At 60.8% G+C, this 56,301-nt stretch carries 56 protein-coding genes and 1 pseudogene (2 of these 57 only partly in view); 28 read left to right on the top strand and 29 right to left on the bottom strand.

All coding sequences use genetic code 11. The features are described 5' to 3' along the window. On the bottom strand, positions 1-1,381 hold the beginning of the coding sequence (locus tag J3P89_RS08470; RefSeq protein WP_434697252.1) for a non-ribosomal peptide synthetase. It extends 11,606 nt beyond the left edge of the window; the window shows 1,381 of its 12,987 coding nt (coding positions 1-1,381); it begins with the start codon at positions 1,379-1,381; the stop codon falls past the left edge of the window. A gap of 281 nt (positions 1,382-1,662) precedes the next feature. Here J3P89_RS08470 and J3P89_RS08465 point away from each other — a divergent pair, with 281 nt between their 5' ends. Beyond that, the gene (locus tag J3P89_RS08465) at positions 1,663-2,211 is read left to right on the top strand and encodes an RNA polymerase factor sigma-70 (protein ID WP_025212663.1); all 549 of its coding nucleotides are present in this window, start codon (positions 1,663-1,665) and stop codon (positions 2,209-2,211) included. Between the two features lie 103 nt (positions 2,212-2,314). On the opposite strand, the gene J3P89_RS08460 is transcribed toward J3P89_RS08465, so the two are convergent. Both J3P89_RS08460 and J3P89_RS08455 read right to left on the bottom strand, forming a co-directional pair. Then, complete coding sequence (locus J3P89_RS08460) at positions 2,315-3,328, bottom strand: GNAT family N-acetyltransferase (protein WP_434697251.1); 1,014 nt, start codon at positions 3,326-3,328, stop codon at positions 2,315-2,317. 68 nt (positions 3,329-3,396) lie between these two features. Next, positions 3,397-4,173 (bottom strand): substrate-binding periplasmic protein, encoded by a 777-nt coding sequence (locus tag J3P89_RS08455; RefSeq protein ID WP_434697250.1) that lies wholly within the window; start codon positions 4,171-4,173, stop codon positions 3,397-3,399. A gap of 322 nt (positions 4,174-4,495) precedes the next feature. Here J3P89_RS08455 and J3P89_RS08450 point away from each other — a divergent pair, with 322 nt between their 5' ends. Both J3P89_RS08450 and J3P89_RS08445 read left to right on the top strand, forming a co-directional pair. Continuing rightward, the gene (locus J3P89_RS08450; RefSeq protein WP_305499825.1) at positions 4,496-5,038 is read left to right on the top strand and encodes an exonuclease domain-containing protein; all 543 of its coding nucleotides are present in this window, start codon (positions 4,496-4,498) and stop codon (positions 5,036-5,038) included. Positions 5,039-5,125: 87 nt separating this feature from the next. Beyond that, a complete protein-coding gene (locus J3P89_RS08445; protein ID WP_003183665.1) occupies positions 5,126-5,410 on the top strand; it encodes a pyrimidine/purine nucleoside phosphorylase in 285 nt (94 codons plus the stop codon). Positions 5,411-5,570: 160 nt separating this feature from the next. Here J3P89_RS08445 and J3P89_RS08440 read toward each other — a convergent pair whose 3' ends face one another. Both J3P89_RS08440 and J3P89_RS08435 read right to left on the bottom strand, forming a co-directional pair. Further along, positions 5,571-6,380 (bottom strand): MOSC domain-containing protein, encoded by an 810-nt coding sequence (locus tag J3P89_RS08440; protein WP_434697249.1) that lies wholly within the window; start codon positions 6,378-6,380, stop codon positions 5,571-5,573. Between the two features lie 72 nt (positions 6,381-6,452). Next, entirely contained in the window at positions 6,453-7,376 is a 924-nt protein-coding gene (locus tag J3P89_RS08435) for a chemotaxis protein CheV (RefSeq protein WP_214999118.1), read from the bottom strand. A gap of 461 nt (positions 7,377-7,837) precedes the next feature. On the opposite strand from J3P89_RS08435, the gene J3P89_RS08430 reads away from it, so the two are divergent. From J3P89_RS08430 to J3P89_RS08420, 3 genes are all read left to right on the top strand, one after another. After that, entirely contained in the window at positions 7,838-8,308 is a 471-nt protein-coding gene (locus J3P89_RS08430; RefSeq protein ID WP_434697248.1) for a hypothetical protein, read from the top strand. Positions 8,309-8,541: 233 nt separating this feature from the next. Then, on the top strand, positions 8,542-9,435 hold the full coding sequence (locus J3P89_RS08425) for a sensor histidine kinase (RefSeq protein WP_434574144.1): 894 nt from the start codon (positions 8,542-8,544) through the stop codon (positions 9,433-9,435). Next, the gene (locus J3P89_RS08420; RefSeq protein ID WP_305499816.1) at positions 9,432-10,091 is read left to right on the top strand and encodes a response regulator; all 660 of its coding nucleotides are present in this window, start codon (positions 9,432-9,434) and stop codon (positions 10,089-10,091) included. Before J3P89_RS08425 ends, J3P89_RS08420 begins: the two co-directional genes overlap by 4 nt. On the opposite strand, the gene yegS is transcribed toward J3P89_RS08420, so the two are convergent. Further along, positions 10,075-10,992 (bottom strand): lipid kinase YegS, encoded by a 918-nt coding sequence (gene yegS, locus J3P89_RS08415; protein WP_434697247.1) that lies wholly within the window; start codon positions 10,990-10,992, stop codon positions 10,075-10,077. The genes J3P89_RS08420 and yegS overlap by 17 nt on opposite strands. A 338-nt stretch (positions 10,993-11,330) precedes the next feature. Between yegS and J3P89_RS08410 the strand changes: the two genes are divergently transcribed. Continuing rightward, positions 11,331-11,639, top strand: coding sequence for a hypothetical protein (locus J3P89_RS08410; RefSeq protein WP_305499812.1), 309 nt, complete (start codon positions 11,331-11,333; stop codon positions 11,637-11,639). Positions 11,640-11,690: 51 nt separating this feature from the next. Here J3P89_RS08410 and J3P89_RS08405 read toward each other — a convergent pair whose 3' ends face one another. Further along, positions 11,691-12,878: a molybdopterin molybdotransferase MoeA gene (locus tag J3P89_RS08405; protein ID WP_434697967.1), complete on the bottom strand. Its 1,188-nt coding sequence runs from the start codon at positions 12,876-12,878 to the stop codon at positions 11,691-11,693. A gap of 22 nt (positions 12,879-12,900) precedes the next feature. Further along, complete coding sequence (gene moaB / locus J3P89_RS08400; protein WP_434572850.1) at positions 12,901-13,440, bottom strand: molybdenum cofactor biosynthesis protein B; 540 nt, start codon at positions 13,438-13,440, stop codon at positions 12,901-12,903. Between the two features lie 78 nt (positions 13,441-13,518). Between moaB and mobA the strand changes: the two genes are divergently transcribed. Both mobA and J3P89_RS08390 read left to right on the top strand, forming a co-directional pair. Next, the gene (gene mobA, locus J3P89_RS08395) at positions 13,519-14,121 is read left to right on the top strand and encodes a molybdenum cofactor guanylyltransferase MobA (RefSeq protein WP_434629495.1); all 603 of its coding nucleotides are present in this window, start codon (positions 13,519-13,521) and stop codon (positions 14,119-14,121) included. Between the two features lie 75 nt (positions 14,122-14,196). Beyond that, complete coding sequence (locus J3P89_RS08390) at positions 14,197-14,418, top strand: YgdI/YgdR family lipoprotein (RefSeq protein WP_025212647.1); 222 nt, start codon at positions 14,197-14,199, stop codon at positions 14,416-14,418. A 78-nt stretch (positions 14,419-14,496) separates the two neighbouring features. Here J3P89_RS08390 and J3P89_RS08385 read toward each other — a convergent pair whose 3' ends face one another. The 3 genes from J3P89_RS08385 to J3P89_RS08375 all read right to left on the bottom strand — a co-directional run bounded on the left by J3P89_RS08385 (position 14,497) and on the right by J3P89_RS08375 (position 16,109). After that, positions 14,497-15,387 (bottom strand): pseudouridine synthase, encoded by an 891-nt coding sequence (locus tag J3P89_RS08385; RefSeq protein WP_434697966.1) that lies wholly within the window; start codon positions 15,385-15,387, stop codon positions 14,497-14,499. Positions 15,388-15,418: 31 nt separating this feature from the next. Further along, positions 15,419-15,778, bottom strand: coding sequence for a transcriptional regulator (locus J3P89_RS08380; RefSeq protein WP_434697965.1), 360 nt, complete (start codon positions 15,776-15,778; stop codon positions 15,419-15,421). Between the two features lie 91 nt (positions 15,779-15,869). Beyond that, positions 15,870-16,109, bottom strand: a complete 240-nt coding sequence (locus J3P89_RS08375; RefSeq protein WP_434574141.1) for a glutaredoxin family protein — start codon at positions 16,107-16,109, stop codon at positions 15,870-15,872. 189 nt (positions 16,110-16,298) lie between these two features. Here J3P89_RS08375 and J3P89_RS08370 point away from each other — a divergent pair, with 189 nt between their 5' ends. Beyond that, entirely contained in the window at positions 16,299-18,011 is a 1,713-nt protein-coding gene (locus tag J3P89_RS08370; protein ID WP_434697246.1) for a cation:proton antiporter, read from the top strand. Between the two features lie 8 nt (positions 18,012-18,019). Here J3P89_RS08370 and J3P89_RS08365 read toward each other — a convergent pair whose 3' ends face one another. Continuing rightward, positions 18,020-19,228: an ammonium transporter gene (locus J3P89_RS08365; RefSeq protein WP_434697245.1), complete on the bottom strand. Its 1,209-nt coding sequence runs from the start codon at positions 19,226-19,228 to the stop codon at positions 18,020-18,022. Positions 19,229-19,554: 326 nt separating this feature from the next. Here J3P89_RS08365 and J3P89_RS08360 point away from each other — a divergent pair, with 326 nt between their 5' ends. The 7 genes from J3P89_RS08360 to J3P89_RS08330 all read left to right on the top strand — a co-directional run bounded on the left by J3P89_RS08360 (position 19,555) and on the right by J3P89_RS08330 (position 29,695). After that, positions 19,555-19,869, top strand: coding sequence for a DUF883 family protein (locus J3P89_RS08360; RefSeq protein ID WP_434572838.1), 315 nt, complete (start codon positions 19,555-19,557; stop codon positions 19,867-19,869). A 2-nt stretch (positions 19,870-19,871) separates the two neighbouring features. Next, a complete protein-coding gene (locus tag J3P89_RS08355; RefSeq protein WP_305499799.1) occupies positions 19,872-20,261 on the top strand; it encodes a phage holin family protein in 390 nt (129 codons plus the stop codon). After that, positions 20,258-20,593, top strand: a complete 336-nt coding sequence (locus J3P89_RS08350) for a hypothetical protein (RefSeq protein WP_434697244.1) — start codon at positions 20,258-20,260, stop codon at positions 20,591-20,593. Before J3P89_RS08355 ends, J3P89_RS08350 begins: the two co-directional genes overlap by 4 nt. A gap of 165 nt (positions 20,594-20,758) precedes the next feature. Further along, positions 20,759-22,087, top strand: coding sequence for a deoxyguanosinetriphosphate triphosphohydrolase (locus tag J3P89_RS08345; protein ID WP_305499797.1), 1,329 nt, complete (start codon positions 20,759-20,761; stop codon positions 22,085-22,087). A gap of 323 nt (positions 22,088-22,410) precedes the next feature. Then, on the top strand, positions 22,411-23,037 hold the full coding sequence (locus tag J3P89_RS08340; protein ID WP_305499795.1) for a response regulator transcription factor: 627 nt from the start codon (positions 22,411-22,413) through the stop codon (positions 23,035-23,037). 74 nt (positions 23,038-23,111) lie between these two features. Continuing rightward, the gene (locus J3P89_RS08335) at positions 23,112-26,669 is read left to right on the top strand and encodes a transporter substrate-binding domain-containing protein (RefSeq protein ID WP_434697964.1); all 3,558 of its coding nucleotides are present in this window, start codon (positions 23,112-23,114) and stop codon (positions 26,667-26,669) included. Between the two features lie 77 nt (positions 26,670-26,746). Further along, entirely contained in the window at positions 26,747-29,695 is a 2,949-nt protein-coding gene (locus J3P89_RS08330; protein ID WP_434697243.1) for an HD domain-containing phosphohydrolase, read from the top strand. Here the strand turns inward: J3P89_RS08330 and J3P89_RS08325 are convergent, their stop codons facing one another. Continuing rightward, complete coding sequence (locus tag J3P89_RS08325) at positions 29,696-30,178, bottom strand: GAF domain-containing protein (RefSeq protein ID WP_434697242.1); 483 nt, start codon at positions 30,176-30,178, stop codon at positions 29,696-29,698. Further along, positions 30,175-31,065 (bottom strand): ATP-binding protein, encoded by an 891-nt coding sequence (locus J3P89_RS08320; protein ID WP_434697241.1) that lies wholly within the window; start codon positions 31,063-31,065, stop codon positions 30,175-30,177. Before J3P89_RS08320 ends, J3P89_RS08325 begins: the two co-directional genes overlap by 4 nt. Positions 31,066-31,228: 163 nt before the next feature. Between J3P89_RS08320 and J3P89_RS08315 the strand changes: the two genes are divergently transcribed. After that, positions 31,229-33,550: a response regulator gene (locus J3P89_RS08315; RefSeq protein WP_434697240.1), complete on the top strand. Its 2,322-nt coding sequence runs from the start codon at positions 31,229-31,231 to the stop codon at positions 33,548-33,550. Here J3P89_RS08315 and J3P89_RS08310 read toward each other — a convergent pair. From J3P89_RS08310 to msrB, 3 genes are all read right to left on the bottom strand, one after another. Continuing rightward, entirely contained in the window at positions 33,534-33,995 is a 462-nt protein-coding gene (locus J3P89_RS08310; RefSeq protein ID WP_434572825.1) for a MarR family winged helix-turn-helix transcriptional regulator, read from the bottom strand. The genes J3P89_RS08315 and J3P89_RS08310 overlap by 17 nt on opposite strands. Continuing rightward, positions 33,992-34,477 carry a glutathione peroxidase gene (locus J3P89_RS08305; RefSeq protein WP_434697239.1) on the bottom strand — a complete coding sequence of 162 codons (486 nt, stop codon included), beginning with the start codon at positions 34,475-34,477 and terminating at the stop codon, positions 33,992-33,994. Before J3P89_RS08305 ends, J3P89_RS08310 begins: the two co-directional genes overlap by 4 nt. Positions 34,478-34,718: 241 nt before the next feature. Continuing rightward, on the bottom strand, positions 34,719-35,114 hold the full coding sequence (msrB, locus tag J3P89_RS08300; RefSeq protein ID WP_434629465.1) for a peptide-methionine (R)-S-oxide reductase MsrB: 396 nt from the start codon (positions 35,112-35,114) through the stop codon (positions 34,719-34,721). A 220-nt stretch (positions 35,115-35,334) separates the two neighbouring features. Here msrB and J3P89_RS08295 point away from each other — a divergent pair, with 220 nt between their 5' ends. Beyond that, complete coding sequence (locus tag J3P89_RS08295) at positions 35,335-36,546, top strand: pyridoxal phosphate-dependent aminotransferase (protein WP_018603142.1); 1,212 nt, start codon at positions 35,335-35,337, stop codon at positions 36,544-36,546. Positions 36,547-36,844: 298 nt separating this feature from the next. Beyond that, on the top strand, positions 36,845-37,732 hold the full coding sequence (gene htpX, locus J3P89_RS08290; RefSeq protein ID WP_003183732.1) for a protease HtpX: 888 nt from the start codon (positions 36,845-36,847) through the stop codon (positions 37,730-37,732). Between the two features lie 51 nt (positions 37,733-37,783). On the opposite strand, the gene J3P89_RS08285 is transcribed toward htpX, so the two are convergent. Further along, positions 37,784-38,488 carry a thiopurine S-methyltransferase gene (locus J3P89_RS08285; RefSeq protein WP_434697238.1) on the bottom strand — a complete coding sequence of 235 codons (705 nt, stop codon included), beginning with the start codon at positions 38,486-38,488 and terminating at the stop codon, positions 37,784-37,786. Between the two features lie 105 nt (positions 38,489-38,593). Between J3P89_RS08285 and J3P89_RS08280 the strand changes: the two genes are divergently transcribed. Further along, a complete protein-coding gene (locus J3P89_RS08280) occupies positions 38,594-39,361 on the top strand; it encodes a DODA-type extradiol aromatic ring-opening family dioxygenase (RefSeq protein WP_434697237.1) in 768 nt (255 codons plus the stop codon). 188 nt (positions 39,362-39,549) lie between these two features. Here J3P89_RS08280 and J3P89_RS08275 read toward each other — a convergent pair whose 3' ends face one another. Beyond that, positions 39,550-41,223: a DEAD/DEAH box helicase gene (locus J3P89_RS08275; protein ID WP_434697236.1), complete on the bottom strand. Its 1,674-nt coding sequence runs from the start codon at positions 41,221-41,223 to the stop codon at positions 39,550-39,552. Positions 41,224-41,722: 499 nt separating this feature from the next. Next, the gene (locus J3P89_RS08270; protein WP_305499774.1) at positions 41,723-42,478 is read right to left on the bottom strand and encodes a spermidine synthase; all 756 of its coding nucleotides are present in this window, start codon (positions 42,476-42,478) and stop codon (positions 41,723-41,725) included. Between the two features lie 141 nt (positions 42,479-42,619). On the opposite strand from J3P89_RS08270, the gene J3P89_RS08265 reads away from it, so the two are divergent. After that, positions 42,620-43,966: a class II 3-deoxy-7-phosphoheptulonate synthase gene (locus J3P89_RS08265; RefSeq protein ID WP_305499772.1), complete on the top strand. Its 1,347-nt coding sequence runs from the start codon at positions 42,620-42,622 to the stop codon at positions 43,964-43,966. A gap of 133 nt (positions 43,967-44,099) precedes the next feature. Here the strand turns inward: J3P89_RS08265 and J3P89_RS08260 are convergent, their stop codons facing one another. Together J3P89_RS08260 and J3P89_RS08255 are read right to left on the bottom strand one after the other, a co-directional pair. Further along, positions 44,100-45,329, bottom strand: a complete 1,230-nt coding sequence (locus tag J3P89_RS08260; protein WP_434697235.1) for a winged helix-turn-helix domain-containing protein — start codon at positions 45,327-45,329, stop codon at positions 44,100-44,102. 64 nt (positions 45,330-45,393) lie between these two features. Then, a complete protein-coding gene (locus J3P89_RS08255) occupies positions 45,394-45,615 on the bottom strand; it encodes a DUF1127 domain-containing protein (protein WP_305499769.1) in 222 nt (73 codons plus the stop codon). Positions 45,616-45,712: 97 nt separating this feature from the next. Between J3P89_RS08255 and J3P89_RS08250 the strand changes: the two genes are divergently transcribed. Beyond that, complete coding sequence (locus tag J3P89_RS08250; RefSeq protein WP_420764840.1) at positions 45,713-46,567, top strand: LysR substrate-binding domain-containing protein; 855 nt, start codon at positions 45,713-45,715, stop codon at positions 46,565-46,567. On the opposite strand, the gene J3P89_RS08245 is transcribed toward J3P89_RS08250, so the two are convergent. Further along, positions 46,557-47,294: a sulfite exporter TauE/SafE family protein gene (locus J3P89_RS08245; RefSeq protein ID WP_434631224.1), complete on the bottom strand. Its 738-nt coding sequence runs from the start codon at positions 47,292-47,294 to the stop codon at positions 46,557-46,559. The two genes, J3P89_RS08250 and J3P89_RS08245, sit on opposite strands and share 11 nt — an antisense overlap. 159 nt (positions 47,295-47,453) lie before the next feature. Here J3P89_RS08245 and J3P89_RS08240 point away from each other — a divergent pair, with 159 nt between their 5' ends. The 3 genes and pseudogenes from J3P89_RS08240 to J3P89_RS08230 all read left to right on the top strand — a co-directional run bounded on the left by J3P89_RS08240 (position 47,454) and on the right by J3P89_RS08230 (position 50,807). After that, positions 47,454-47,915, top strand: coding sequence for a MarR family winged helix-turn-helix transcriptional regulator (locus J3P89_RS08240; protein WP_434572811.1), 462 nt, complete (start codon positions 47,454-47,456; stop codon positions 47,913-47,915). Between the two features lie 1,422 nt (positions 47,916-49,337). Continuing rightward, positions 49,338-49,757: an organic hydroperoxide resistance protein gene (locus J3P89_RS08235; protein WP_434629447.1), complete on the top strand. Its 420-nt coding sequence runs from the start codon at positions 49,338-49,340 to the stop codon at positions 49,755-49,757. A gap of 36 nt (positions 49,758-49,793) precedes the next feature. Continuing rightward, positions 49,794-50,807, top strand: a pseudogene (locus tag J3P89_RS08230) (alpha/beta hydrolase). Positions 50,808-50,879: 72 nt separating this feature from the next. On the opposite strand, the gene J3P89_RS08225 reads toward J3P89_RS08230, so the two are convergent. Continuing rightward, a complete protein-coding gene (locus J3P89_RS08225) occupies positions 50,880-51,449 on the bottom strand; it encodes an elongation factor P (protein ID WP_003226785.1) in 570 nt (189 codons plus the stop codon). Between the two features lie 48 nt (positions 51,450-51,497). Further along, the gene (gene earP / locus J3P89_RS08220) at positions 51,498-52,631 is read right to left on the bottom strand and encodes an elongation factor P maturation arginine rhamnosyltransferase EarP (protein WP_434697234.1); all 1,134 of its coding nucleotides are present in this window, start codon (positions 52,629-52,631) and stop codon (positions 51,498-51,500) included. A gap of 123 nt (positions 52,632-52,754) precedes the next feature. Between earP and J3P89_RS08215 the strand changes: the two genes are divergently transcribed. Together J3P89_RS08215 and J3P89_RS08210 are read left to right on the top strand one after the other, a co-directional pair. Next, on the top strand, positions 52,755-53,147 hold the full coding sequence (locus tag J3P89_RS08215; protein ID WP_434697233.1) for a hypothetical protein: 393 nt from the start codon (positions 52,755-52,757) through the stop codon (positions 53,145-53,147). Between the two features lie 2 nt (positions 53,148-53,149). Then, on the top strand, positions 53,150-53,632 hold the full coding sequence (locus J3P89_RS08210) for a GreA/GreB family elongation factor (RefSeq protein ID WP_434697232.1): 483 nt from the start codon (positions 53,150-53,152) through the stop codon (positions 53,630-53,632). Between the two features lie 8 nt (positions 53,633-53,640). Here the strand turns inward: J3P89_RS08210 and cysB are convergent, their stop codons facing one another. From cysB to J3P89_RS08190, 4 genes are all read right to left on the bottom strand, one after another. Beyond that, a complete protein-coding gene (cysB, locus tag J3P89_RS08205; RefSeq protein ID WP_003183769.1) occupies positions 53,641-54,615 on the bottom strand; it encodes an HTH-type transcriptional regulator CysB in 975 nt (324 codons plus the stop codon). Positions 54,616-54,727: 112 nt separating this feature from the next. After that, on the bottom strand, positions 54,728-55,228 hold the full coding sequence (locus J3P89_RS08200) for a universal stress protein (protein WP_305499752.1): 501 nt from the start codon (positions 55,226-55,228) through the stop codon (positions 54,728-54,730). 67 nt (positions 55,229-55,295) lie between these two features. Then, the gene (locus J3P89_RS08195; RefSeq protein ID WP_434697231.1) at positions 55,296-56,201 is read right to left on the bottom strand and encodes a 5'-nucleotidase; all 906 of its coding nucleotides are present in this window, start codon (positions 56,199-56,201) and stop codon (positions 55,296-55,298) included. Positions 56,202-56,221: 20 nt separating this feature from the next. Continuing rightward, positions 56,222-56,301, bottom strand: partial view of a putative 2-dehydropantoate 2-reductase gene (locus J3P89_RS08190; protein WP_434697230.1) — the end only. Its footprint extends 874 nt past the window's final position; 80 of the gene's 954 nt are visible here — the last part of the coding sequence; its start codon lies beyond the right edge, outside the window; its stop codon occupies positions 56,222-56,224.

Genomic DNA, 56,301 nt, shown 5'->3' with positions numbered 1-56,301 from the left:
TGTCCTGTGGATAAAGGTTATGCCCGCGCACGATGAGCAAATCCTTCAGGCGCCCCGTGATGAACAGCTCGCCTTCGCGCACAAAGCCAAGGTCGCCGGTGCGCAGCCAGGTGCGGCCGGCATGCTGGACGAATGTCCTGGCGCTGGCCTCGGGGTTGCGCCAGTAACCGTGGGCGATGCTCGGCCCGGCGGCCCAGACTTCGCCGACCTGATTGTCGGCCAGCGGCTGCAACGTGGCGGGCTCGACGATCAGTACCGCGTGGTCCGGCTGGCTCACGCCGCAACTCATCACTGCGTTGCCCTGCCCCGGCTCGGCGCGGTTTTGCGCCAATGCCGCGTCATCCATTCGCATCGCGGGGATCCCTCGGCCACGCGGCGTGCCGGCGACGAACAGGGTGGCTTCGGCCAAGCCATAGGAAGCCATGAAACTGTCCGGCGTGAAGCCGCACGAGGCAAACTTTTCGGCGAAGCGCTCCAGGCTGTCGAGGCGAATCGGTTCGGAGCCGGAATAGGCCACGCGCCAATGGCTCAAGTCGAGGCGCTCCAGGGCCGACTCGCTGACCCGCTCGCTGCACAGCCGGTAGGCGAAATCCGGGCCGCCGCTGATGGTGCCGCCGTACTCGCTGATCGCTTCCAGCCAACGCAACGGTCGGGCGAGGAAATACGCCGGCGACATCAGTACGCACGGCACCCCGCTGAAGATCGGTTGCAGTAAACCGCCGATCAGGCCCATGTCGTGATACAGCGGCAGCCAGCTGACAATGACGTCGTCGGGATTCACGTCAATGCCGAAGCCATGCCGGATCAGCGCTTCGTTGGCCACCAGGTTGCCGTGGCTCACCTGTACTCCCTTGGGCAACGCAGTGGAGCCGGAGGTGTATTGCAGGAAGGCGATGTCATCGTCTTGCAGGTTCGGCGCCCGCCATTGGCCGGCGTGGGCCGGATCGAGGATATCGACACAGAGTACCGGCGGTGCCGATTCGATGGCCTGCAGCGTGTCGCGCACCTCACTGCTGGTGAGCAACAGCCGCGGCTGGGCGTCGGCGATGATCGACAGCAGACGCTCCTGATGGTGGCGGCGGGTGGACTCGGGTGGGTAGGCCGGAACGGCGATCACGCCGGCGTACAGGCAACCGAAAAACGCCGCGACGTAATCCGGGCCGCTCGGGAATAGCAGTACGGCGCGATCACCCAGTTCCGCCTCGGCCTGCAAAGCGGCGGCGATGGTCCGGGCGCGCAAGTCCAGGTCGCGATAACTCAACACGACGCCCTGCTGCGGGGTGTCGGCAAGAAAGCGCAAGGCCACCCGGTCCGGCGTCAACGCGGCGCGGCGCTGGAGGGCATGGGCCAGGGTGCTGGGGAGTTCGAACGCGTCGGTCATGTGGGGTTCCTGCCTGGATTCGGCTTGCAAGTGGTCACCCTTGGGAACGGATTACACCGGCAAATAATTAGTCGCAGGCCTTGCCTCCGCGCATCCGGATGATCATCGGTCGGCGCCACGCCGCGGCAACCGGTCGCAGTTTCCAGGCTGGACTTCCGCCCATCAATAATTCTTCTTCTCAATTGACAACGATTATCATTAAGCCTAATTTGGCGCTCGACATGTAGGACGGATCCGATGCACGGGTCGTCCCGCTAACTATTTGCAGTAAGGTGAATTCCATGACGGAACAAGTATCCACAAGCAGGTGCGACTCACCGCTACTCCAGGCCTTCGTCGACAACCGGATGATCCTGGTCAAGATCGCAGCGCGCATCACCGGTTGCCGCTCCCGCGCGGAAGACGTGGTCCAGGATGCGTTTTTCCGGTTGCAATCGGCGCCCCAGATCACCTCGTCCTTCAAGGCTCAACTCAGCTACCTGTTCCAGATCGTGCGCAATCTGGCGATCGACCACTACCGCAAACAGGCGTTGGAACAGAAATATTCGGGGCCGGAAGAAGAAGGGTTGAACGTGGTGATCCAGGGTGCTTCGCCAGAAACGTCGCATATCAACTTTTCCACCCTCGAGCACATTGCCGACGCGCTGACCGAGCTGCCTAGCCGAACCCGTTATGCCTTCGAGATGTACCGGCTGCACGGCGTACCGCAGAAGGACATCGCCAAGGAACTGGGCGTCTCGCCGACACTGGTGAACTTCATGATCCGCGACGCCCTGGTGCATTGCCGCAAGGTGTCAGGGGTGCGTGGGGATACGTTCGCCCGGCGGTGAAATCTGCAGTGAGTCTGCTGTCCTCATCGCGAGCAAGCTCGCTCCCACAGGGTTCACGACCAAACTGTGGGAGCGAGCTTGCTCGCGATGGGGCCTTGAAGCCCTACATCAACGAACACCGGTCAAAAAACCGCTCGCGCCCGAGAATCATCAGCGCCGCGCGCTTGTGCGGGAAATCGAATTCCTTCTCACAGTGAAAACACTGGTTATGCAGATGCCCGATCATCCGCGCATTGTCGGCCCGAGGCTCGGCCACCACGCGCTGGGTACGCGGATCGTCGAGAAACAGGTAATGCACCAGCGCCGATAGCCAGCTTGCGACCTTGTGCGGACCTCGATGCTGCTCTTCGCCCACCAGCATGTGGATGCCGCGGTCATAGGCGTGAGCGTCATAAAACGGTGCGATTCGATCCTCCTTGGCCCAATAGGCTTCGAAGTAGGCGAATGGGTGCTCATCGAAACAACCGATCAAGGTCAAGACCCGAGGGTCATGCTCAAGCCCGGTCAAGTACTCGCGGTGCTGTTCCAGGCTGCCCTCCTCCTGCCAGAAGCTCGCCACCCTGGGGCTGTTCTGCCAGCGGTTGAATCGCGTCAGGTCTTGCTCGATTTCAAGCGTGCGCAAAGACACCCAGGCCCCTAGCCGCGCGTCGAAACGGCGATACACCTCGCCGCGCGGCTTGATCGGGCGACGTGGATGGCGCTTGCCGTCGGTGACGATCATCTGTTGCGGATAACTGCCGCTGAACGACTCTCCCAGCCAGGGCTGCGGCAGTTGCCAGAACAGCGTGCGTTCGCAGATGTATTCGTCGCTGAGTTCCCCGCCCGTCAGCAAACCGCTGAGCAGGGCCTCACCGGGACGCTCATTGAGGTGCCAGACCAGGCGCTGACATTCGGGATCCCTGGCAAACAGCCAATAGCAGGCCGCCCAGAGTGCCGGGCCGACCGGCCGGTCGTTGTTTTCCTGCAAATGCACGTGCAACTGGGGACCGCGCTCCAGGCGCAGGCGGATCAGCGGCGCGCCTTCGAGCATCAGGCTCAGGTGGCGTTCGGTTTCATCGGCACCCAGGCTGCGCCCGCCGGGCAAGGGCAATAGGGTCGGCTGATTGAGGTTGGACATGGGAGCTCACGTTTTCGTCGGTGGTCAACGTGTGACGTGAGCCAGGCAGATAAATTTAAGGTCCGCTTTTAATGGGCGTGGGTCGGCACCAGCTCGATCCGGTAGGGCTGGAAGATTTCCAGCAACTGGCCGTCGTCCCGCAACTTCTGCAATATCTGGCCGAACGCTTGAGGAGAAATGGGCGCCTGGGGCCGAATCAGTGCGTAATGGTGGTAAATCTGGTCGATGCGTTCGGATACCAGCAACTGCGAGGCCACTTGCGGATTGCGCAACACGTAATCGCTGAGGTAGGAACGGGTCACCAGGGCAATGTCCGCGCGTGTGCGCAACACCATCTGCAGGTTGCTGTCGTGGGAATAGGTCAACGTGGCGTTGTATTGGCCGATGAGGAACTTCGGGTCGGCGTTGAATTCGGCGAACGCATAGTGATAACCGCTGAACAGGGCCAGGCGCTTGCCCCTGAGATCGGCGAAATAGCTCTGCTGGCGATCCGGCTGGCGTTGGGCGACGAATATCTCCGCATCCTCCAGGCCCATGTCTACCGGAGTATGGGGCACATCCTGCCAACCCCAGTCGGGGTTCTCGAAAATCGCCATGTCGACCCGGCCCTGCTTGAAATCGTTGAACCGGCGCGGAATCGAAGTGGGTACCAGCACGAATTCATAATCGGCCTGTGACCGGTTCAAGGCTTCCACCAATTGCGGTAACAGACCGGTGTCGGCGCCGTTTTCGGGACGAACCGTATAGGGCGGGAAATGCGCCGCGCCGATCCGGACCACTTGTGCAGCTTCAGCTGACACGGTCAAGAACATGGCCAGGACGGCAAGCAAGGTACGTGAGGTCATCCCCATCGGCGAACACGTCAAGATAACCACTCCCCCAAAGTCCCCATCACTCTTCACGCTAGGCGGTTTCAGCCGCTTAGCCAGCCGCACGGTCAATTTAAAACAGCGGCTCGATCATTGTTCTTCTTTCATCCGGTCGCGCGGGGCAATTTAAGCTGGCCAAGGCAACCAAGCAAGCGCTCGGACAGCGAACAGCCATCTTCCATGCAGGACAACCTCCATCAGGCCGGTCTGGTCGCTCGCGCGTCATCAGGGACTAGGCGGATGCTTCGGGTTTGACTACGCTCAAACCCATCTGCACGCCGATACCGGGAACCTTGCAATGCCTTACTGGCTGGTGATTGATCTGGAAGCCACCACCGACGAAGGTGGCTGGCCGGTTACCGAAATGGAAATCATCGAAATCGGCGCCACCCTGGTGAATCGGGATGGGCGCGAGGTGGATCATTTCCAACGGTTTGTACGGCCGCTGAGGCGCCCGTTGCTGACCTCTTTCTGTCGCACGCTGACGCATATCAGCCAGGCCAATATTGACGGCGCCGCACCGCTGACCGAGGTCTGGCCGGCATTCGAACACTGGCTGGCGCCTTATCGAGCGAACCTCGAAGGCTGGGTCAGTTGGGGGGACTACGACCGCAAGCAATTGCTTCAGGAATGGCAAGGCCAGCACTTGCACAGCGCGCTCGGCCAGGTACCGCACATGAATCTCAAGCAGCGCTTTGCCAAGGCCCGTCGGCTGGAGCGACCGCTGGGGCTCAATGCGGCGTTGCAACTGGCCGGCCTGCAGTTCTGCGGCCAACAGCACCGTGCATTGGAGGACGCCCGTAATACGGCGCGATTGTTGCCGCTGGTGCTGACCGGCTGAGCGCCCTGCCAGGCGCGACAGATGACGACTGTTGTGGCCTTGTGCATACTGGCCGGCCTTTTTCAGCCCTTTCTCGAGGAATCGCCCATGTTCAAAGTCAACGAGTACTTCGACGGCACCGTCAAGTCGATCGCCTTCGGCACCGCCGAAGGTCCAGCGACCATCGGCGTCATGGCACCGGGCGAATATGAGTTCGGCACTGCGCAGCGGGAAATCATGCATGTTGTTTCCGGCGCCCTGACGGTGAAACTGCCCGACAGCACCGATTGGGAAACCTTCGCCGCCGGTAGCCAGTTCAACGTCCCGGCCAACAGCAAGTTCCAGCTCAAGGTAGCCGTCGACACTGCTTACCTCTGCGAATATCGCGGCTGAGCCGTGGCGAGGGAGCTTGCTCCCGCTGGACGCGCCAGCGTCCCTTGCATGCGAGGGCTGCTGCGCAGCCAGCGGGAGCAAGCTCCCTCGCCACAAAAAGCGCCTGCATAAATAAAAATGCCCGTGTCCAGCGACACGGGCATTTTTATTCAGGGATCTTCTATTCCAGCACTTCGACCGGCATGCCGACCTCAAGTCGGCCATTGCCATCGTTGACCAGATTCTGGCCGAACATCGCACCATCCGGGGTAGAACGGTACTGCTGCAACGTGGCGAAAGGCTCGCGCTGCGGATCGCGTTCGCCGGTTTGCGGATCGACCGTGGTCATGATGCAGCGTGAACACGGCTTGACCACCCGGAACTCCACCTCGCCGATACGAATACGCTTCCAGCCGTCTTCGGCGAACGCCTCGCTGCCCTCGACCACCAGGTTGGGACGAAAGCGCAGCATTTCCAGCGAGCGGCCGACCCTGCCCGATAAATCCTCCAACGAGGCCTGGCCGATCAACAACAAGGGAAAACCGTCGGCGAAGGCCACCTTGTCATCATCCTTGCCGTAGCCGGCTGCCGTGGTGCGAGCCAATTCCACCGGCACATGGACCAGCCGGGTGCGATTGCCGATGAATTCACTGACCCAGGCTGCCGTCGCGTCACCGGCATCCGGCACACGCAGAGTATCGCGCCAGATGATCACGCCACGCCGTTGTTCTTCGAGAGAAGGCGGCAGCGGCACCTCGATGGCGCCGTAGCCCGGCGCGCTGAGTGTCAGTCCGCCCGCCGCGTTCCACAACGCCGAAAGCTGGCTCATCTTTGCCACGGCCCGCTGGGTCAGGAAGCGCCCGGTGGCCTCATCCACCAGCATCCAGCGTCGATCACCGTCGAGCCCGAGCTTGTCCAGGCCGATGCCCTGCAGCGGCTGCCCCTTGCCGGACTTCAACGGATACCGATACAGCGCGCTCAGCCGCAACATGATCAACTTTCCCTGGTGACGAAAAAGCGCAACCTTATACGAGCGAGCCGGTGAAGCAAACCTCGATCAGCCTCAGCCGAGCATCAACCGCTGGCGCACCACGTCGACCAGCTTGTCCGGCTGGAATTTGGAAAGGAAGTTGTCACAGCCAACCTTCTTGACCATCGAATCGTTGAAGCTGCCGGACAGCGAGGTGTGCAGCACCACGTAGAGCCCACGCAGGCGTGGATCGTTGCGGATTTCCGTGGTCAGGCGGTAGCCGTCCATCTCGGGCATTTCCGCGTCGGTGAAAATCATCAGCAACTTGTCGGTCATCACTTCGCCGGTGTCGGCCCAGGCCTTGAGCATGTTCAGTGCCTTCAAGCCGTCGCTGGCGATGTGCATCTTCACGCCCAACTGGCCCAGGGTGTCACGCAACTGCGAGAGCGCGACATTGGAATCGTCCACCAGCAGGACTTCTCGACCGCGGGCTCGTTCCAGCACCGGATCCTCGAGCTTGTCCCGTGAGACCTTGGCGTTGTAGGGGACGATTTCGGCGAGGACTTTCTCCACGTCGATGATTTCCACCAACTGGTCGTCGACCTTGCTGATAGCCGTCAGGTAATGCTCGCGACCGGCACTGGTCGGAGGCGGCAGGATGGCTTCCCAGTTCATGTTGACGATGCGGTCCACGCCCCCTACCAGGAACGCCTGTACCGAACGGTTGTACTCGGTGACGATGATGGTGCTGTTAGGTCCCGGCACGAGCGGACGCATGCCGATGGCCTGGGAAAGATCGATCACCGGAAGGGTCTGGCCACGCAGATTGACCACACCACAGACGAACGGGTGGCGCTGGGGCATCAAGGTCAGCTTCGGCAGTTGCAGCACTTCCTGGACCTTGAATACGTTGATGGCGAACAATTGGCGCCCCGCCAGGCGAAACATGAGAATTTCCAGGCGATTCTCACCCACCAATTGGGTTCGTTGATCTACTGTGTCGAGAATGCCGGCCATCGATGACTCCTGGGCTTGTTCGGATGAATCTGTAAAGACGCTATCGGCGGTATGCGCCGGATCTTGACCCCGACATTAAATACCGCCGCGGGCATTGATGTCACATAGACATCATGCTTTACTGGCCTTCCGTTTTACATCCGTTTTTTCCGCTGCGCGACTTCCGTTGATGCAGTAAGTTCCCCTGCCTAAGGGATTCCCCTAGGCACAATCAGGTCTAACCTGATATTCCCGATATCCAATAGCCATTAATGTGACGCCATTCTCATTGCTGAACGGAGTCAGGCTTTTGTGCGCGACTGCAGAACAACGGATTTCCAGCCTCCCAACCGATTTCAGTGCAATCGTTTGCGAGGCCGAGTTTGCGATCCGCAAGGCACCTTCGTTCGTACCGGCCATGAGACCCAGCCGTTCGCCACACGCGATCTACTTTCGCCTGACATGATGTTGTGGAGATAAGCATGCCGAACGATCGCAACAATTGGAGCCAGCGCCTTCCCGAGTTCCTGATTGAAGCCGAGACACTCTTGGCCAAGTCGGAGGAATGCCTGAGCCATCTGGAGCTGATCAACAACGACAAGGATGCCATCGACTGCATGCTCAGCACGTTGCTGAAGCTGGCAAACAAGGCCGACGCTCTCGCATTGGAGGCCGTTTCGGAGTTTTCGCTGCATATCCATGGCTTGCTCAGTCATGCGCAACACCACATGGAGCTGCATGACCAGGCACTGGTCGCGCTGAAAGATTGTTTTACCCTGATGGCCTGGCAGTTGGAGCTCGTCGACCGCACCACCGGCAAACTGAGTCTGGACAACACTGAACAGACTTCCCTGATCGAAGCATTTGCCTTCCAGGTAGGCCAGAGTCCCTGCGAGGCGTTGCCGACGCCGCGTCCGATGGCGTTGGTTCCTTACGCACAAAAACAAGCGTGAGCTGGTAGCAGCCGACCAACATCATGTGCCTGGCCCGTCGTGCTTTGCCGCCGCCAAGCCGGGCGCGACCAACGAAATCCGAAGTGGTACTATGTCTCGCGTCAGTCGCCTCGGACAGCGGCGCAAGAAGCCGCCAACCGAAGCCGTCCCCGACCTGAAACATTTACCCGACCCGGCCCGTCAGATGCGCTGACTGGCCTGCCCGCAGCGAACATTCATTGGCTCCATCCGTTATGCACGCCAGCTTCAAGTCAATCATCACCTGGCCACCGTCCCGAGAAAACGCCCGCCGGTTCACATTGCTGCTGTGTATCTGCTCGACCCTCGGGTGCCTGCTGGCCTACTTGTTGGCCCATCCGCTGCCGTTGGGCTTGCTGGTGCTCAATGGCGCGGCGCTGGCCTGTGTCTGGATCCACTATCGACTGTCGCGCAAGTCCATCAAGTTCCAGCCGCAGGAACTGGCCGACCGACTGCTGGAGGTCCAGGAAAACGAGCGTCACCGGCTCAGCCGCGAACTGCACGATGACATTGGCCAACTGCTGACCGCGGCAAAACTGCAAAGTGAATGGCTCAAGCGCCGCCTGCCGGAAGACTTGCAGGGCCAATGCAGCGTACTGAGCGACACGCTGGACGAAACCCTGAACAAAGTGCGTGATGTCTCGGCGATCCTCAATCCCAGGCAACTGACCAGCCTTGGGCTCGAAGCCAGTCTCCGCGCTCATCTACTCAAGACATTGGCCAATACGCCGGTGAAATGGAGCCTCGATTGCCAGCAGCGCATGACCGGCATCCCGGACGAAATGACCGTCGCCGCCTTTCGGATCACCCAGGAGGCCGTCACCAACATGTTGCGCCACGCCCAGGCGAGCAATCTGCTGGTGCGCCTGCAACGCCTTCCTGAAGGGCTGACGTTGCTGATCAGCGATGACGGCCAGGGATTCGTCCCGGCCAGCCACCCCGGCCGCGAAGGACAGCGCGGCATGGCCGGCATGTCGGAGCGAGTCGAACAGTTGGGCGGCACCCTCAAGGTCACCAGCGAGGCCGGCAAAGGCACGCATATCGAAGCTCGTATTCCCTGGGCACCGCGTGCCCTTGAGCGGGCCAGCAAGAATAAGGTTCTCCATTGACTTGTAATTTGCTTCTGGTAGATGACCACTCGCTGATCCGGGCCGGTGTACGCGCCCTGGTCCTGGATCTCCCTGGCTACGCCGTCGTCGGCGAAGCCAGTGACGGCGCGCAATTGCCGGAACTGGTAGAACGCCTCAACCCCGATATCGTCCTGCTGGATATTTCCATGAAGGATACCGGCGGCCTGGAAGCCTTGCAGCAACTCAGGAAGGTACGCCCCCAGAGCAAGGTGCTGATCCTGTCCATGCACACTGACCCCGCGCTGATCATGCAGGCGCTGGAATCAGGAGCCCATGGCTACCTGCTCAAGGACACCACGGCCACCGAGCTGGCGCACGCCCTGGACGCGTTGCGCAACAACGAACGCTACCTGAGCCCGGCCATCGCCCACACCGTGATCAACCAGGCGCTGACCCGCGTTCAGAAACATCAGCCCGATCCAGCCCAGAACCACAACCTGACGGCGCGCCAGCTGGAGATCCTGCGACTGATCGTTCGTGGCAAGTCCACCCGGGAAATCGCCAACGGCCTGAGCCTGAGCATCAAGACCGTGGAAACGCACCGGGCCCAGATCATGAAGCGCCTGCAGATTCATGACGTGGCCGGACTGGTACTGTTTGCGGTCCGCGAACAGATCATCAGCCTGGATGATTGAGCAGCGCCGCACCCTCCAGCAATGGCGAATCCGACGGCAGGTGCACCCGTAGCGCTTTCGGGCGCACGGTGAAACGCAGATCGTCGACCTGCAACGGCTCGCCATCCAGATTGATGTCCAGGCCCTGCGCCACCTTGATTTCCACCCAGGGCAAACGCGCTCGTACGAACATGTTGTCTATGCCCAGGCCACCGGCCAGCAGGTCCTTGAGCGTACTGACAACCTCTTGAGGCGCCGGGAGGATGCTGATATCGAGCAAACCGTCGTCGGCAAACGCTTGCGGACAGAGCAAATGCCCCCCACCCGCCTGCCGACCATTGCCGATGCCCAGCGCCAGCAAGTCGCCGCGCCAGTGAAAATCGGGGCCCTGCAGTTCGCCATAGGCTGCGCTCAACTCACTGAAACGCGACAGGCCGGTAAACAGATAAGCGGCGCCCCCAAGGACTTTCTTCAAGTCCTCGGAGGTATTGGCGGTCACCTGGCTACCGAAGCCGCCCGTCGCCATGTTCAGGAAAATACAGCCGCCGACCTCGCCCACATCAATCGCCCTGGGCGTGACATCCAGCAGATCCAGGGCCTGGTCCGGCTCCAACGGGACGCCGGCCGCCCGGGCAAAATCGTTAGCAGTGCCCAGGGGGAGCAACACCAGGCTGGCATCGCCAGGCCGCTGGACCATCGCCTCGGCGATATCGCGCAGGGTTCCGTCACCGCCGCCGGCGATCAATCGGGTGTAACCGGCATCCAGTGCTTCGTCGACGCATCGCCGGGCATCCCCTGCTTCCCAGGTCAACCGTACCGCCAGGTCCCAGCCCTGTTTGCGCTTGAGCATCACTGCCGCGCGAACCTCTTCGTTGAGCGCTTGCTTGCCGTGCAGGATCAGTAGCGCCTTGCCTTTGCTCATCGTTGTCTCCGTCATTGGAAGGTTCAGGAAATGGGACCGCTCATTCAGCCGAAAAAGCCCGGCGCTGCTCAATTTATACAAAATAAGACCCAGCACCTCGAAGGAGGCGGCGGACTGCCTCGTCTCGGCAACCCTTCATTCAAGGACTTTTCCTACAAGATCTGGCGAATCAGCTCAATTGACCCTCCAGCCGTATTGGAACACCTTGGCATTCTGTTGCGCTGAATCGAAAAAACACCCAATAGGCAAGGATGAATAACCCATGGATGGATACATCAAGGCCCGCAGGGGCAGGACCAATCATTTGAAGGCTCATGGAAACAGCGGAGGAGCGCCTTATGCCCGGCCATGAATTCAAATTGTCCCCCCGGCAATTTGGCCCGCTCAGGAGCGAGCGGGCCGATAAGCAAAACGAAGGCAAAAGTTGCATTAATCCCGTAGGAGGAATTGATTTGGAACCGCGCGTCGTTGAACTGGAAACTCACCTCAAATACATCCGCAGGGACATGGATGAAATCCGTACCGATGTGAAAGCGGTCCGACACCGGCTCGCCTATCTGGCCGGCGCAGCCGCAGTGGTGGTCGGCCTGCTGGGCTGGGTGGCGAACAGCCGCTTCGATCAGGTGGTGACGTTGCTGTCGCGATAAAGGCCGGCATAAGGCACGGTTACTCACTCGGGGCGGACAACGTTGCCAGGATTAATCCAGCACTTCGCTCAAGGGAATGAAGCTCACTTCATCACCCTGGACCAGTGTTCGCCCTTCGAGGACTTCAACCAGCCCCTCGGCCCAGGCGGCGCTGCGCAGGACACCTGAGCTCTGGTTGCGGTAGATGATCGCCTGACCGTTTTCAATGCGACCTCGCAAATACTCTCGGCGAGAGCCCGCCTTCGGCCAGGTGAAGCCTGCAGGTATCTTGAACTTGAGGGGCGCCACTGACTGAACGCCCTGGCGCCGCAGCAGGTAAGGCCGAGCCAACAGTGCAAAAGTCACCAGCGTAGAAGCGGGATTTCCCGGCAGGCCTATTACCGGCAGGCCACGGAAGTGCCCGAACGTCAGCGGCTTTCCAGGCTTGATAGCGAGCTTCCAGAGCGTCAACTCGCCTTCTTCGCGCAATGCAATGCCGAGAAAATCCGCCTCCCCCACCGATACGCCGCCGGTGGAAAGGATCAGGTCGACATCCGACAGCCCGGCCAGACAGCGACGCGTAGCGGGCAAATCATCGGGCAGGATACCTGCGTCGACAACATCGCAACCCAGGCGCTGCAACCAGCTACAGAGCAGGACACGATTGCTGTTATAGATCTGGCCTGGACCCAGGTTCTGACCAGGCTCCACCAGTTCGTCACCGGTCGACAGCACCGCAACGCGTACTTTGCGCACCACTGGCAGCGATGCGCACCCCAGGGATGCCGCTAGACCCAACTCGATCGGACCCAGGCGGGTGCCGGCATCGAGGACTCGCTCCCCGATGGTTGTTTCCTGTCCTTGAGGTCGAATGTTCTGTCCGCTGACCATGGGCTGGGTGAATCTTACCCGCTGATCATCGTCGACAATGGCGTTTTCCTGCATTTCGACGCAATCGGCACCCGGCGGGACCGGCGCACCCGTGAAGATACGCGCGCAGGTACCGGCGGCGAGAGCGTCTGGAGCCTGCCCGGCGAAAACCCGCTGACTGACGACCAACGCCTCGCCGCTCCAGTCATTCAGGCGCAAGGCGTAGCCGTCCATCGCACTGTTGGGCCAGGGCGGCAGGTCAAGTGTCGAGACCAGGTCCTCGGCCAATACTCGCCCCTGCGCCTCAGCCAGCGGCACGCGCTCATGCTGAGTGATGGGCGTGGCTGCCGCCATCTCGAGCAACCGCTCCAGCGCGACCTCGACGGCCATCAGGGCGCCGGCCTTGCCCGGTTTACCCACGGGATTCACAAGGGGCAGCCTGTTTCAGATGGGCGACGAAATTACACGGCCGATGGCGCGCGTCCAGTTGTTCGGCCAGGATCCCGTCCCATCCGGTACGCACCGCATTGGTCGAACCCGGCAAGCAACAGACCAACGTACCGTTGGCCAGGCCGGCCAGCGCCCGGGACTGAACGGTAGAAGTGCCAATGTCCGCCACGGATATCTGCCGGAACAATTCACCAAAACCATCGACCTGCTTGTCCAACAGGCACGTAACGGCCTCGGGCGTGCTGTCGCGTCCGGTGAAACCGGTGCCACCGGTGATCAACACCACTTGCACCACGTCGTCGGCGATCCAGGTGGCGACTTGTGCGCGGATCTTGTACAGATCATCTTTAAGCAGTACCCGGGCCGCAAGGTTATGCCCAGCCTCCGTGAGGCGGTCGACAAAAACCTGTCCCGACGTGTCGGTTTCCAGAGTACGGGTATCACTGACAGTCAGCACCGCGATATTGAGCGGTACGAAAGGTACATCAGCCTTGGCTTTCATAGGCTCGTCCAGTTGTAGGGGAAACAGCCCGGTGTTATATCACAGCGCCCCATTTTTTCGCCTGTGCGGAGACACATCATGACCTCGAACGATCCCTTGCCAGCCTGCTCGATCCTGCTCCTGGCGGGTGGCCGCGGACAACGCATGGGAGGCCAGGACAAAGGCCTGCTGGAATGGCAAGGCGAACCGTTGATTGCCCACCTTCATCGGCGGACCCGGGCCCTGAGCGACGATCTGATCATCTCTTGCAACCGCAACCCGGAGCGTTACGCATTGTATGCCGACCAGCTGGTGCATGACGCCGAAGGGGATTTTCCCGGGCCGCTGGCAGGCATCCGGGCGGGCCTCAAGGTGGCGCGGCATGCGTATGTGCTGGTGCTGCCTTGCGATGTCCCGCAAATCGACTCAAGCCTGCTCGACAGCATGCGCGAAACGGCAAGCCGCCATCCCGGCAAGCCGTTGATGGTGCGTCAGGGGGAGCATTGGGAGCCGTTGTTATGCATCATCCCACGGGTCCTGGCAGCAGACTTTGAAAGGGCCTGGGACGAAGGCGAACGCAGTCCCGGCCGCATCATGCGCACACTGCATGCCGTCGCCTTGCAATGCCCGGCCAACGATGCCCGGCTGGCCAATCTCAATACGCCGGAACTGCTGGCCCGGCATACAGGCGTGTCAGATTGACACTAGCCAGGAACTAACATGCGATGTATACGTCTTACGGTCAGTAACTTGAAGAATCCATTTCGGAGAAACACCATGACTCAACGGACCCTCGCCACTTTCATGCTCGCGCTGGGCCTCGCCACTCTCGCCGGGTGTGCATCGCCAACAGTGATTACCCTGAATGACGGTCGCGAAATCCAGGCCGTCGACACGCCAAAATACGACGAAGACAGCGGCTTCTACGAATTCGAGCAACTGGACGGCAAGCAGACTCGCGTGAACAAGGACCAGGTTCGTACCGTTAAAGACCTGTGATCTTCAGCGTTACAGCCAGATAGAAAAAAAGCCCGCAAGCATTGCGGGCTTTTTAATGCCTGGCGGAAAGTGCGATGGCTACCAACGCAGGGCAATATCACTCTTGAAGACCCGCTCCTGACCCGTGATCGGATCGATGAAACCTAATCTCTTGGCCAACAGCTTGAGCGGGTTGGCATAGTCATCCTGGGCATCTCTAATCACATCGGGATAAAACGGATCGTTGCAGATGCCAGCCCCCAAGGCACTCATATGCACCCGCAGCTGGTGCTTTTTCCCGGTAACCGGATACAGGCCGTACCGCCACAGGTCCCCGTTCCTCTCAAGCACTTCCATGGCCGTCTCGGTATTGGGCTCGCCTGGCCCCTCCTGCATCCGGAAAAAAGGCTCGCCGTTGATCATCCGGCTTCTGTGCACACACGGAAAAGCCACTCCGGGCAGTGCGGGGGCAATGGCTTCATAACTTTTTTCGATTCGCCGCGTCGGAAACAACGATTGATAAGCCGAACGCGTCTGCGGATTGGCTGAGAACAAGACCAGCCCGGCCGTGTGCCGATCAATACGGTGCAAGGGCACCAGATGGGGGTTGTCCAGGCGACGGATCAAACGGCGCAGCAATGTCTGCTCCACGTATTCCCCCGCAGGCGTGACAGGCAGGAAATGCGGTTTGTCCGCCACCACCAGATGCTCGTCGATGTAGAGAATCGACTCCACCACAGGGATCGGTTTTTCATCGGGTACTTCGCGAAAATAGTGGATCCGCATGCCTTCGCGATAGGGCAGGTCAATACCGATCGCCCGCCCCTCCCCGTCCAACACCCGCCCCCGGACAATCCGATCCAGCCACTGCTCGCGGCTGATCGTGCTGAAATGCTCGCAAAGACATTCCAGCACCGTCTGCCAGGAGCCAGGCGGCAAGTACAGTGTGCTGGCCTGATGGTGCGCGGCGGAAAATGATGAACCGGACATTAAAAACTCTTGAGCGTTTACGGGGCCGGTATTATCCGCCACTCGCACAAGCCGGCACAGTGCTTATTGGCTCATGCGCGAATTGAGTCGGTTTTTCCGCTGCCTCGGTGAACTCCTTCAACCAGCGCAGCACCTCGACTGCCTCCCAACGTCCCGGGTCGTACAATGCATACAACAGCCCCTGGTAACCCACCACGTCCAATTGCTTGTGGTAACCGGCACGCTGGAACAACGCTTCGATCTCGGCAAAACAGGTGTTGAAATGCAGCTTGTTGAAGGGTGTCTTGCCTTCGGTTACCAGACCATCCAGGCGCAACTCCAGGACCGCCTCGCGCACAACGTCCGCGGACATCCTGTTCACGCTGTTTTTCAATTGTTCGACATTGACCAAGGGACGCACTCCGGATTGCTGTATGGGCATACAGTAACCGAAGAATGTCATTTCGCCAATGGCGGTGGATGGACTCAGGCGATGGAAGGTATCAACGCAGAAACGCCGCAACCCGATCAGGGTCATCGAAGGGCCAGTCCAGCTCCGCCCCTGTATCGATCCGACGGAGCACGGGGATGCGCAAGCCATAGGCTTCGGACAAGGCCTCGCTTTCGGCGATATCCACCAGTTCTACCAAGAGGCCATGCTCGACGAAAGGCATCAGCACGCCCTCGGCAACTTCACACAGGTGGCACCCCAGGGTGCCGAACAACTGGCATTCAGGCGGCATGGCAGGTAGACCCGAAAAAATAGACCATCATTCTAGGCTCGCTCCACGTGGCCGTCGAGCGGCGTACCGTGGCTCACCATGTTTCAGTAAAACACTGACGCAAATCATTGAGCCCAAATGTCTTTTCGGCAATGCTCGACGTATTTTCTCTCCTAAGCTGGATGTCAGCGTCTTGAAACGGAGTTCCTCTTGTTCGCCAACCTGCTGATCATCCTAGCCTCGTCCCTGGTAGTCATCGCCCTGTTCAGGCGATTACGCCTGCCACCGGTGCTCGGCTACCTCTGCGTCGGGCTGGCGGTCGGCCCCACAGCCCTGGACTGGGTGAACGACAGCGAGCAATTGCCGGATCTGGCCGAGCTCGGCGTGGTCTTCCTGTTGTTCTCGCTGGGGCTGGAATTCTCGTTGTCGAAGATGCTCGAACTGCGCCGGGTGGTGTTCGGCCTCGGCAGTTTGCAGGTGGTGTGTTCGGGGGTGCTGCTGGGGGGCGTGCTGGTGATCTGCGGTGCCCCGGCGCTGGCGGCACTGCTCCTGGGCGCCGGGCTGGCGCTGTCGTCCACGGCCATCGTCAGCAAGGAGCTGACCAGCCTGGGGGAAATTTTCAGTAGTCACGGCCAGAACGCTATCGGTGTGCTGCTGTTCCAGGATGTCGTTGCGGTATTACTGCTGACCCTGGTGCCGGTCTTTGCCGGCAGCAGCGAGTACGCCTGGTACTGGGCGCTGCCCCTGACCCTGGGCAAGACTCTGTTTCTGTTCGGCGGTCTGCTGCTTGCCAGCCGCTGGCTGCTGCCCCGGCTATTCCATGAAGTAGCCGCGTCCCGGTCCGCCGAACTGTTCGTGCTGCTGGCGCTGGTGATCGTACTGCTCACCGCATGGCTGACGCACCTGCTCGGCCTGTCACCGGCCCTGGGGGCATTCCTGGCCGGCATGCTGCTGGGAGAAAGCCATTACCGGCACCAGATCGAGGCCGATATACGTCCATTCCGCGACATCCTGCTGGGGCTGTTTTTCGTCAGCATCGGCATGCTGATCGACCTTCGACTGTTCATCGACGATGGCCTGCAGATACTCGGATTGACCCTCGGCTTGATGATCATCAAGGGCTGCGTGGTCGCCGCACTGGTCAAGTGGCGCGGCAGCGACGGCGAAACCGCGTGGCGCAGCGGCCTGGCCCTGGCTCAAGGTGGCGAGTTCTGTTTTGCCCTGATGGCATTGATGCAGCAGAACCGCCTGATGCCCGCCGACATCGGCGGCCTGCTGTTGGCCGCGACATTCTGCTCGATGCTGCTGACCCCGCTTTTGCTGCGTGCAGCGCCGGGGATTGCCGCGCGCCTGCACCGCAAACCCAACCAGGAAGCACAACTGGACCAGATCAGCGAGCTCAATGCAGGCTTGTCGGGTCATGTGGTGATCTGCGGGTATGGTCGGGTGGGCCAATCCATCGGGCGGTTCCTGCGCCGCGAAGGCCTGGCCTTTGTCGCCCTCGACGACGACCCGGTGATCATTCAGGAAGCCACGGTCGATGAGCGTTGCGTACATTACGGGGACTCACGCCGGGCAGACCTGCTGGCCGCCGTGGGACTGAGCCGCGCCCGGCTGCTGGTCATTGCGGTCGACAAGACGGACATCGCGCTGACCGTGCTCAGGGCAGCCCGACGCGTCAACCCGCAGGTACCGATCCTGGTGCGCACTCGGGACGACAGCCAACTGGCCGAACTGCAGGCCGCCGGAGCGACCGAAGTGGTCCCGGAACTGCTTGAATCGAGCCTGATGCTCGCCTCTCACGCGCTGGTCATGCTCGGGCTGCCGGAGCAGCGGGTCCGGCATCATGTGGATCAGGTTCGTCACGAACGCTATGGCCTGCTGCACGGGTTCTATCCCGGCAATCAGGACAAGGAACCGTAGCGCAGTGTTCAGTCCTGACTGACGGCACCGATCTTGTGGATCGACAGATCGGCGCCGTAGTACTCCTCTTCCTGGGTCAGCCGCAGGCCCAGCACGAACTTGATCGCACCATAAACCGCGAACCCGCCAACCAGGGCAATGACGACGCCCAACGCGGTGCCGACCAGTTGACTGACCAGGCTGACGCCGCCCAAGCCACCCAAGGCTTGCTGGCCGAAAATGCCGCAGGCAATGCCACCCCAGACGCCGCACAGGCCATGAAGGGGCCAGACCCCGAGCACGTCGTCGATTTTCCACTTGCCCTGGGCCGCGGTGAAACACCAGACAAACAGCGCGCCCGCGATGGCTCCGGTCGCCAGCGCCCCCACCGGATGCATCAGGTCGGAACCGGCACAGACCGCCACCAACCCGGCCAACGGGCCGTTATGCAGGAAGCCGGGGTCGTTGCGCCCGATGATCAAGGCCGCCACGGTCCCGCCGACCATTGCCATCAACGAGTTGACCGCCACCAACCCACTGACTCCAGGCAACGTCTGGGCACTCATCACGTTGAAACCGAACCAGCCGACAATAAGAATCCACGAGCCCAACGCCAGGAACGGGATGCTCGAAGGCGCGAACGCCACCAGGCGCCCGTCCCGGTAGCGACCATTGCGCGGCCCGAGCAACAGTACCGCGGCCAATGCCAGCCAGCCGCCCATGGCATGCACGACCACGGAGCCGGCAAAGTCATGGAAACTGGCGCCGAAACGGGCTTGCAGCCAGCCTTGCAGGCCGTAGTTGCCATTCCAGACCAGGCCTTCGAAAAACGGGTAGATGAACGCTACTATCAACACCGTGGCGCACAACTGCGGTACGAACCGGGCACGCTCGGCGATCCCTCCGGAAATAATGGCCGGGATCGCGGCGGCAAAGGTCAGCAGGAAGAAAAACTTCACCAGGCTGTAGCCGTGGTCAGCGCTGAGCACCGCCGCCGGCTGCAAAAAAGTCACGCCGTAGGAAATCCAGTAGCCTATGAAGAAATAGGCCAAGGTCGACACTGCGAAATCGCTGAGAATCTTCGACAACGCATTGACCTGATTCTTTTGTCGGACGGTGCCTACTTCAAGGAACGCGAAGCCGGCGTGCATGGCCAGAACCATGACCGCACCGAGCAGGATGAACAGCGTGTTGGAGCTGTGGACCAGATTGTCCACGGCGCTTTGCAGATTTTCCATGGTGTTGGCAGACCTGAGAAAGTTGAAAAGGCACCAAAGCGGTTCAATCGAGCGGCCGACGCACCAAGTTGAAACGCCTCATTCCCCTGCGAGCCGCTTTGGTGCACGAAAACCGCTGTCACGACGTTGCGCAGCGTGGTGCTTCGCGGGTTTTGATTATTTGAGTTAAGGTTCTGCGGGCTTTTGCCCAGCTTCAGCGCACCGGCGCATGCTGACGCACCAGTACATGGCGGATGCCAGAGCAAAAGTTGTACCAGCAGTTTCACTGAACCTTCCGGCAAGGCTCATACTCGAACGCTTCAGACGTCACTTACGGAGATGCACCAATGGCCAGAACCCAGGCAAAGACTGCTCAAGAAACCTTGAAGGAAGACTTCCAGACGCTGGTCAAGGACACCGAACGGTTGCTGGACCACACGGCGACCCTGGCTGGTGATCAGGCTGACGAATTGCGCAGCCAGATCCACGAAACCCTTTTGCGCGCCCGTGAAACCCTCCAGCTGACCGAAGACTCGGTACGCGAGCGCGGTCAGGCTGCAGTGATTGCCACCGAAGAATATGTGCAGGCCAATCCTTGGCAATCGGTCGGCATCGCTGCGGGCGTGGGCTTTTTGATCGGACTGCTGGCGACACGGCGCTAATGATGGGCATCGACGAATCCGGCTCGCCCGAATCGGGCACGAAGCCTACCGCGCGGCGCCTGGGCGCGGCGTTCCTCGGCTTGCTGCACAGTCATGTCGAACTGTTCGGCATCGAATTGCAGGAGCAGAAGGCCCGCACCGTCAGCCTGTTGTTGTTTGCCGGGCTTGCGCTGGTTTTCGGTTTGCTGCTGCTGGTCGGGCTGTCCGCACTGGTGCTGATTCTGGTGTGGGATACCTATCGCCTGGCGGGGATCATCGGCCTCTGCCTGTTTTATCTGCTGGCGGCGTTGTTCTGCGGGCTTCGGCTCAAGGCAGCGATTTTTGATGAGTCCTCGCCTTTCCATGCCACCCTCGAAGAACTCGCCAACGACCGGGAGCGCCTGTTGCCATGAGTCGGCCCGATATTCCCCAAGCCCGTACCCGGCAGGAGATGCGCAAGGCGCTGGTGCGCCTGCGCATGGAGATGCACCGCCAGAAAATTCGTCAAGAAACCCGGCAACTGCTGCACCCGCTGCAACGGGTGCGCGGCTTTACGCAAAGCTGGCATGAGGGCTTCGGCCTGAAGCATGCGTCACTCTGGGGCGTGGCCGCCGTGTCCTTGCTCGGCTTCCTCGGCGGCAAGCGGACCCGAAGCGGACGCTCAGGTGGCTTCTCGCGACTGATCCGGCTAGCAACCGCGCTGCTGCCGCTGATCAAGCTGGCCAAGACTGTACGCAAACCCTGACGGCCGTGTCCTCGGGCCGACCCTGAACGGGCCTTTCCATTGGAACGGCCCGATTGACCCGTCCGTGCAACACCCGGGTACAACAGGTCGATGCCTGCGGCCCTTGCAGGACGCGTCCCGAACCGGGAAGCTAGGGCATCGACTCACCAAACGGAGCAACTGGCCTTGGATTGGCACACCCTGCTGACTCGCGAACGCCTGGGAAAACCCCTGCACAGTCCGGAAGAACTGGGCCGCAGCCCTTTCCATAAAGACCACGACCGCATCATCTTTTCCGGTGCATTCCGTCGCCTCGGACGCAAGACCCAGGTGCATCCGGTCTCCAGCAACGATCATATCCACACGCGCCTGACCCATTCGCTTGAAGTCAGTTGCGTCGGGCGCTCCCTGGGCATGCGCGTGGGAGAAACCATCCGCGGCGCCTTGCCAGACTGGTGTGAACCCAGCGACCTGGGCATGGTGGTGCAATCGGCCTGCCTGGCCCACGACATCGGCAACCCGCCGTTCGGCCACTCCGGTGAAGACGCCATCCGCTACTGGTTTCAACAGGCGGCCGGACGAGGCTGGCTGGATGCCATGAGCGAGGCCGAGCGCAATGACTTTCTCAATTTCGAGGGTAATGCCCAAGGATTCCGGGTCCTCACGCAGCTCGAATACCATCAGTTCGACGGCGGCACCCGGCTGACCTACGCGACGCTTGGCACTTACCTGAAATATCCCTGGACTGCCCGCCACGCCGACTCCTTGGGCTACAAGAAGCACAAGTTCGGCTGCTATCAGAGCGAACTGCCGTTGCTCGAGCAGATTGCCCACAAGCTCGGCCTGCCGCAAATCGAGGACCAGCGCTGGGCAAGGCATCCGCTGGTCTACCTGATGGAGGCCGCCGACGATATCTGCTACGCGCTCATCGACCTGGAAGACGGCGTGGAAATGGAGCTGCTGGAATACCCGCAGGTGGAATCGCTGCTGCTGGATCTGGTCGGCGATGACCTGCCGGAGACTTATCGGCAGCTTGGCCCGCTGGATTCCCGGCGGCGCAAACTGGCGATCCTGCGCGGCAAAGCCATCGAACACCTGACAAACGCCGCCGCCCGGGCGTTCGTCGAGCAGCAGGAGGCACTGCTGGCAGGCACGCTGCAGGGAGACCTGGTGGAACACATGCATGGCCCGGCCAAACGCTGCGTCTTGAACGCCAAGGACATGGCCCGCAAGAAGATATTCCAGGACAAGCGCAAGACTCTGCACGAAATCGGTGCCTACACCACGCTGGAAATTCTGCTCAACGGGTTCTGTGGTGCCGCCCTGGAACAACACGGCGGCCGTACACCCTCGTTCAAGAATCGGCGCATCCTCGATCTGCTGGGTAACAACGCGCCAGACCCTGACGGCCCCTTGCACAGCGCGTTCCTGCGAATGATCGATTTCATCGCCGGCATGACCGACAGCTATGCCAGCGAAATGGCACAGGAAATGACCGGTCGCACTCGTCAATGAGCTCAGCGCCGCCTTTATCGGCGGCTCACTCAACAACAGATAAACAAACTTTTCTAAAACTCGCTATCTCTACGAAATGAGCGAAACAAGCTACTGACGGACTACGCGTGCCTGATTAAAAGTTAAACACCTTGCCTTGAATAGAATATAAGACGCGCTCGTCCCACTCCATTCGCCTACCAATAACCTAAATACTTCGTAGTACCTTTCCTCTTTTCTTGTAGGAAACTTCCGAAACTGGAAATGTAGCCCCGTCTCCTCGTACGACCCTGACTTAACTGGGCTAAGGTGCGCGCTTTATTCAGTTCGCAGGGGATTTATTCATGAACTCCGTTTTCATTGTCGACGATCATCCGGTCATCCGCCTCGCCGTTCGAATGCTGCTGGAGCATGAAGGTTATAAAGTTGTAGGAGAAACCGACAACGGCGTCGACGCGATGCAAATGGTCCGTGAATGTATGCCGGACCTGGTCATACTGGACATCAGCATTCCCAAGCTTGATGGGTTGGAAATTCTTTCACGTTTCAACGCAATGACCGCCCCGATCAAGACGCTGGTGCTGACGGCGCAATCACCGACGCTGTTTGGCATCCGCTGCATGCAATCTGGTGCCTCCGGCTATGTGTGTAAACAGGAAGACCTCAGTGAATTGATCAGCGCAATTAAGGCCGTACTGTCCGGCTATAACTATTTCCCGAGCCAGGCGTTGACGCCCCTGCGTCATGATGATCCGCGCAGTATCGAGCTGGATCTTTTCAAAAGCGTCAACGATCGCGAATTGATGGTGCTGCAACTTTTCGCGCAGGGCCGTACCAACAAAGACATCGCCAAAGGCATGTTTCTCAGCAATAAAACCGTCAGCACGTATAAAAAACGCTTGATGCAGAAACTCAAGGTCAAGTCCCTGGTAGATCTGATCGAGATGGCCAAGCGCAACGCACTTGTTTGAGAAATAACAGCATGTACAGATGTCTACGCGAATTTCTTCTGCTGTCGTGCGCAGGACTCTATGTCGCGACTCTCATGGCCGCCCCGCAGTTGCCCGAGCGTTATACGCTGCTGAGTCGGGCGACGGCGGATCCCATGCAGATCAGACTCGACGCTCCCCATCGCGCCTGGCTGCAAGGTCGTCAGGAGCTGGTCCTGGGTACATCCGCACCGGATTATCCCCCGTTCGATCTTTCCACCAGTGGCCGCGATTATGAAGGCATGACTGCCGATTACGCGGGTGTCGTCGCCCAGGCGACCGGTTTGCCCATGAAGGTATTGCGCTTCAGTTCCCGTGGCGACGCGATTGCCGCGCTGGAAAGCGGGCAAATCGACTTGCTCGGCAGCGCCAACGGTTTCGAGGCCAGCAATCCGGGCATCGCCCTGTCGAAACCCTATGCAGTAGACCAGCCCGTCCTTGTTACCCGGACGGGCGACCGCCCGTCCCTGACCGAAGATCTCGAAGGGCTGCGGCTGAGCATGGCCTATCACTACCTGCCCCTGGATGAAATCAGAAAACTCTATCCCAAGGCGCAGATCACCACCTACACCTCTTACCAGAACGCCATCAATGCCGTCGCCTTCGGCCAGGCCGACGTATTTCTCGGCGACACCGTTTCTACCCACTATCTGATCAACAAGGGCTACCTGAGCAACGTCCGCATGGCCAGCTTCGGAAAACACGAAACCTACGGTTTCAGTTTCGCGGTCCGCCGGGATAATGCCCTGCTGCTGGAAATCCTGAACGCCACGCTGAGCCAGCTCCCGATTGCGGAGCAGACGGCGATCTCAAAACGCTGGAGTGCCGGCAGCGACCTGTACCTCACGGATCAGCGGATACAACTGACTGACCGCGAACAACGTTGGCTGACGAAGCATCCCGTCGTTCGCGTGGCCGTAAACGAAACGTTCGCGCCGTTTACGTTCTTCGATCCGGACGGTGATTTTCGCGGTATCAGCGCCGACCTGCTGGAACTGATCAGGCTGCGTACCGGCCTGCGCCTGGAGATCCAGCGGCGCCAGACTGACGGCGAAATGATCTCCGCGGTGGTGAAAGGCGAGGCCGACATGATTGCCGCGCTCCTGCCCAGCAGCGAACGGCAACAGTCCTTGAAGTTCAGCCGTCCCTACCTCGACAGCGCCTTTGTCCTGCTGACCCGCAAACAATCCGACACGCCCGCAACCCTCGACCAGCTCGCCGGCAAGCGTCTGGCAATCGCCGCGGGCAATCCCATCATCGACTGGCTGCGCAGCGAATATCCGCATATCCAACTGGTCGAGGCCGCCGACTCCCTGCGGGCCGTCGATATGCTCGCCCAGGGGGAGGCCGATGGCAGCGTCAGTTCGCTGGTCATGGCCAATTATTTCCTGTCTTCCCACACGCTGCGCGACACATTGCAGATCAGCAGCACCGTAGGCACCCGACAAGCCCTGTTCTCGTTGGCCAGCGCAACGAACTCACCAGAGTTGAGCTCGATCCTGGACAAGGCCCTGACCAGCATCGAACCCGCCGAACTGGGGGTCATCAACAACCGCTGGCGAGGGCATATCTCGGCGGCGGAGCTTACCTGGCGCACCTATCACCGGGTATTCCTGCAGTTTGTCGCAGGCGCCGGCCTGTTATTGCTGCTGTCCCTGGCGTGGAATGCGTACATGCGGCGGCAGATCAGGCAACGCCAGAAGGCGGAGCTGGCGCTCAACGACCAGCTTGAATTCATGCATGCCCTGCTCAACGGCACCCCCCATCCGATCTACGTGAGGGACCGCCATGGGCTTCTGCAAAGCTGTAACGACAGTTACCTGGAATCGTTTAACGCAACACGCGAAGAAGTGATCGGCAAGGACGTCGCGGCGGTATCCATGAGCAATGTTTTCGAAGCGCAGGAATATCGGGCGGACTACCAGCGTGTCATGGCCGAGGGCACCGCCTTGATCACCGACCGGCCGCTGCAGATTGGCGCTCGGAAGCTGACGATCTATCACTGGATCCTCCCCTACCGTAACGCCGCGGGACACGTACAAGGCATCATCGGTGGCTGGATCGACATCAGTGAACGGCGCCAGCTTGTCGAGGAACTGCATGCCGCCAAGGAACAGGCCGACGCCGCCAATCGCGCGAAAAGCACCTTCCTGGCGACCATGAGCCATGAAATCCGTACGCCTATGAACGCAGTGATCGGCATGCTGGAACTGGCCCTCAAGCATGCCGACAAGGGACAGGTCGACCGTTCGACCATAGCGGTCGCGTACGAATCGGCCTCAGGCATGCTGGAGCTGATCGGCGATATCCTGGACATTGCCCGCATCGAATCAGGCCACCTGACCCTGGCCCCCGAACGAGTGAATGTCAGCGCCTTGCTGCGCTCGGTGGTCAGGGTATTCGAGGGACTGGCCCGGCAAAAGAATCTGCTGTTGTCGCTGCAGGTAGAGCCCGCCGACGACAAACACGACGTCCTGATAGACCCATCGAGATTCAAGCAGGTGATCTCGAACCTGATCAGCAATGCCTTGAAATTTACCGAGCAGGGCGAGGTGAAGGTCCGCGCCAGGCTTTCCCGAACCGCTCATGAAAATACGCTGCGGATGCAGATAGAAGTCAGCGACAGCGGCATTGGCATCAGTCCGGTGGACATGCAGCGCCTGTTCGAACCGTTTGCCCAGGCCGACAACAGCAGCCGGATGGCCCGCAAAGGCGCGGGGCTGGGCCTGGTGATCAGCCGCCAGTTGTGCCAGATGATGGGCGGTGAGTTGTCCCTGGACAGCCAACCGGGCGTCGGTACCCAGGTCCGGCTTACCCTGGAGCCGAGCATCCTGCCCGAGACGACGATCGGCGTCCCGGCGGAGCCTGCGGTCGAAACGGCCACGGCCCGATTGAGCGTCCTGGTGGTGGATGATCACCCGGCCAATCGTTTATTGATGACGCAGCAACTGGAATACCTCGGTCATCGCCACTCCCTCGCCAACGATGGCGCGCAAGGGCTCAAGGCTTGGCATGAGGGTGATTTCGACCTGATCATCGCCGACTGCAACATGCCCGTCATGAGCGGTTACGAGCTTGCCAGGGCCATCCGTCGGTACGAGGCCGAACATCAACAGCCGCGCTGCACCATCCTCGGGTTCACCGCCAATGCGCAACCCGAGGAGAAGCAGCGCTGCAAGGAGGCCGGAATGGACGACTGCCTGTTCAAGCCGATCAACTTGAGCACCCTGAGCCAATGGATGAACACGATCAAGCCCGCGAGCCGCCCAGCCGTGTTCAATGTCCGGAGCCTGCACATGCTCACCGGCGGCGACCCGATCTCCGTCCGGCGGCTGCTGGCGGAACTGCTGAGCAGCAACCGTTCCGACCGCCAGGAGCTGCTCCAAGCCGCCCGTACCGGCCCTTCCCAAGCGGTTGCCGAAACGGCGCACAAGATAAAAGGCGTCGCCCGTATCGTGCAGGCAAATGGGCTGATCGAATTGTGCGAGGCTCTGGAAATCGCCTGTCATCAGGAGCAGGCACCCGGACAAATCGACGCCTGCGCGAAAGCGCTCCACCGAGCGATGACCGAACTGGAACAGGCGCTGGAAACGGAGATCGCCAAGGCAGGATAATCCAGTGTTTACTATGCTGTTGGCTCAGCAGTGCGTATCAGGGGGCGATCTCCCCCCGAACACTTGGAGTGACGGATATGCCCAGCGCACCGCGTCCGGAAAAACGCCGGTTTCCCCTGCACGTCCATATCAGCGTGATGTTTACCCTGCTCCTGCTGCTGACCGGCGTCGTGCTGGGCGTCTTCAACTACCGGCAAACCACCCAGATCATCCTGTCCAGCAGCGAAAAGCTGTTCAATCGAATTGAACAGGACGTACGCTTGGACCTGTACGACACCTACGAACCGATCCGTCATCTGCTGGGCCTGCTGGCCGATTACCCGGCGACGCGTGCGCCTGGGATGGCGCAACGGCTGGACCTGCTCGTGCCCTTCAGCCAGGCGCTGCGAGACAACCCGAACCTGGCGTCGCTGTACCTGGGTGACAGCAAGGGCGAGTTTTTCATGGTCCGGCCGTTGCGCACCGATGCCTTGAGGGCTGCGATGAAGGCACCGGTCGGCGCGCTGTATCAGGTCTGGACCGTGGAGCGCGCCGGCAGCGAAGACCTGGTTCGCTCGCAATCGCTGTTCTATGACCGGGACCTGAACCTTCTCAGCCGCCTGCAACATCCTGACGAAACCTACGATCCGCGCAGCCGGGGCTGGTTCCGTAGCGCCTTGAGCAGCCCTGAACAGATCACCACCGAACCCTACGTGTTCTTTTCCACCCGAAACATCGGCACCACCCTTGCGCGGCGCAGCGGCGAGCAGGCCGTCATCGGCGCTGACCTGACCCTGGCCGCCCTGTCCCAGACATTGGCCAAGCACAAGGTGAGCGCCGGCACCGAAATTGTCCTGATCGATCCCCAAGGCAACGCGGTGGGCTATCCGGACAGTCCCCGGTTGATCGCCGACATTCAGTCGTCCCGCCTGATCAAGGCGCGTGACCTTGCCCCGGCCATCGCCGCTGCGCTCGATGACCACTCTGACACGCCACGCCTGGAAGCGGCCGGACGCCAATGGATCGTTTCCCGCAGCCACATGCAGGAGGGCGGGCCGCAGGGTCTGGAGTTGGCCTTGCTGGTGCCGGAGGATGAATTGCTCGCCGATGCCTATCGCCTGCGCTGGCAAGGCGCGCTGATCACCCTCGCCACGTTGCTGCTGTGCCTGCCCCTCGGCTGGCTGACCTCGCGAATCCTGGTCAAGCCCTTGCGCGCACTGGTCAAGGAAGCCGACGCCATTCGCAGCTTCGACTTCAACTATCCGGTGTCCCGCCGTTCTCCGGTGCTGGAGGTCGATCAACTGGGTGTTTCGATGGCCCGCATGAAAGAAACCCTGGCGAGTTTTTTCGAGATCACGGCCAGCCTGCGCGCTGAAACCCGCTTTGCCCCGCTATTGGAGCGGGTGTTGTTCGAGACGGTGAAAATCGGCCAGGCCCAGGCCGGCCTGATCTATCTGCGCGAACACGACGAGGAGCAAGTCAAGCCCTACGGGCTGGTGATCGATGGGACACCTCGGGACCTGCAAGCCTTCGCCCTGCGAGGCTACGCACTGAATGGCGCGGACAGCCCGCCGTGGTTACAGGAACTGGCCACCGCGGAGACCCTGGTGTCCTCGCTGGGCTTCGAGCAGGCTGCCGATTTGCGCAGCGTCCTGCTGGAACTGGATGCCCCGCGCGTGCACCTGATCGGCATCCGCCTGCGCAACCGCCACCAGGAAACCGTTGGCATCTTGTTGCTGTTGATCACAGACAGCGGCGCTGAAGCCGACCTGGAGAAACTCCAGCCGGACCGCATCGCCTTTCTCCAGGCCGTTTCCGGCACCGCGACGGTGAGCATCGAAAGCCAGCGCCTGCAAGCCAGGCAAAAGCAGCTGCTGGACTCATTCATCCAACTGCTCGCCGGGGCGATCGATTCCAAGAGCCCTTACACCGGTGGCCATTGCCAGCGAGTGCCGGCCCTGACGCTGATGCTCGCCCAGGCCGCGGCCGCCAGCCGGGCACCGGCGTTCGACGCCTACCGGCCAACGGACGATGAATGGGAAGCGCTGCACATCGCTGCCTGGCTGCATGACTGCGGCAAGGTCACCACACCCGAGTATGTAGTGGACAAGGCCACCAAGCTGGAAACCCTGAACGACCGGATCCATGAAATCCGTACCCGCTTCGAGGTACTCAAGCGCGACGCCTGGATCGATTACTGGCAGGCCCTGGCAACCGGTGGCGAGTCGTCAGCCCTGGCCCGCCAGCGCGACGCGACGCTGGCCGCCCTCGATGATGACTTTGCCTTTGTCGCACGCTGCAACCTGGGCTCCGAAGCCATGGCCGAGAATGATTTGCAGCGTCTGCAACGCATCGCCCAGCGCACGTGGACGCGCACTTTGGATGATCGCCTGGGCGTTTCCTGGGAGGAAAGCCGACGCCAGGCGCGCACATCCACGCCGACGCTTCCGGTGACTGAATCGCTGCTGGCGGACAAACCCGAGCATCTGATCGAGCGGCATGCAGCCGAGCTGATTCCGGCAGACAACCCATGGGGCTTCCAGCTCGATGTACCGCGCTGGAAATACAACCGCGGCGAACTCTACAACCTCAGCATCACGCGCGGCACACTGACCCGCGAAGAACGTTATGTGATCAACCACCACATGGTGCAGACGATCCTGATGCTCAGCCAGCTGCCCTTCCCCAGCCACCTGGAAAACGTTGCGGAAATCGCCGGCGGCCATCACGAGAAAATGGATGGCACCGGTTATCCGAAGCGACTCAAGCGCGAGCAGATGAGCCTGCCGGCTCGAATGATGGCGATTGCCGATATCTTCGAAGCGCTGACCGCAGCGGATCGCCCGTATAAAAAAGCCAAGAAACTGAGTGAAGCCCTCGGCATCATGGCCACCATGTGCCGCGACGCCCACATCGATCCCGAGCTGTTCCAGCTGTTTGTCGACGAGCGAATCTACTTGCGTTATGCCGAGGAGTTCCTGGACCCGAGCCAGATCGATGAGATCGACCCGGGCAGCCTGCTGGTCAAGGCCGGGCTGAAGGTGTGATCAGCAATCGGTCAGCCGCAGGAAGATTGCCGCCAGTTGCTCGATGCCGGCCTGGTCATGCTCGGTGAAGCGCGCCGGTTTCGGACTGTCCAGGTCCAGCACGCCGATCAAACGTCCCTCCTTGACCAGCGGCACCACCAGTTCGCTGTTCGAGGCGCTGTCGCAGGCAATGTGCCCGGGAAATGCGTGGACATCTTCGACACGCTGGGTTTGGCGAGTCGCCGCCGCCGTGCCGCAAACACCACGACCGAAGGGAATGCGCACACAGGCAATCTGACCCTGGAACGGCCCCAGCACCAGTTCCTCGCTGCGGTTGAGGTAGAAACCGGCCCAGTTCAGATCATCCAACTGACTGAACAGGAAAGCCGAGAACTGCGCGGCATTGGCGATGAAGTCGCGTTCATCCGCCAGCAACGATTGCAGCTGTGCCGACAACAGGCCGTAGCCTTCGAGGCCGTCACCGGTGTGGGTCAAATCGATCATGCCTTGTGCTCCAGGAGTTTGAGGCCCACCCAATAACGGGCAAACTGATAGGCGCAACGTCCGTTGCGGTTGCCACGCCCGGTTGCCCAGCGCACCGCCTGCACATCCAGTGCTTCGTCACGCTGCCAGTCGAGCCCGGCCTTGGCCGCCAGCTCGCCGATCCAATGCTCTACCACATCGAGGAAGTGCTCCTGGGTAAACGGATAGAACGACAGCCACAACCCGAAGCGGTCGGACAAGGCGATCTTGTCTTCCACCGCCTCGCTGGGGTGCAGCTCGCCGTCGACCCGTTTCCAGTTCTCGTTGTCGCTTTCCTTTTCCGGTACCAGGTGACGGCGGTTCGAGGTGGCGTACAGCAGCACATTGTCCGGCGCCTGTTCCAGGGAACCGTCGAGCACACTCTTGAGCACGCGGTAGTCGCCTTCGCCGGACTCGAACGACAGGTCATCGCAGAACAGCACAAAACGCTGGGGCAGTTTTGCCACCTGCTCGACTACCCGGGGCAGATCGGCCAGGTGGTCACGCTCGATCTCGATCAAGCGCAGGCCCTGCCCGGCATGCTCAGCCAGCAAGGCCCGTACCAGCGACGACTTGCCGGTGCCGCGCGAGCCCCAGAGCAAAGCGTGGTTGGCCGGCATGCCATCGATGAACTGACGGGTGTTGCGGCCCAGTTGTTCAACCTGACGGTCGACACCGATCAGGTCCGACAGGCGCATGTCGAGGCTGACCGTCAACGGCAGCAGGAAACCGCTGCGCCCGTCACGTTGCCAGCGCGCGGCCAGGGTCTGGTTCCAGTCGATGTAGGGCCGCGGGGCGGGCAACAAGGGCTCGATACGGGCAAGCACCGCATCGGCGCGCTCAAGAAAAGCATTCAATCGGGCGTCCACGTCTTTTCCTCGGACAAGTTCACGGTAATGATGACGCTACAGCGACGAAACGACGAGGCCAGCGGCGGGTCTGTTTCAGACAACGCAAACCGGCCGCACCGGTATTCGGAAATGATCAGCTATGCTTGACCGGCGAAGGGAAACGTAAGTGGTTCACCATCCCATGGACATCAGATTCACCCAACGGCTGTCGTACAAACAGGCTCGACTGACCGTCATGGTGGGTTTCGTGCTGGGCACCTTCCTAAGCCTGGTACAGATCGGCATCGATTATGCCAGCGAAGACGCGTCGATCAACCGTGAAATCCTCTCGTTGCTGGAAATCAGCCACAACCCGGCCTCGCGCATCGCCTATAACATCGATGCCGAGCTTGCCCAGGAACTGGCCCTGGGCCTGTTGCGCTCGCCGGCCATCGTCGGCGCCGAACTGATCGATAACAACAATACGGTGCTGGCCAGCGTCAAGCGACCCGAGCTGCAAAGCAGTTACCGATTTATCAGCGACTCGCTTTTTGGCGCCCAACGACAGTTCGAAGACCGGCTCTACCTGAATCATTCGCCGGGCGAGTCCCTCGGCGTGCTGCGACTGGATGTAGACACCTATGCGTTCGGCAGCCGTTTCCTGCGCCGGGCCGAGGTGACACTGCTCAACGGTTTCGCCCGCAGCCTGATCCTGACCGGCCTGCTGCTGGCGCTGTTCTATGTCATGCTGACCAAACCCTTGGTGCGGGTCATCCGCGAACTCAGCAGCCGCGACCCGGGCAGCAGCGAACAGCGCCCGCTGGAATGTCCTTCCGGCCACCAACACGACGAAATCGGCGTGCTGGTATCGGTCGCCAACCAGCAGTTCGAGAATGTCTCCACTGAAATCCAGCAACGGCGCGCGGCTGAAAATCGTCTGACCGATTACCTGGCGCAACTGGAGAATATCGTTTCGGCGCGCACGGCCGAGCTCAAGGCCATCAATGCCCGGCTCAGCCAGTCCAACGAGGAGCTGGATATTGCCCGGCGCACCGCCCTGGACATGGCTGACGCGCGCTCCGCGTTCCTGGCCAACATGAGCCATGAGATCCGCACCCCCCTCAATGGCTTGCTCGGGATGATCGCCCTGTCCCTGGATGGCCCGTTGACGGCCGAGCAACAACAACAGCTGTCGATAGCGCATGACTCCGGCAAGGTATTGGTCGAACTGCTCAACGACATTCTCGATCTGTCCAAATTCGACGCCGGCCAACTGGAACTCGAACGTATCCCGTTCGACCTTGGCGCGCTGGTCGAAGACACCGCCAACCTGCTGTCGCAGAACGCGGCGCCAAGCGTCGAACTGGCGTGTCTGATCGACCCGCAGTTCCCAGCCCAGGTACTGGGCGACCCGACCCGCGTTCGCCAGATCGTCAGCAACCTGCTTTCCAACGCGTTGAAGTTCACCCGTTTCGGTCGGGTCGATGTGCGATTGAATCACTATGAAGGCGGCGTGCGGGTCGAGGTCTGGGACACCGGCATCGGCATTCCCCAGGAGGACCAGGCGCGGATTCTCCAGCCGTTCACCCAGGCCGGCGCGGGCATTACCCGCCAGTTCGGCGGCACCGGGCTGGGCCTGGCACTGACCTACAACCTCTGCGAGGCGATGCGGGGCCGGTTGACGATCAGTTCCGAGGCGGGCTTCGGAAGCCAGTTCTGCGCCGACCTGCCGCTGCCCGCCCACAGCCCGGCCGCGCCCGTCGAGACCTTGCGGGGCAACGTGGTCGCCATCACCACCGCCAACAGCGGGCTGGCCGAATTGCTGGGCATGCTGCTGCCGGTCTGGGGACTGGACTACATACAACGCACCGTGGACGACGGCTTGCTGGGGCTCAAGCCGGACATCCTGATCACCGATTGCCCGGAATGCCTGTTCAATTTACGCCCTACCTTCGACGCGCCGATTCTGCTTGTCACCGCCTATGGCAGCTTCATGCCCAGCGAAGAAGCCGCCGCCCTCGCGCCTTTGCTGCAGCAGGCCCGACCGCTGGCGCGCCACGCGCTTTACCAGATCCTGCGCCGGGCCCTGCAAAGCGAGGCGACGACCATCAACGACGCGCAAATCGAAGCACTGGCGCCCTCGCGGCGTGGCCGGGTGCTGCTGGTGGAGGACAACCCGGTCAACCAACTGGTGGCCAAGGGCATGCTGGTCAAGCTGGGCTGTGAAGTGGTGGTCGCGGCCCATGGCGCCGAAGCCCTGGATCAGCTCGAACAACAAACCTTCGACCTGGTCCTGATGGACTGCAACATGCCGGTCATGGATGGTTACGAAGCCAGCCGGCAGATTCGCCGCAGCGGCCGCTGGCCGGACCTGCCGATCGTCGCGCTGACGGCCAACGCGATGCCCGAGGAACGCGAACGCTGCCGGGCCGCCGGCATGAGCGATTACCTGTCCAAGCCGTTCCGTCGCGAGGAACTGGCGGCATTGCTGGACCAGTGGGTGCCGACTACGTCAGCCCTTTGATCTGCTTGAGCAGGTGATCCAGGCCATCGCGCAACTCGCCCACGCGATCCAGATCGATCCCGCTGTCGCACAGCAGGCGCGCCTTGAGCGGGCCGACCTGCTCGCGCAAGGCGCGGCCCGCATCCGACAGGCTCAAATGCACCTCTCGCTCATCCTGGACCGAGCGTTGGCGGCGGATCAGACTCAGTTGCTCCAGGCGCTTGAGCAACGGCGTCAGCGTGCCGGAATCCAGCAGCAAACGCTCTCCAAGCGCCTTGACCGTGGGCTGCTCCGGGGTGTTGTCCTGCCATTCCCACAGCACCAGCATCGCCAGGTACTGCGGATAGGTCAGGCCAAGCTGATCGAGCATCGGCTTGTAGCCACGAATCACCGCCCGTGATGCGGCGTACAGCTTGAAGCACAACTGACTGTCGAGCTTCAGCGAATCGACTGACAGGTCGCTCATTTGAGCAGGGCTTCGATCTCGCCGGTGAGATCCTCGGGCTTGGTGGTCGGGGCGAAGCGCTTGACCACCTGGCCGTCCTTGCCAATCAGGAACTTGGTGAAATTCCACTTGATGCCCTTGGACCCCAGCACACCGGGCGCCCGCTGCTTGAGCTGGACAAATAGCGGATGGGCGTTGGCCCCGTTGACATCGATCTTCTTGAACAGCGGAAAACTCACGCCGAAGTTGAGCTCGCAAAACTCGGAGATCGCCCCTTCGTTGCCTGGTTCCTGCTTGCCGAACTGGTTGCAAGGAAAGCCCAGCACCACCAGGCCCTGGTCCTTGTAGGATTGCCACAAAGCCTCAAGACCTTTGTACTGAGGGGTGAAGCCGCATTGGCTGGCGGTGTTGACCACCAGCACGGCCTTGCCGGCGAAATCGGCGAGCGTCTTCTGCTCGCCCTTGATGGTGGTGCAGGGAATGCTCAGCAGATTGTCGGTCATGGGACGGCTCCAAAGGGAAGTTGGATGCCGAAGATAGCGAGCAATTAAATTGTGTGCAATTTAATTGTCATTAATGCGGCTCCAAGGCTCCCGTGGCGAGGGAGCTTGCTCCCGCTCGGCGGCGCAGCCGTCGTAAGACCGGCTGGCACGATCAACCTGAAAAAACTGCGCCAGGTTGTTATGGGGCGGCTGCGCCACCCAGCGGGAGCAAGCTCCCTCGCCACGAAGGACTGCGCAACGCTTACTCGCGAGGGACCAGATCCAGGCACACCGAGTTGATGCAGTAACGCAAGCCAGTGGGCGGTGGGCCGTCGGGGAAGACATGGCCCAGATGCGCGTCGCATCTGGCGCAGACCACCTCGGTGCGAATCATGCCGTGGCTGACATCTCGCACCTCCACCACCGCGCTCCCCTCGATCGGGGCGTAGAAACTCGGCCAGCCGCAGCCGGAATCGAATTTGGTCGTCGAATCGAACAACGGCTCGTTGCAGCAGATGCAGTGGTAGATGCCATCGGTCTTGGTCGCGTTGTACTTGCCGGAAAATGGGCGTTCGGTGCCTTTGAGGCGACAGACGTTGTACTGCTCCGGATCGAGCATCTCACGCCATTCTTCAAGGGTTTTCTGCAACTTTTCCATCGTCCTACCTCGGCAATTGAAAAAGCCCGATCCGACGCTTTTCCGCAGATCGGGCGGCACGTATGATTGCGCCTCGTCAGGCGCCAGTCTGGCAGTCACGTCATGCGCATTCAAATGGATTGTGGCGCATCTACCGCGTCCGGCCCGGGCACAGACGCAGGATCCCCAGTACGGTAGTTCATACGCCGCCTGGATCGTTCATTTTCGGGAACACATCGCCATGCAGGTCAGCAAATCGAACAAGCTCGCCAACGTCTGCTACGACATTCGCGGCCCGGTGCTCAAGCACGCCAAACGCCTGGAAGAGGAAGGCCATCGCATCCTCAAGCTGAACATCGGCAACCCGGCGCCCTTTGGTTTCGAAGCCCCCGATGAAATTCTCCAGGACGTCATCCGCAACCTGCCGACCGCGCAAGGCTACAGCGACTCCAAGGGCCTGTTCAGCGCCCGCAAGGCCGTGATGCAGTATTACCAGCAGAAGCAGGTCGAAGGCATCGGCATCGAGGACATCTACCTGGGCAACGGCGTGTCCGAGCTGATCGTGATGTCGATGCAGGCCTTGCTCAACAACGGCGACGAAGTGCTGGTGCCGGCGCCGGATTATCCGCTGTGGACCGCCGCCGTCAGCCTGTCCGGTGGCAACCCGGTGCATTACCTGTGCGACGAGCAGGCCAACTGGTTCCCTGACCTGGCGGACATCAAGGCCAAGATCACCCCGAATACCAAGGCCCTGGTGATCATCAACCCGAACAACCCGACCGGCGCGGTGTATTCCCGCGAGGTGCTGCTGGGCATGCTCGAACTGGCCCGCCAGCACAATCTGGTGGTGTTCTCCGACGAGATCTACGACAAGATCCTCTACGATGACGCCGTGCACGTCTGCACCGCCTCGCTGGCACCGGACCTGCTGTGCCTGACCTTCAACGGCCTCTCCAAGTCCTATCGTGTCGCCGGCTTCCGCTCCGGCTGGATCGCCATCTCCGGCCCCAAGCACCACGCCCAGAGCTACATCGAAGGCATCGACATGCTGGCCAACATGCGTCTGTGCGCCAACGTGCCGAGCCAGCATGCGATCCAGACGGCGTTGGGTGGCTACCAGAGCATCAACGACCTGGTCCTGCCCCAGGGCCGTTTGCTGGAACAGCGCAATCGCACCTGGGAACTGCTCAATGACATCCCCGGCGTCAGCTGCGTCAAGCCGATGGGTGCGCTGTATGCCTTCCCGCGAATCGACCCGAAGGTCTGCCCGATCCACAACGACGAGAAATTCGTACTCGACCTGCTGCTGTCGGAGAAATTGCTGGTCGTCCAGGGAACGGCGTTCAACTGGCCATGGCCGGACCATTTCCGCGTCGTGACCCTGCCGCGGGTTGACGACCTTGATCAGGCCATTGGCCGCATCGGCAATTTCCTCAAATCCTACCGTCAATGATCCAGACGGAGTGCGGGGCGTTTGCCTCGCGCTCTGTTTGATTCAGCAACATATCCATTTTCCTGCCTCCGCAGGTTTCTGACGCGGGGACTCGTTGTCCGATGGACGACGAGACGCAACGTTCACGGGGCGCAGCGGCCACATTTCTTTTCCGGCGCAACTTTCAGAAAAGTCTTTCAAACAATGAGGACCGCTGTAGGACACAGTTTGAAATAGAAGGCGAGTTGAATAGCCTGCGGCAGCACCTTATATACCCCGCATAACGCTACATCTTTAGCATGAGGAGATTGCTACCACCATGATGCGCATCCTGCTGTTCTTGGCCACTAACCTGGCGGTCGTGCTGATTGCCAGCATCACCCTGAGCCTTTTCGGCTTCAACGGGTTCATGGCGGCCAACGGGGTTGATCTCAACCTCAATCAGCTGCTGATCTTCTGTGCGGTGTTCGGTTTTGCCGGTTCCCTCTTCTCGCTGTTCATCTCCAAATGGATGGCGAAGATGAGCACCGGCACCCAGATCATCAGCCAGCCGCGCACTCGTCACGAACAATGGCTGCTGCAGACCGTCGAGCAGCTGTCCCGTGAAGCCGGGATCAAGATGCCGGAAGTCGGGATCTTCCCGGCGTACGAAGCCAACGCCTTCGCCACCGGCTGGAACAAGAACGACGCCCTGGTCGCCGTCAGCCAGGGCCTGCTGGAACGGTTTTCGCCAGATGAAGTGAAAGCTGTGCTGGCCCACGAGATCGGCCACGTCGCCAACGGCGACATGGTGACTCTGGCGTTGATCCAGGGCGTGGTGAACACCTTCGTCATGTTCTTCGCCCGCATCATCGGCAACTTTGTCGACAAGGTGATTTTCAAGAACGAAGAAGGCCAGGGTATCGCCTACTACGTGGCGACCATCTTCGCCGAGCTGGTCCTGGGCATCCTCGCCAGCGCCATCGTCATGTGGTTCTCGCGCAAACGCGAGTTCCGCGCCGATGACGCCGGTGCGCGCCTGGCCGGCACCAGCGCCATGATTGGCGCCCTGCAGCGCCTGCGCGCCGAACAAGGCCTGCCGGTGCACATGCCCGACACCTTGAACGCCTTCGGCATCAACGGCGGCATCAAGCAGGGCCTGGCTCGCATGTTCATGAGCCACCCACCGCTGGAAGAGCGAATCGACGCACTGCGTCGTCGCGGCTAACCGCCAACTGATACAAGAAAGCCCGCAGCGATGCGGGCTTTCTTTTGCCTGCTAAGTCAAAAGCGGCAGCGGGCCCGTCCGGGACGGGGTCATTGAGCGCACCCCACGACTGGACACCAGATATACCCGCTCATCCAGCCGCTTCACGCCCGCCTGCAAGAACTTCCAACTCTCGCCCAGCACATCCTGCTCCTGCAGAACTTGCAATTGCCAAGCCCTGCCCAGCAACCGCTGCACCTCTTCATGTCCTACCGAGAACGGCGGCCCAGGCATCTCGTCCTGGTTGTAGTCCAGGGTAATCAGCAGCCCGACGCAGTCCGGCATTATGTTCTGCAGATGGGCCGCATAACGCTCGCGCATCGGTGCAGGCAGGGCGATCAGTGCCGCACGGTCATACAACGTCGCGCAATCCGCGACGTCCAAAGGCGTCAACGCAAAGACATCACCGCAGCGGATCTCGATGGCACCAGAACGAAATACCTTGAAGGCGCCCTCCTCACTCACGTTTGGCTCAAGCTGATGCTCCTGGAAAAAATCAGTGACGGCCTTTTCCGATAGCTCCACCCCCAGCACGGAAAAACCCTGTTGCGCCAACCACAGCAGATCCAGCGTCTTGCCGCACAAGGGCACCAATACTCGAGTTTCTTCAGGCAATCCCAACTGTGGCCAGAAACGCTGCAAGTAAGGGTTCACTTCCGGCAGATGAAAACCGATCTGGTTGGTTGACCAACGCTTGTGCCAAAACTCGGGGTCCATGGGAATCGCTCCATAAATTCGATCAAAACGGGTTAAAACTTATATTAGATTTCGATCGTTGACCTGACCGAAGATGAACCCATCTTAACGCTCAGGAGCCCGTCCATGCTGCCCAGCCTGTTTATCTCCCATGGTTCACCGATGCTTGCCCTGGAACCCGGCGAGAGCGGCCCGGCCTTGGCTCGCCTGGCCGCGCAAATGCCGAAGCCCAAGGCCATCGTGATGGTGTCCGCCCATTGGGAGAGCAATGAACTGCTGGTCAGCGCCAACCCGCGGCCGCGTACATGGCATGACTTCGGTGGCTTCCCGAAAGCGTTGTACGAAGTGCAATATCCGGCGCCAGGCGATCCCCTGCTGGCAACGCAGGTCGCCGAACTGCTCAATGCAGCGCAATTGCCGGCACGCCTGGAGACAGGGCGGCCATCGGACCACGGCGTCTGGGTGCCGCTGTCGTTGATGTACCCCGAGGCCGATATTCCCGTGGTACAGGTTTCCCTGCCCAGCCAGCGCGGCCCGACACTGCAGACGCAGGTCGGCCGGGCCCTGGCAGGACTGCGCGAACAGGACATCCTGCTGATCGGTTCCGGCAGCATCACGCATAACCTGGGGGATCTGGACTGGAACGCCGGCCCTGACAGCATCGAGCCCTGGGCCAAGGCATTCCGCGATTGGATAGTGGCGCAACTGGCGGCCAACGACGAGTTCGCGTTGCATGATTACCGCCGCCAGGCCCCCAATGCGGTGCGTAGCCATCCCAGCGACGAGCACCTGCTGCCGCTGTATTTTGCCCGGGGTGCGGGTGGGAAATTCAGCATTGCCCATGAAGGGTTCACGATGGGAACGTTGGGGATGGACATTTATCGGTTTGATTGACGTACCGAGTCGCTCCAATTCGCGAGCAGGCTCGCTCCCACAGGCAATACAAATCCAGTGTGGGAGCGAGCTTGCTCGCGATTGGCTTCAACACCGCGCTCCCGGCAGGAACACCAAATGACAGGCAAAAAAAATCCCCGAACCAGTCGGGGATTTTTTCATGCTCGATCAATCAGCCTGCGGGCCGATCAATCCTCGCGATAACGACGCAGCTTGAGCTGCTTGCCAGCCACGCGAGTGTCCTTGAGCTTGGTCAGCAACTTTTCCAGGCCTTCTTCCGGCAGTTCCACCAGGCTGAAGCTGTCACGCACCTGGATGCGACCGATCGCTTCGCGGGCCAGGCCGCCTTCGTTGAGGATCGCGCCCAACAGGTTCTTGGCGGCAATGCCGTCACGAGCACCCAGCGCGGTACGGCAGCGGGCACGGCCTTCGCCCAGCGGGATCGGCGCGCGACGCTCGCGATCACCACGGTCCGGACGATCACCGGTACGCTCGGGACGATCGCCACGCGGCACGCTGTTCGGCACCAGTGGACGTTCCTTCTCGATCGCCGCCAGGGTCAGCGCCTGACCGTTGGTAGCCTTGCGCAGCAGGGCAGCGGCCAGGGCACGCGGGGTGCAACCGATGTCGGCGGTCAGGCGATCGAGCAGATCACCGTGGGTCGATTCGGCGTCAGCCACCAGCGGCGACAGGCTGTTGGTCAGTTTCTTGATGCGGGCATCGAGAACGGCCTGGGCGTCCGGCAGGCGAACTTCCGCGACCTTCTGACCGGTTACACGCTCGATCACTTGCAGCATGCGGCGCTCACGCGGAGTCACCAGCAGCAGCGCGCGACCTTCGCGACCGGCACGGCCGGTACGGCCGATACGGTGGACGTAGGATTCCGGATCGTACGGCATGTCCACGTTGAACACGTGGGTGATGCGCGGAACATCCAGACCACGGGCAGCAACGTCGGTCGCCACAACGATGTCCAGACGGCCATCCTTGAGGGAATCGATCACGCGCTCGCGCTGGTTCTGGGCAATGTCACCGTTCAGCGCAGCGGCTTTGTAGCCTTTGGCTTCCAGGGCGCTGGCCAGGTCCAGGGTCGCTTGCTTGGTGCGCACGAACATGATCAGGGCGTCGAAATCTTCCACTTCCAGCAAGCTGAGAACGGCGGAAGTCTTCTGGTCAGCGTGAACCAGCAGGTGAGCCTGCTCGATCGCGGTAACGGTCTGGGTCTTGGTCTGGATCTTCACGTGTTGCGGATCGCGCAGGTGGCGCTCGGCAATGGCACGGATCGATTGCGGCAAGGTGGCCGAGAACAAAACAGTCTGGCGAGTCGCTGGCAGGGCCTTGAAGATGACTTCCAGGTCATCCATGAAACCCAGCTTGAGCATTTCGTCCGCTTCGTCGAGAACCAGGTGGTTCACGGTAGCGAGGACTTTCTCGTCACGACGCAGGTGGTCGCAGAGACGGCCCGGGGTGGCGACAACGATCTGCGCGCCATTACGGATTGCTTTCAGTTGTGGGCCCATCGGGGCGCCGCCGTAAACGGCCACAACGGTAACGCCAGGCATTTGCTTGGAGTAGGTTTCGAAAGCGGTTGCTACTTGCAGCGCCAACTCTCGGGTTGGCGCCAGGATCAGGGCTTGCGGCTCGCGCTTGGCAGGATCGATGCGATGCAGGATCGGCAGGGCGAACGCAGCGGTTTTACCCGTACCGGTTTGCGCCTGGCCAATCATGTCGTGGCCGGCCATGATGATCGGGATCGACTGCTGCTGAATAGCCGAAGGTTCTTCGTAGCCAGTCGCAATGACGGCAGCAAGAATGTTCGGGTTGAGATTAAAAGCGGCGAAGCCGCCGGTTTCCTGGGTCATGGGTCTGCCTCTAAGTGCATCCGCAAAGACCCATGCTCCAAAGCTGCGCATGCCGTGTTGAGACTCAAGAGTCGCCCTGGCTGCTTTGTCGGCGGGGATTTGCGAAAACGAATGAATGAAAAAGAACGTCGTGGAAGCATCCGTTGTGCGGACATGCAACCGAAGCTGGCTTCGGGGAATTGCGCTACCGTGACGCGGCCCGGCTAAAGGCCGGCGCGCACTATACCGGAATTCGTTGAAAAAGGGAGATTTTTTTATCGACGAAGGGTGTGGTGGCGCGCTGTCCAGCAGGCGTCGAGGGCGTTAGCTAAAACGGTTCACCTTTGGCTGGCTAAGCCCCTGTGATGAGCTCCCTGTGGCGAGGGAGCTTGCTCCCGCTCGGCTGCGAAGCAGACGCCTGGGTTGATATCTGGAATCGAAGGGGCCGCTTCGCGGCCCAGCGGGAGCAAGCTCCCTCGCCACGGGGGGAACCCATCCAAAGAACTCTTGCAGATCCTGATCAAGTCGCCGGGCGGATTGCCTTGATCAACGATTGCAGCGAATAACCCAGCCGCGGCGCGAGCCCTTCGGCACGGGCGACCAGACCTTGCATGTCCAGTGCCTGGTCCAGGTCCGCCGGCACGATCAGGATGACGTTGCCCTCCTTCACCGGCAACTCCCAGTAGTGCCGGTGATACAAGCCGCGCAAGAGCGCCGCGCCCAGCGGCTTGCCATCGTCGGTGGCCCACTGGTTGATCACCAGCCAGCCGCCGGGATTGAGGCGCTTCTGGCAGTTTTCCAGAAATCCCCAGGCCAGGTGACCGACGCCGGGACCGACGTCCGTATAAAGGTCGACGAAAATCAAGTCCGCCGGCTCCGCCGTTTCAAGCAGCTCCAAGGCATCACCGACACGAATGTACAGGCGCGGATCATCGTCCAGCCCGAGGTATTCGATGGCCAGGCGCGGCACGTCGGGGCGCAGTTCGATGGCCTCGACATCCTCCAGCGGCAGGAACTTGAGACAGGCCTGGGTCAGCGTACCGGCCCCCAGCCCGAGGAACAGCGCGCTCTCCGGTTGCTCGTGGCACAACGCACCGATGAGCATGGCGCGGGTGTAGTCATATTCGAGCCAGCTCGGATCAGCCGTGAACACGCAGCTCTGCTCGATCGCATCGCCAAATTCGAGAAACCGGTAATCGGCCACTTCGAGTACGCGGATCATGCCGAACTCGTCGTGCACCTCGGCGAGCAAATGCTCGACGCGCTCCTCTGTCATTTCCTCTCCTGATGTTGCCGTGCTGGCTCAAGCCCGCGCAAACGGGGCAAAGGCGCGATTGTCGGCGAAGCGAGCGGAACAGGTCACGCACTAATTTGCTGATAACATGAGCGCCCGAGCGTAAATCACCTAGAGATCATGATGAGCCAACCCTGGAGCCCTGACAGCTGGCGCGCCCTGCCGATCCAGCAACAACCCCGCTACCCCGACGCGGCGCATCTGCTGCAGGTGGAGCAGACCCTGGCCAGCTATCCGCCCTTGGTGTTTGCCGGTGAAGCCCGGGAATTGCGTCGTCAGTTTGCCGAAGTCACCCAGGGTCGGGCCTTCCTGCTGCAGGGCGGCGATTGCGCCGAGAGCTTTGCCGAATTTTCCGCCGCCAAGATCCGCGACACCTTCAAGGTGCTGCTGCAAATGGCGATTGTCATGACCTTCGCCGCCGGTTGCCCGGTGGTCAAGGTCGGGCGCATGGCGGGCCAGTTCGCCAAACCGCGCTCGGCCAACGATGAGACGATCGATGGCGTGACACTACCGGCCTACCGGGGCGACATCGTCAACGGCATCGGCTTCGACGAGAAAAGTCGCGTGCCGGATCCGGAGCGGCTTTTGCAGTCCTATCATCAGTCCACCGCAACCCTCAACCTGCTGCGGGCGTTCGCCCAGGGCGGGTTCGCCGATCTGCACCAGGTGCACAAGTGGAACCTGGACTTCATCGCCAACTCGGCCCTGGCGGAAAAGTACAGCCACCTCGCCGACCGCATCGACGAAACCCTGGCGTTCATGCGCGCCTGCGGCATGGACAGCTCGCCGCAACTGCGCGAGACCAGTTTTTTCACCGCCCACGAAGCGTTGTTGCTCAACTATGAAGAAGCCTTCGTACGCCGTGACAGCCTGACCAACGATTATTACGACTGCTCGGCCCACATGCTGTGGATCGGCGATCGTACCCGCCAGCTGGACGGAGCGCATGTGGAGTTCCTGCGGGGGGTGAACAACCCGATCGGGGTCAAGGTCGGCCCGAGCATGAACCCTGACGACCTGATCCGCCTGATCGACGTGCTCAACCCGGACAACGACCCCGGTCGACTGAACCTGATCGCGCGGATGGGCGCCAACAAGGTCGCTGATCACCTGCCGCAACTGTTGCGCGCCGTGCAGCGAGAAGGCAAGCAGGTGCTCTGGAGTTCCGACCCGATGCACGGCAATACCATCAAGGCCAGCAGCGGCTACAAGACCCGGGATTTTGCGCAGATTCTTGGCGAGGTGAAGCAGTTCTTCCAGGTGCATGAAGCCGAAGGGACCTACGCCGGCGGGATTCATATCGAGATGACCGGGCAGAACGTCACCGAATGCATCGGCGGCGCCCGACCGATCACCGAGGATGGGCTGTCGGATCGTTACCACACGCACTGTGACCCGCGGATGAATGCCGATCAGTCGCTGGAGCTGGCGTTCTTGATTGCCGAGACGTTGAAGCAGGTACGGCGGTGAGTCAGTAGGGGCTTCTTCGCCTGCTCAATCGCTTCGCGATCAGGCTCGCTCCCACAGGTGACTGGCTGCGTACACAAGTCAGTGGTCATCACAATTACCTGGTGGGAGCGAGCCTGCTCGCGAAGAGGCCAGTTCAGTCACCATCAACCCGCGCCAACGCCACCGCCAACCGCACCCCACCCTCCCGCTCGCAATTGAGCTGCACCCGCTCCAGTCCCAACCAGTCAGCCATGCGCCGCAGATTCATCGCCAGCGCCTGCATGCCCTCCTCGTCAAGCCCAGGCTCTTCCTCGTGCACGGCATGCACGGCCAGCCGCCCCAAGGCCCGCTCCGCACGAAGATCGACCCGCGCCGCAATCCGCTCATTGTGCAAAAACGGCAAGACGTAATAGCCATACACGCGTTTGTGCACCGGCGTGTAGATTTCCAGGCGATAGCGGAAGTCGAACAAGCGCTCGGTGCGGCTGCGCTCCCAGACCAGCGAGTCGAATGGCGACAGCAAGGCACTGGCAGCGACCTTGCGGGGGATTTTCACGGTGGGTTGGCACCAGGCCGGCTGCTTCCAGCCCTGCACCTGACATCGCAACAACTCACCCGCCGCCTCCAACTCGGCCAGTCGAGCGCGGGTGTCGGCCGGATCCAGGCGGAAGTAATCACGCAGGTCCTTCTCGGTGCCGACGCCCAAGGCCTGCGCCGCATGCAGGAGCAACGCGCGTTGGGCATGGGCTTCGTCCAGCTGCGGTTGGCGCAGGACCGACTCGGGCAGCACCCGCTCAGGCAGATCATAGAGCCGCTCGAACCCCCGCCGCCCGGCTACGGTGACTTTGCCCGCGGCGAACAGCCATTCCAGCGCATGTTTCTCGGCGCTCCAGTCCCACCAGGGACCGGCCTTCTCCTGACGGGTGGACAAGCTGCCGGCGCCAAGCGCGCCCTGCTCCTGAACCGCCTGAAGGACCCGATAAATCACGTCCTGCTGCTCACGACCAAACCGCGCTAACTGCTGGTAAATGCCTTCGCCACGGGCCGCCCGCGCCATGCGCCAACGCATCAGCGGATACATCGCAACCGGCAGGAGCGAAGCTTCATGCCCCCAATATTCAAACAACGTACGGCGGCGCCCCTGGCTCCAGGCTGCCTGATCGAGCAAGTCGCGATTGTAGTGACCAAGGCGGGAGAACAGCGGGAGGTAATGCGAGCGTACCAGCGCATTGACTGAATCGATCTGCACGACGCCGAGGCGCTCGATCAGACGGTTGAGGCGTGAGGGTTGCACCGAAGCTGGCGATGGCCGCCCATCAAATCCTTGGGCGGCCAACGCCAGGCGTCGGGCCTGTTTGAGGGTAAAGGATACAGTCGCGGGCATGGATATCTCCTTGTCTGCTCGCAACCTACCTCACCATTAAGCGGTTTGTGTAGGGAAGGATGGCTCATTTGTGCATCGGGTCATCCCAGAATGGCCGAACCACTTCCTTTTCAACATCGGCACGGCTGACACCTATGTCCTTGAGCGCCTCATCGCTCATCGAGGCGAGCAGTTCACGCTCGTGGTGCAATTCGTACCAGCGGCTAAACTTGTGCAACAGCGCGCTGAGCGAAAAACCGTGGGATGAGAATTTATCAATCAGCAAATAACCTTTTTGACCTTTCATCGTGATGTCCTCCGTTGGGGATGGCTCTAGTCTCGCGCCAGGGATAAGATCAATCCAACGAATGTTTCTTATGCAATACATCTCGGAGATTGATCAATTGTCGAGTTACCCGAGCATCGATACGGAAGTGCTGCGGACCTTCGTCGCCATCGCCGACCAGGGCGGCTTCACTCGCGCCGGGGAGCTGGTCAACCGTACGCAATCGGCCGTCAGCATGCAGATGAAGCGCCTGGAAGAGGACGTCTTGCAGCGCCGCCTGTTCGAGCGCGACGGGCGGCAGGTCAAGCTCACCGCCGAGGGCCAGGTGTTGCTGGGTTATGCCCGGCGGATCCTCAAGCTGCACAGTGAAGTGTTCAACACGCTGCGCGAACCGCACATGGTCGGCACGGTCCGCATCGGCACGCCGGACGATTATGTGATGCGCTTTTTGCCGGGAATCCTGCAGCGCTTCGCCCAGTTCTATCCACTGATCGAAATCGAAGTGCACTGCGAATCGTCCAAGCAACTGCTGCTGCGCCAGGATCTCGACCTGTCCATCGTCACTCGCAAACCAGGCGACGAGATCGGTCAGTTGCTGCGCAAGGAACGTTTTGTCTGGGCCGAGGCGGCCTGCTTCAACACTCATGAACAAACACCGCTGCCGCTGGCGATGTTCAACAGTGATTGTTTCTGTCGGCAATGGGCGTGCAATGCGCTGGACGCCATGGGGCGTGATTATCGCGTGGCGTACAACAGCTCAAGCCTGTCGGCGATCATGGCGGTGGTCGGCGCGGGTCTGGCGATCACCGCGCAACTGGAGAGCCTGCTGACCCCGGACATGCGCGTCCTCGGCGAGGCCGAGAACCTGCCGGAGCTGCCCGAGGCCAGCATCATGTTGATCCGCAACCTGCACAATCCGTCGCCGATCACCGAGTGCCTGGCCGAACACATCGTCGAAGGTTTCAAACTTTAAGCAGGAGCAACACCGCGCACAGCACCAGGAAACCGCAGAACAGCCCGCGCAGCAATCGCTCCGGCATCGCGTGGGCGACCTTCACCCCCCAACTGATGCTCATCAGCCCACCGACAGCCAGGGGCAGCCCGATCCACCAGTTCACCTCATGGTGAAACGCATAGGTGGCAAGGGTCACACCCGTGCTGGGCAAGGCCAGCGCCAGGGACAACCCTTGGGCGACGACCTGGGAAGTGCCAAACACGCTGGTGAGTATTGGCGTGGCGACAACTGCTCCGCCCACCCCAAACAGACCGCCCATGGTGCCCGATGCCGCGCCCAGCACGGCGAGCCAAGGCCAGCCGTGGCGCATCCGCGCCGAAGCCGGCGCCGTCGCGGCGAACATGCGGATCAGGTTGTAGGCCGCCAGGACCACCAGGAACACCACAAAACCAATCCGCATGCTTTGCGCGTCAATGCCCACGGCCCAGATGGAGCCAAGCCACGCGAAGCAGAAGCCCATGGATGCCAGCGGCAGGACATGGCGCATTTCGATACGATTACGCTGGTGATAACGCCACAGCGCCAGCATCACGTTGGGGACGACCATCACCAATGCCGTACCTTGGGCGAGATGCTGATCCAGGCCGAACCATACACCCAGCACTGGAATCGCGATCAGCCCGCCACCAATGCCGAACAATCCCCCCAAAGTGCCCAGCGCGGCGCCCAACAGCAAATACAGCATGACCTCGATCACAGACGACTCTCCCCTTAATCAGGGCGCCTATCCTACCCAGTTGGCGGTCACCAGGAAACGTAACGGCTGAGCAATACGTCAGAATTATCTGGTGCATTAAAGGTTTGTCCGCTAGATTCGTAACGATCATTGATGAAAGGTTTTGCCATGACTACCCAACACGACACCCCCGACCCTTGCGAAGCCCTGCTGCTGGAAAACCAGGTCTGCTTCGCCCTGCACTCCACGTCGCTGTTGATGACCAAGGTCTACAAGCCCCTGCTCCAGGCGTTGGGCCTGACCTATCCGCAGTACCTGGCGATGATGGTGTTGTGGGAGCAAGACGGGCTGACCGTCGGCGAAATCAGTAACCGCCTGCTCACCGACCCTGGCTCCCTGACCCCGCTGCTCAAGCGCCTGGAGGCCGAAGGCCTGTTGAGTCGCACCCGCAGCCGTGAAGATGAACGCGTGGTCATTGTCGAGCTGACCGAACAGGGCCGCGCCCTGCAGAAAAAGGCCCTCGACATCCCCCAATGCATCCTCGCCGCCAGCGGCCAGACGTTGGAACAACTGAAAAAACTGCAACATGACCTGCAGGAACTGCGCGGGCATTTGCAGGACAGCCTTTGATTTTCTGACGCAACCAATCCCTCTGGGAGCGAGCCTGCTCGCGAAGGCTCCGGCACCTCCGGCATCGCTGCCAACCGAACCACCGCTTTCGCGAGCAGGCTCGCTCCCACATTGACCTTTATTGGTCAAAAAATCTGTGCATACCACCAATCCCACATTGAACACCAGTGGTCACAAAATCTTGTGCCCACCACCAATCCCCTGTGGGAGCGAGCTTGCTCGCGAAGGCGCCGGCACCTCCAGCATCGCCGCCAACTGAACCACCGCTTTCGCGAGCAAGCTCGCTCCCACATTGACCTTTACTGGTCAAAAAATCCGTGGCCACCACCAACCCCCTGTGGGAGCGAGCCTGCTCGCGAAGGCGCCGGCACCTCCAGCATCGCGGCCAACTGAACCACCGCTTTCGCGAGCAGGCTCGCTCCCACATTGACCTTCACTGGTCACAAAATCCGTGGCCACCACCAACCCCCTGTGGGAGCGAGCCTGCTCGCGAAGGCGCCGGCACCTCCAGCATCGCGGCCAACTGAACCACCGCTTTCGCGAGCAGGCTCGCTCCCACATTGACCTTTACTGGTCAAAAAATCCGTGACCACCACCACCCCCCTGTGGGAGCGAGCCTGCTCGCGAAGGCGCCGGCATCTCCAGCATCGCCGCCAACCGAACCACCGCTTTCGCGAGCAGGCTCGCTCCCACATTGACCTTTACTGGTCACAAAATCCGTGGCCACCACCAACCCCCTGTGGGAGCGAGCGGCGTTTTTCAAGGTAGTTGTCGCGTCAGCGGTGTTGCTATGCCACTTTCGCGAGCAAGCTCGCTCCCACATTGACCTTTACTGGTCACAAAATCCGTGGCCACCACCAATCCCCTGTGGGAGCGAGCCTGCTCGCGAAGGCGCCGGCACCTCCAGCATCGCCGCCAACTGAACCACCGCTATCGCGAGCAGGCTCGCTCCCACATTGACCTTCATTGGTCAAAAAAACTGTGCATATCACCAATCCCATATTGAACACCAGTGATCACAATATCTTGTGCCCACCACCAATCCCCTGTGGGAGCGAGCTTGCTCGCGAAGGCGCCGGCACCTCCGGCATCGCCGCCAACTGAACCACCGCTTTCGCGAGCAGGCTCGCTCCCACATTGGCCTTTTACTAGTCACAAAATCCGTGGCCACCACCAATCCCCTGTGGGAGCGAGCCTGCTCGCGAAGGCGCCGGCCGGCCTGCCAGACCTCGCACATCAAAAAAATTCAGCCCCCCTAAACCGCTCTAAAACAAGGCTTTCAGCCATCCAGGGTTGATCTGTTCAGACTCATCTCAAAAATTTATCTTGCGCGCAAAATACATGCGCATTACATTCTCTCCACACCTACTTAGCGCACAAGCATTTAGCGCAACAAACCAACCATAAAACGAGGCGTCCACCATGAAAACTCTCTACACCGCAATCGCAACCTCCACCGGCGGCCGTGACGGTCGTGCCATCTCCAGCGACAACATCCTCGACGTCAAACTTGCCACGCCCAAGGAACTCGGCGGTGCGGGCGGTGCTGCGACCAACCCAGAGCAACTATTCGCCGCCGGCTACTCGGCCTGCTTCATCGGCGCGCTGAAATTTGTCGCCAGCCAGAGCAAACGCAAGATCCCGGACGACGCCTCGATCACCGCTCACGTCGGCATCGGCCAGATCCCCGGTGGTTTCGGTCTCGACATCGACCTGCACATCAGCCTGCCAGGTCTTGACCAGGTCGACGCCCAAAGCCTTGTGGAAGCCGCTCACCAGGTTTGCCCGTACTCCAACGCCACCCGCGGCAACGTTGACGTTCGCCTGCACGTAACCGTCTAAATCCCCTACCCCGGACCGACCTTCAAGGAGACTCACATGAACACCTTCAGCAAAGCCCTGACCGGCACCCTTCTCGCCCTGAGCATCAGCAACGCCTTCGCCGACGGCATCGTCGAGCACAACACCCAGGCGTTCCTCGACGCACTGAATGCCGGCACCGGCAAACCGCTGGAGCAGTTGTCGCCAAAAGATGCCCGTGCCGTACTGGTCGGCGCCCAGGCGGGGGTGAAATTGACGCTGCCCAAGGCCGACGTCAGCGAGAAAACCATCCAGGTCGATGGCCAGTCGATCAGTCTGACCATCGTTCGTCCGGCCGGGGTCAAGGGTGAGCTGCCCGCGTTCATGTTCTTTCACGGCGGTGGCTGGGTACTGGGCGATTTCCCCACCCATGAACGACTGGTTCGGGATCTGGTGGCGGGTTCGGGTGCCGTTGCGGTGTTCGTCAACTACACACCATCGCCCGAGGCGCATTACCCGGTAGCGATCAACTAGGCCTACGCCGCGACAAAGTGGGTGGCCGAGAATGGCAAACAGATCAATGTCGATGGCAAGCGCCTGGCCGTAGCGGGCAACAGCGTCGGCGGCAACATGGCGGCGGTCGTCGCGCTGATGGCCAAGGACAAGGGTACGCCGGCGATCCGCTTCCAGGCCTTGTTGTGGCCAGTGACCGACGCTAGCTTCGAGACGGCGTCCTACAACCAGTTCGCTGAAGGGCACTTTCTCAGCAAGAACATGATGAAGTGGTTCTGGGACAACTACACCACCGACGCCGGGCAGCGTAACGAGATCTATGCCTCGCCATTGCGGGCAACCACCGCACAGCTCAAGGGCCTGCCGCCGGCGCTGGTGCAGACCGCCGAAGCTGATGTGCTGCGCGACGAAGGTGAAGCCTACGCCCGCAAACTGGATGCGGCAGGCGTGCCCGTTACAGCAGTGCGCTACAACGGCATGATCCACGACTATGGCTTGCTCAACGTAGTGAGCCAGGTGCCGGCGGTGCGCTCGGCAATGTTGCAGGTGTCTCAGGAACTCAAGCAACACCTGAAGTGATACTGCCCCAGTGCACCAAATGAAAAAGCCCGACTCAATGGTCGGGCTTTTCTTTCATACAGAAGGCTTCGCTTACTTGGCGCGGCCTTTGTAGGAACCGCCTTCGCGGGTATCGATCTCGATCATGTCGCCGATCTCGATGAAGTCAGCGACCGACAGTTCGGTGCCGTTCTTCAGTTTGGCAGGCTTCATGACCTTGCCGGAAGTGTCGCCGCGAGCGGAGCCTTCGGTGTAGTCAACCTGACGCACGATAGTGGTCGGCAGTTCCACGGAAACCAGGCGCTCTTCGAAGAATACGGCTTCACAGACGTCGGTCATGCCTTCTTCAACGAATGGCAGGACGCTTTCGATGTCTTCGGCGTTCAGTTCGTACATGGTGTAGTCAGTGGTGTCCATGAACGTGTAGGTATCGCCGCTGATGAAAGACAGGGTCGCCTCTTTACGGTCCAGGATCACGTCGTCCAGCTTGTCGTCCGCACCGTAGACGGTTTCGGTCTTGTAGCCGGTCAGCAGGTTTTTCAGCTTGGTCTTCATGATCGCGCTGTTACGACCCGACTTGGTGAATTCAGCTTTCTGAACCAGCCAAGGATCGTTGTCGATACGAATCACGGTACCGGGTTTGAGTTCTTTACCAGTTTTCATTGCGAATATCCGAATTTGGATGGGATTTACAAAAATCTAGGCCGCGTATCATATCCAATTTCGGTAAAACTTCACCAGCGCCGTGGCAAGATGGGCTCGAGAGGCCTGTTTCTGGCACCACGCCTGGGCATGTTCGGCGAGCACCTGGTGTTGCTCGCAGGCGGCGCTCCAGTGCTCTGCCACGCCTTGGCCGGCGTTCCAGGCCCGCCAGAGACCGCTGATCGCTTTTTCCGCAGCCTCCGGGAGCCCCTCGGTATACAAGCGGAGAAACGCCTCGAGTTTTTCCAGGTGGACGTCTTCTTCCTGTTGATAGATATGCCAGAGCAGCGGCCGGCCGGCCCACTGCGCGCGTACGAAGGAATCTTCGCCACGCACGGCGTTGAAATCACAGCACCACAACAGTTGGTCGTATTCATCCTGGCGCACGAAAGGCAGCACCTGCACGGTCAGGGCGCCACGGCGATGCACGGCACCGGCTTTCAGGCCGTCGATACCAATCCAACGCTGCACATCGGCGAGGATGCGGCTTTCCGGAACCAGCACATGCGACGGACGAGCATCCGCCGCCAGCGCATCAAACCAGCTGGCCAAACCGTCGTTCTCATAGGCAAACAGCGAAATCAGCCGCGCCCCGGACTCGCGCTCGACGCCCAATCCTTGCAGGAAAGCCCTTTGTGCCTCGCCATCCTGCTGAAATTCTCGACGGCGCTCCAACAAGCCGGCCTCACGCAGCAAGCCACCGGTGCCCTCCTGAAAGCCCGGAAAAAAGAAATATTTCTGCACATGTTTGTACTTCACCGACGGCAAACCGTGACAACCGATCACCCAGTCCTCGGCGCTCAGGTAATCGAGATTCATCCACAAAGGCGCCGCCGGACGCTCGGCCATCGCGTCCATGTAGGCGCTGGGCAACTGGCAGGCAAATGCGGCGATCACTACATCGGCAGCTTCGGTGGGCTGCCAGTCCTTGGGCCAGTGACGCACCTGTACGCCTTGCTGCCATTGCTCGGTCAGCGTGACATCGATAGACGGACATAACCGCTCGAAGGCGCGCAGGTCGTCGACCCACAGCCGCACCGCGCATTGATGCTCGGCGACCAATTGCCGAGCCAGGCGCCAGGTGACGCCGATGTCGCCATAGTTATCGACGACGGTGCAAAAAATATCCCAACGCACAGTCATTCCCGACTCCCTGTGGCAAAGCCTGATTGTCCCGCATTAAAGCCGTGAAGCAGAAGGGCCGACGGCGATTAATCTTCATGCGACAATCAACGCATCCTCCATGTTCATCGCCAGGAAGCAGACATGCCCGACCACTCCTCTCCCCGCCTCACAACGTTGCAACTGACGCTGGGCATCGCCTTGGGTTTGTGGCTGGGATTCCTTGCCATCGTGCTGACGGGATGGCTGCTGTCCAGGTTTCTGTTCGATGAGCAACTGGCCCCGGTGGCCGCCGCGGTTCATCAATTGGCGCAGCCGCCCGCAGCACCGCCAGCCCCGGAGCCGACCCCAACGCCAACACCAATGTTCGAGCAGTATCAACAGAACCTGCAGAAGAACGAGCAACGCCAGGCCCTCGACCAGGCCCGCAGCAACCCTCGCAACCTGTCCAACCCCAAGTGTCAATTCTGGCTCCAACAGGACCAGAACGCGCCTAGCGAGAAAAGCCGCGCCAATGTCCTGCAATACTGCGAATGAACATGAACAAACAGACCGTCCACCAACTGATTCTCGACAAGCTCAGGATTGACCTCGATATCGCCGAACGCGCCGCGCAGACCGCCTACGAAACCGCGACCCACGAGGAAAATATCGCCGAAAACAAATACGACACCCTGGGCCTGGAGGCTTCGTACCTTGCGGCCGGGCAAGCCAGGCGCGTGGAGGAAATCCGCCAGGCACTGGTGCTCTGCCAGAACTTGGCGCTGAGACCTTACGATGAAGAACGCGGCATCCAGGTCGGCACATTGATCGGGCTGGAAGATAAGGAGGGTCGCCAGCAGTGGCTGTTCCTGGGACCCGACGCGGCGGGGCTGAAGGTCTCGCTGGTGGGGCAGCCGATTACCGTCATCACCCCTCGCTCACCACTGGGACGAGGCCTGTTGGGCAAATTCGAAGGGGATGAAGTGGAGATCGTCGTGGCAGGCGCCCGGCAACAGTTCGCTGTCACCGAGGCGATCTAGAGGTCTGCTTAATGCACCGGCAGTTCGACGCCGTCGAACAGTTCTTCGAGTTCCTGCTTGTTGTGGCACTGGATGGCCTTGGCCATGACTTCCCGAGTCAGGTGCGGGGCAAATTTCTCGATGAAATCGCACATGAATCCGCGCAGGAACGTACCGCGGCGGAAACCGATCTTGGTCACGCTGGATTCGAACAGCTCGCTGGCGTCCAGAACCACCAGGTCATTGTCGAGCTTGGTGTCGACCGCCATCTTCGCGACGATGCCCACGCCCAGTCCGAGACGCACGTAGGTCTTGATCACGTCGGCGTCGGCAGCGGTGAACACCACTTTCGGGGTCAGGCCGCGATGGCTGAAGGCTTCGTCGAGTTTTGAACGACCGGTGAAACCGAACACATAAGTCACGATCGGGTATTCGGCCAGCGCTTCGAGGGTCAGCTTCGGCAGCTTGGTCAGCGGGTGCCCCTGAGGTACGACCACGCAGCGGTTCCAGCGATAGCACGGCATCATCACCAGGTCCCCGAACAGCTCCAGGGCCTCGGTGGCGATGGCGAAATCGACGGTGCCGTCAGCGGCCATTTCGGCGATCTGCATCGGCGACCCCTGGTGCATGTGCAGCGCCACGTCCGGGTATTGCTTGATGAAATTGCTGATGACCGGCGGCAAGGCATAACGCGCCTGAGTGTGGGTGGTCGCGATGGACAGGGTGCCTTTTTTCTCGTTGGAGAATTCCTGGGCGATCTGCTTGATGCTTTCGACCTTGCGCAGGATCTCGCCGGCGGTGGTGATGATGCGTTCACCGGCGGGAGTGACGCGAGTCAGGTGCTTGCCGCTGCGGGCGAAGACTTCGACGCCGAGCTCGTCTTCCAGGAGGCGGATCTGCTTGCTGATGCCAGGTTGCGACGTGTAGAGGCTTTGAGCGGTTGCGGAAACGTTGAGGTCGTGGTGCGCCACTTCCCAGATGTAGCGCAGTTGTTGAAGCTTCATATGTATCCCTCAAAGCAGTTGGACGTCACGGGCATCAGCGACGGTGTATATAACTATATGAATGGTCGCACCAATAAATCTAGAACTTTTTATAAAAAGCCATCATTTAGCCTCAAGCTTCGCCCTGGCGCCTGCGCTGGACCAGCGGCACCAGGTAGACCGGCACGCGGGATAACTGCAATACCCGCGCGGCGGTCCTGCCCAACGGCGTCTCGCCGCTCGCCCCCTGGCAATGACTGCCTACGATCAGCAAATCGACGGAGAGTTTCGCAGCCTGTTCAAGAATGACCTGGGAGGGGTCGCCCTGGAACACCCGAACCGACTTGATCAATTTCAGGTCCTGCTGCCCCTCGCCCAACTCTTCGCGAAAATTGTCGAGGACCCGCTGCTCGATGTTAGCCATCACCGTACTCAGACCCTGGCGATGAAATTCGTTCAACGCCTGCTCGTCGAGATAGCTCTGCAACACCGATTCGGCGAACAGCCCCATCGGCTCTACCGCATGCACCACATACAACTCGGCTTCAAACGTCCGTGCCAACGCCAAGGCATGCTGCATCACATACGGGGCGTACAGCCCCAGGTCCGTGGCATACAGCATCGAACGAATCATGTGACCTCCTCGAGTGCCAGGATGGCGGAGATTGATTCAGCTTAGCAGCGCCCCGGGGAACGGGCGCTCAGGGCTTCACTTCGTTACTGATGCCGTGGGGCACATGCCCGGTGGCGACCACTTCCCGGGCAAGTTCGCAGTGCCCGGTCTGGTCGTCGAAAAACACGTCGGCGGCAAAGGCTTCGAGGAAGGCGGACTTGGTCAGGCCGCCGAGAAACAGCGACTCGTCCAGGCGGATGTCCCATTCGCGCAACGTGCGGATGACCCGCTCATGGGCCGGCGCCGAACGGGCGGTGACCAGCGCGGTCCGGATCGGGCAGGCGTCCTCCGGGAATTCGCGTTGCAGCGCATTGAGCGCCGCCAGGAACCCCTTGAACGGCCCTCCTCGCAGCGGCTCGCGCGCGGCCTGGCGTTCGCTGGCCTGGAACGCCTCCAGGCCACCAGCCTGATAGACACGCTCAGACTCGTCGGAAAACAACACCGCGTCGCCGTCAAAGGCAATGCGCAGCTCTTCGCTGGCGGCGCGGCTGGCACCGCCCGAAAGGATCGTCGCCGCGGCAAATCCGGCATCCAGGGCATTGCGTACATCTTCAGCGTGAGTGGACAGGAACAGATCGCAGCCGAAAGCCTTGAGGTACGGGTATGGGCTGCGACCGCCGACAAACGCGGCACGGGAAATCGCCAGTCCATAATGGTGAATCGAGTTGAATACCCGCAGGCCGGTGTCGGCGCTGTTACGCGAAACCAGGATGACCTCGACGCGGGCACGGCCCAGGTGCTCGTTGAGGTTGAGCAGTTTCTGCACGAGCGCGAAGGCATCCCCCGGTTCAAGGACTTCATCCTCGTGTTCGATCTGGTATTGCCGATAGGCTTCGACGCCCCCCGACAGGTAAACCTTGTGGCTTTCGCTCAGGTCGAACAGCGCTCGCGACGAAATCGCCAGCACCAGCCTGTCATCGATATTGTTTGCCATGCTTCCCCCGTTTCGTCCGATCAGCGGTTGCGTCGATCGATGAACGCCAGCGCCTGATACAAGGCTTCGATTTTCGGCAACTCGCACCCCGCCGCCCTGG

The sequence above is a fragment of the Pseudomonas sp. Z1-14 genome (assembly GCF_051132005.1).
Classification (GTDB): Bacteria; Pseudomonadota; Gammaproteobacteria; order Pseudomonadales; family Pseudomonadaceae; genus Aquipseudomonas.
This window is presented reverse-complemented; position numbering and strand designations above follow the sequence as displayed.

Coding starts and splice junctions, on each gene's coding strand:
- J3P89_RS08465 (WP_025212663.1), top strand. CDS start 1,663: ATGACGGAACAAGTATCCACAAGCAGGTGCGACTCACCGCTACTCCAG.
- J3P89_RS08460 (WP_434697251.1), bottom strand. CDS start 3,328: ATGTCCAACCTCAATCAGCCGACCCTATTGCCCTTGCCCGGCGGGCGC.
- J3P89_RS08455 (WP_434697250.1), bottom strand. CDS start 4,173: ATGACCTCACGTACCTTGCTTGCCGTCCTGGCCATGTTCTTGACCGTG.
- J3P89_RS08450 (WP_305499825.1), top strand. CDS start 4,496: ATGCCTTACTGGCTGGTGATTGATCTGGAAGCCACCACCGACGAAGGT.
- J3P89_RS08445 (WP_003183665.1), top strand. CDS start 5,126: ATGTTCAAAGTCAACGAGTACTTCGACGGCACCGTCAAGTCGATCGCC.
- J3P89_RS08440 (WP_434697249.1), bottom strand. CDS start 6,380: ATGTTGCGGCTGAGCGCGCTGTATCGGTATCCGTTGAAGTCCGGCAAG.
- J3P89_RS08435 (WP_214999118.1), bottom strand. CDS start 7,376: ATGGCCGGCATTCTCGACACAGTAGATCAACGAACCCAATTGGTGGGT.
- J3P89_RS08430 (WP_434697248.1), top strand. CDS start 7,838: ATGCCGAACGATCGCAACAATTGGAGCCAGCGCCTTCCCGAGTTCCTG.
- J3P89_RS08425 (WP_434574144.1), top strand. CDS start 8,542: ATGCACGCCAGCTTCAAGTCAATCATCACCTGGCCACCGTCCCGAGAA.
- yegS (WP_434697247.1), bottom strand. CDS start 10,992: ATGAGCAAAGGCAAGGCGCTACTGATCCTGCACGGCAAGCAAGCGCTC.
- J3P89_RS08410 (WP_305499812.1), top strand. CDS start 11,331: ATGCCCGGCCATGAATTCAAATTGTCCCCCCGGCAATTTGGCCCGCTC.
- J3P89_RS08405 (WP_434697967.1), bottom strand. CDS start 12,878: ATGGCCGTCGAGGTCGCGCTGGAGCGGTTGCTCGAGATGGCGGCAGCC.
- moaB (WP_434572850.1), bottom strand. CDS start 13,440: ATGAAAGCCAAGGCTGATGTACCTTTCGTACCGCTCAATATCGCGGTG.
- mobA (WP_434629495.1), top strand. CDS start 13,519: ATGACCTCGAACGATCCCTTGCCAGCCTGCTCGATCCTGCTCCTGGCG.
- J3P89_RS08390 (WP_025212647.1), top strand. CDS start 14,197: ATGACTCAACGGACCCTCGCCACTTTCATGCTCGCGCTGGGCCTCGCC.
- J3P89_RS08385 (WP_434697966.1), bottom strand. CDS start 15,387: ATGTCCGGTTCATCATTTTCCGCCGCGCACCATCAGGCCAGCACACTG.
- J3P89_RS08375 (WP_434574141.1), bottom strand. CDS start 16,109: ATGCCGCCTGAATGCCAGTTGTTCGGCACCCTGGGGTGCCACCTGTGT.
- J3P89_RS08365 (WP_434697245.1), bottom strand. CDS start 19,228: ATGGAAAATCTGCAAAGCGCCGTGGACAATCTGGTCCACAGCTCCAAC.
- J3P89_RS08360 (WP_434572838.1), top strand. CDS start 19,555: ATGGCCAGAACCCAGGCAAAGACTGCTCAAGAAACCTTGAAGGAAGAC.
- J3P89_RS08355 (WP_305499799.1), top strand. CDS start 19,872: ATGGGCATCGACGAATCCGGCTCGCCCGAATCGGGCACGAAGCCTACC.
- J3P89_RS08350 (WP_434697244.1), top strand. CDS start 20,258: ATGAGTCGGCCCGATATTCCCCAAGCCCGTACCCGGCAGGAGATGCGC.
- J3P89_RS08340 (WP_305499795.1), top strand. CDS start 22,411: ATGAACTCCGTTTTCATTGTCGACGATCATCCGGTCATCCGCCTCGCC.
- J3P89_RS08335 (WP_434697964.1), top strand. CDS start 23,112: ATGGCCGCCCCGCAGTTGCCCGAGCGTTATACGCTGCTGAGTCGGGCG.
- J3P89_RS08330 (WP_434697243.1), top strand. CDS start 26,747: ATGCCCAGCGCACCGCGTCCGGAAAAACGCCGGTTTCCCCTGCACGTC.
- J3P89_RS08325 (WP_434697242.1), bottom strand. CDS start 30,178: ATGATCGATTTGACCCACACCGGTGACGGCCTCGAAGGCTACGGCCTG.
- J3P89_RS08315 (WP_434697240.1), top strand. CDS start 31,229: ATGGACATCAGATTCACCCAACGGCTGTCGTACAAACAGGCTCGACTG.
- J3P89_RS08310 (WP_434572825.1), bottom strand. CDS start 33,995: ATGAGCGACCTGTCAGTCGATTCGCTGAAGCTCGACAGTCAGTTGTGC.
- J3P89_RS08305 (WP_434697239.1), bottom strand. CDS start 34,477: ATGACCGACAATCTGCTGAGCATTCCCTGCACCACCATCAAGGGCGAG.
- msrB (WP_434629465.1), bottom strand. CDS start 35,114: ATGGAAAAGTTGCAGAAAACCCTTGAAGAATGGCGTGAGATGCTCGAT.
- J3P89_RS08295 (WP_018603142.1), top strand. CDS start 35,335: ATGCAGGTCAGCAAATCGAACAAGCTCGCCAACGTCTGCTACGACATT.
- htpX (WP_003183732.1), top strand. CDS start 36,845: ATGATGCGCATCCTGCTGTTCTTGGCCACTAACCTGGCGGTCGTGCTG.
- J3P89_RS08285 (WP_434697238.1), bottom strand. CDS start 38,488: ATGGACCCCGAGTTTTGGCACAAGCGTTGGTCAACCAACCAGATCGGT.
- J3P89_RS08280 (WP_434697237.1), top strand. CDS start 38,594: ATGCTGCCCAGCCTGTTTATCTCCCATGGTTCACCGATGCTTGCCCTG.
- J3P89_RS08275 (WP_434697236.1), bottom strand. CDS start 41,223: ATGACCCAGGAAACCGGCGGCTTCGCCGCTTTTAATCTCAACCCGAAC.
- J3P89_RS08270 (WP_305499774.1), bottom strand. CDS start 42,478: ATGACAGAGGAGCGCGTCGAGCATTTGCTCGCCGAGGTGCACGACGAG.
- J3P89_RS08265 (WP_305499772.1), top strand. CDS start 42,620: ATGAGCCAACCCTGGAGCCCTGACAGCTGGCGCGCCCTGCCGATCCAG.
- J3P89_RS08260 (WP_434697235.1), bottom strand. CDS start 45,329: ATGCCCGCGACTGTATCCTTTACCCTCAAACAGGCCCGACGCCTGGCG.
- J3P89_RS08255 (WP_305499769.1), bottom strand. CDS start 45,615: ATGAAAGGTCAAAAAGGTTATTTGCTGATTGATAAATTCTCATCCCAC.
- J3P89_RS08245 (WP_434631224.1), bottom strand. CDS start 47,294: ATGCTGTATTTGCTGTTGGGCGCCGCGCTGGGCACTTTGGGGGGATTG.
- J3P89_RS08240 (WP_434572811.1), top strand. CDS start 47,454: ATGACTACCCAACACGACACCCCCGACCCTTGCGAAGCCCTGCTGCTG.
- J3P89_RS08235 (WP_434629447.1), top strand. CDS start 49,338: ATGAAAACTCTCTACACCGCAATCGCAACCTCCACCGGCGGCCGTGAC.
- J3P89_RS08225 (WP_003226785.1), bottom strand. CDS start 51,449: ATGAAAACTGGTAAAGAACTCAAACCCGGTACCGTGATTCGTATCGAC.
- earP (WP_434697234.1), bottom strand. CDS start 52,631: ATGACTGTGCGTTGGGATATTTTTTGCACCGTCGTCGATAACTATGGC.
- J3P89_RS08215 (WP_434697233.1), top strand. CDS start 52,755: ATGCCCGACCACTCCTCTCCCCGCCTCACAACGTTGCAACTGACGCTG.
- J3P89_RS08210 (WP_434697232.1), top strand. CDS start 53,150: ATGAACAAACAGACCGTCCACCAACTGATTCTCGACAAGCTCAGGATT.
- cysB (WP_003183769.1), bottom strand. CDS start 54,615: ATGAAGCTTCAACAACTGCGCTACATCTGGGAAGTGGCGCACCACGAC.
- J3P89_RS08200 (WP_305499752.1), bottom strand. CDS start 55,228: ATGATTCGTTCGATGCTGTATGCCACGGACCTGGGGCTGTACGCCCCG.
- J3P89_RS08195 (WP_434697231.1), bottom strand. CDS start 56,201: ATGGCAAACAATATCGATGACAGGCTGGTGCTGGCGATTTCGTCGCGA.